The 57,671-nt window shown below is 34.3% G+C and carries 34 protein-coding genes, 1 tRNA gene and 1 pseudogene (2 of these 36 only partly in view); 18 read left to right on the forward strand and 18 right to left on the reverse strand.

Annotated features, from left to right (window positions below; translation table 11 throughout):
• A protein-coding gene (locus tag OXU93_RS07375) for a translocation/assembly module TamB domain-containing protein (RefSeq protein ID WP_267383561.1) crosses the window boundary here: on the reverse strand, positions 1–2,045 show its 5' end (the start). The gene continues 3,646 nt to the left of window position 1, outside the view; 2,045 of the gene's 5,691 nt are visible here — the first part of the coding sequence; the start codon lies at positions 2,043–2,045; the stop codon falls past the left edge of the window.
• A 206-nt stretch (positions 2,046–2,251) separates the two neighbouring features.
• On the opposite strand from OXU93_RS07375, the gene OXU93_RS07380 reads away from it, so the two are divergent.
• Positions 2,252–3,151, forward strand: coding sequence for an amino acid ABC transporter substrate-binding protein (locus tag OXU93_RS07380; RefSeq protein WP_267383562.1), 900 nt, complete (start codon positions 2,252–2,254; stop codon positions 3,149–3,151).
• Between the two features lie 650 nt (positions 3,152–3,801).
• Here OXU93_RS07380 and OXU93_RS07385 read toward each other — a convergent pair.
• Positions 3,802–4,428, reverse strand: a complete 627-nt coding sequence (locus tag OXU93_RS07385; protein WP_267383563.1) for a cupin — start codon at positions 4,426–4,428, stop codon at positions 3,802–3,804.
• A 545-nt stretch (positions 4,429–4,973) separates the two neighbouring features.
• A complete protein-coding gene (locus OXU93_RS07390) occupies positions 4,974–5,927 on the reverse strand; it encodes a DNA polymerase III subunit delta' (protein WP_267384847.1) in 954 nt (317 codons plus the stop codon).
• Between the two features lie 51 nt (positions 5,928–5,978).
• Here OXU93_RS07390 and OXU93_RS07395 point away from each other — a divergent pair, with 51 nt between their 5' ends.
• Positions 5,979–6,326, forward strand: a complete 348-nt coding sequence (locus tag OXU93_RS07395; RefSeq protein WP_267383564.1) for a hypothetical protein — start codon at positions 5,979–5,981, stop codon at positions 6,324–6,326.
• Positions 6,327–6,371: 45 nt separating this feature from the next.
• On the opposite strand, the gene OXU93_RS07400 is transcribed toward OXU93_RS07395, so the two are convergent.
• The 3 genes from OXU93_RS07400 to OXU93_RS07410 all read right to left on the reverse strand — a co-directional run bounded on the left by OXU93_RS07400 (position 6,372) and on the right by OXU93_RS07410 (position 11,264).
• A complete protein-coding gene (locus tag OXU93_RS07400; RefSeq protein ID WP_267383565.1) occupies positions 6,372–8,801 on the reverse strand; it encodes a heavy metal translocating P-type ATPase in 2,430 nt (809 codons plus the stop codon).
• A 429-nt stretch (positions 8,802–9,230) separates the two neighbouring features.
• Positions 9,231–10,412, reverse strand: a complete 1,182-nt coding sequence (dnaN, locus tag OXU93_RS07405; RefSeq protein ID WP_267383566.1) for a DNA polymerase III subunit beta — start codon at positions 10,410–10,412, stop codon at positions 9,231–9,233.
• Between the two features lie 411 nt (positions 10,413–10,823).
• Positions 10,824–11,264: a DUF2996 domain-containing protein gene (locus tag OXU93_RS07410; RefSeq protein ID WP_267383567.1), complete on the reverse strand. Its 441-nt coding sequence runs from the start codon at positions 11,262–11,264 to the stop codon at positions 10,824–10,826.
• Between the two features lie 257 nt (positions 11,265–11,521).
• Here OXU93_RS07410 and OXU93_RS07415 point away from each other — a divergent pair, with 257 nt between their 5' ends.
• Positions 11,522–13,453, forward strand: coding sequence for a chromosome segregation ATPase (locus OXU93_RS07415; RefSeq protein WP_267383568.1), 1,932 nt, complete (start codon positions 11,522–11,524; stop codon positions 13,451–13,453).
• Positions 13,454–14,194: 741 nt separating this feature from the next.
• Here OXU93_RS07415 and OXU93_RS07420 read toward each other — a convergent pair.
• The 3 genes from OXU93_RS07420 to OXU93_RS07430 form a co-directional block, all read right to left on the reverse strand.
• Entirely contained in the window at positions 14,195–14,854 is a 660-nt protein-coding gene (locus tag OXU93_RS07420) for an HAD family hydrolase (protein WP_267383569.1), read from the reverse strand.
• A 602-nt stretch (positions 14,855–15,456) separates the two neighbouring features.
• On the reverse strand, positions 15,457–17,085 hold the full coding sequence (locus tag OXU93_RS07425; protein WP_267383570.1) for an alpha-amylase family glycosyl hydrolase: 1,629 nt from the start codon (positions 17,083–17,085) through the stop codon (positions 15,457–15,459).
• A 566-nt stretch (positions 17,086–17,651) separates the two neighbouring features.
• The gene (locus tag OXU93_RS07430) at positions 17,652–18,191 is read right to left on the reverse strand and encodes a ComEA family DNA-binding protein (protein ID WP_267383571.1); all 540 of its coding nucleotides are present in this window, start codon (positions 18,189–18,191) and stop codon (positions 17,652–17,654) included.
• A 300-nt stretch (positions 18,192–18,491) separates the two neighbouring features.
• On the opposite strand from OXU93_RS07430, the gene OXU93_RS07435 reads away from it, so the two are divergent.
• From OXU93_RS07435 to OXU93_RS07445, 3 genes are all read left to right on the forward strand, one after another.
• Positions 18,492–19,925 (forward strand): LCP family protein, encoded by a 1,434-nt coding sequence (locus OXU93_RS07435; RefSeq protein WP_267383572.1) that lies wholly within the window; start codon positions 18,492–18,494, stop codon positions 19,923–19,925.
• Between the two features lie 79 nt (positions 19,926–20,004).
• A tRNA-Leu gene (locus OXU93_RS07440) sits at positions 20,005–20,085 on the forward strand.
• A gap of 189 nt (positions 20,086–20,274) precedes the next feature.
• A complete protein-coding gene (locus OXU93_RS07445) occupies positions 20,275–21,684 on the forward strand; it encodes a protein kinase domain-containing protein (protein WP_324127087.1) in 1,410 nt (469 codons plus the stop codon).
• A gap of 634 nt (positions 21,685–22,318) precedes the next feature.
• Here the strand turns inward: OXU93_RS07445 and lipB are convergent.
• Positions 22,319–23,026 (reverse strand): lipoyl(octanoyl) transferase LipB, encoded by a 708-nt coding sequence (gene lipB, locus OXU93_RS07450; protein WP_267383574.1) that lies wholly within the window; start codon positions 23,024–23,026, stop codon positions 22,319–22,321.
• 541 nt (positions 23,027–23,567) lie between these two features.
• Here lipB and hpf point away from each other — a divergent pair.
• Positions 23,568–24,167, forward strand: a complete 600-nt coding sequence (gene hpf / locus OXU93_RS07455) for a ribosome hibernation-promoting factor, HPF/YfiA family (protein WP_267383575.1) — start codon at positions 23,568–23,570, stop codon at positions 24,165–24,167.
• 265 nt (positions 24,168–24,432) lie between these two features.
• Here hpf and OXU93_RS07460 read toward each other — a convergent pair whose 3' ends face one another.
• Complete coding sequence (locus OXU93_RS07460) at positions 24,433–27,507, reverse strand: alpha-mannosidase (protein ID WP_267383576.1); 3,075 nt, start codon at positions 27,505–27,507, stop codon at positions 24,433–24,435.
• A gap of 481 nt (positions 27,508–27,988) precedes the next feature.
• On the opposite strand from OXU93_RS07460, the gene gloB reads away from it, so the two are divergent.
• A complete protein-coding gene (gene gloB, locus OXU93_RS07465; RefSeq protein ID WP_267383577.1) occupies positions 27,989–28,762 on the forward strand; it encodes a hydroxyacylglutathione hydrolase in 774 nt (257 codons plus the stop codon).
• A 420-nt stretch (positions 28,763–29,182) separates the two neighbouring features.
• On the opposite strand, the gene sir is transcribed toward gloB, so the two are convergent.
• Positions 29,183–31,093 (reverse strand): sulfite reductase, ferredoxin dependent, encoded by a 1,911-nt coding sequence (gene sir / locus OXU93_RS07470; protein ID WP_267383578.1) that lies wholly within the window; start codon positions 31,091–31,093, stop codon positions 29,183–29,185.
• Positions 31,094–31,489: 396 nt separating this feature from the next.
• Here sir and aroC point away from each other — a divergent pair, with 396 nt between their 5' ends.
• The 5 genes from aroC to OXU93_RS07495 all read left to right on the forward strand — a co-directional run bounded on the left by aroC (position 31,490) and on the right by OXU93_RS07495 (position 36,932).
• Positions 31,490–32,578 carry a chorismate synthase gene (gene aroC / locus OXU93_RS07475; protein WP_267383579.1) on the forward strand — a complete coding sequence of 363 codons (1,089 nt, stop codon included), beginning with the start codon at positions 31,490–31,492 and terminating at the stop codon, positions 32,576–32,578.
• Positions 32,579–32,613: 35 nt separating this feature from the next.
• Positions 32,614–33,348: a nucleotidyltransferase family protein gene (locus OXU93_RS07480; protein ID WP_267383580.1), complete on the forward strand. Its 735-nt coding sequence runs from the start codon at positions 32,614–32,616 to the stop codon at positions 33,346–33,348.
• Positions 33,342–34,322 (forward strand): GHMP kinase, encoded by a 981-nt coding sequence (locus OXU93_RS07485; protein ID WP_267383581.1) that lies wholly within the window; start codon positions 33,342–33,344, stop codon positions 34,320–34,322. The genes OXU93_RS07480 and OXU93_RS07485 overlap by 7 nt, the downstream gene beginning before the upstream one ends.
• A 430-nt stretch (positions 34,323–34,752) precedes the next feature.
• Positions 34,753–35,532 (forward strand): photosystem II S4 domain protein, encoded by a 780-nt coding sequence (locus OXU93_RS07490; RefSeq protein WP_267383582.1) that lies wholly within the window; start codon positions 34,753–34,755, stop codon positions 35,530–35,532.
• A 515-nt stretch (positions 35,533–36,047) separates the two neighbouring features.
• A complete protein-coding gene (locus OXU93_RS07495; RefSeq protein ID WP_267383583.1) occupies positions 36,048–36,932 on the forward strand; it encodes a sigma-70 family RNA polymerase sigma factor in 885 nt (294 codons plus the stop codon).
• Between the two features lie 263 nt (positions 36,933–37,195).
• On the opposite strand, the gene OXU93_RS07500 is transcribed toward OXU93_RS07495, so the two are convergent.
• Both OXU93_RS07500 and OXU93_RS07505 read right to left on the reverse strand, forming a co-directional pair.
• Positions 37,196–39,730 (reverse strand): DUF3769 domain-containing protein, encoded by a 2,535-nt coding sequence (locus OXU93_RS07500; protein ID WP_267383584.1) that lies wholly within the window; start codon positions 39,728–39,730, stop codon positions 37,196–37,198.
• A 148-nt stretch (positions 39,731–39,878) separates the two neighbouring features.
• A complete protein-coding gene (locus OXU93_RS07505) occupies positions 39,879–39,977 on the reverse strand; it encodes a photosystem II reaction center protein I (RefSeq protein WP_267383585.1) in 99 nt (32 codons plus the stop codon).
• 2,688 nt (positions 39,978–42,665) lie between these two features.
• Here OXU93_RS07505 and acnB point away from each other — a divergent pair.
• Positions 42,666–45,212, forward strand: a pseudogene (acnB, locus tag OXU93_RS07510) (bifunctional aconitate hydratase 2/2-methylisocitrate dehydratase); the annotation flags it as partial.
• A gap of 1,168 nt (positions 45,213–46,380) precedes the next feature.
• Entirely contained in the window at positions 46,381–47,343 is a 963-nt protein-coding gene (locus OXU93_RS07515; protein WP_267383587.1) for a protochlorophyllide reductase, read from the forward strand.
• A gap of 80 nt (positions 47,344–47,423) precedes the next feature.
• On the opposite strand, the gene OXU93_RS07520 is transcribed toward OXU93_RS07515, so the two are convergent.
• The 3 genes from OXU93_RS07520 to OXU93_RS07530 all read right to left on the reverse strand — a co-directional run bounded on the left by OXU93_RS07520 (position 47,424) and on the right by OXU93_RS07530 (position 51,752).
• Positions 47,424–47,609: a hypothetical protein gene (locus OXU93_RS07520; RefSeq protein ID WP_267383588.1), complete on the reverse strand. Its 186-nt coding sequence runs from the start codon at positions 47,607–47,609 to the stop codon at positions 47,424–47,426.
• A 1,948-nt stretch (positions 47,610–49,557) separates the two neighbouring features.
• A complete protein-coding gene (locus OXU93_RS07525) occupies positions 49,558–50,799 on the reverse strand; it encodes an O-antigen ligase family protein (protein ID WP_267383589.1) in 1,242 nt (413 codons plus the stop codon).
• A 122-nt stretch (positions 50,800–50,921) separates the two neighbouring features.
• Positions 50,922–51,752, reverse strand: coding sequence for a YaaW family protein (locus tag OXU93_RS07530; protein ID WP_267384849.1), 831 nt, complete (start codon positions 51,750–51,752; stop codon positions 50,922–50,924).
• A gap of 1,205 nt (positions 51,753–52,957) precedes the next feature.
• On the opposite strand from OXU93_RS07530, the gene argC reads away from it, so the two are divergent.
• Positions 52,958–54,016: an N-acetyl-gamma-glutamyl-phosphate reductase gene (gene argC, locus OXU93_RS07535; RefSeq protein WP_267383590.1), complete on the forward strand. Its 1,059-nt coding sequence runs from the start codon at positions 52,958–52,960 to the stop codon at positions 54,014–54,016.
• Positions 54,017–54,326: 310 nt separating this feature from the next.
• On the forward strand, positions 54,327–54,482 hold the full coding sequence (locus tag OXU93_RS07540; RefSeq protein ID WP_267384850.1) for an alpha-amylase family glycosyl hydrolase: 156 nt from the start codon (positions 54,327–54,329) through the stop codon (positions 54,480–54,482).
• 707 nt (positions 54,483–55,189) lie between these two features.
• On the opposite strand, the gene OXU93_RS07545 is transcribed toward OXU93_RS07540, so the two are convergent.
• Positions 55,190–56,095, reverse strand: a complete 906-nt coding sequence (locus OXU93_RS07545; RefSeq protein WP_267383591.1) for a J domain-containing protein — start codon at positions 56,093–56,095, stop codon at positions 55,190–55,192.
• A gap of 380 nt (positions 56,096–56,475) precedes the next feature.
• On the opposite strand from OXU93_RS07545, the gene crtH reads away from it, so the two are divergent.
• Positions 56,476–57,671 carry the 5' portion of a carotenoid isomerase gene (crtH, locus tag OXU93_RS07550; protein WP_267383592.1) on the forward strand. The gene runs 349 nt beyond the window's last position, so the window shows 1,196 of its 1,545 coding nt (coding positions 1–1,196); it begins with the start codon at positions 56,476–56,478; its stop codon lies beyond the right edge, outside the window.

Raw genomic sequence — 57,671 nt, forward strand, 5'->3', positions numbered from 1 at the left:
TAGTTAACATTTAAAGTTAAATCTTCTAAGAGTTTATCCAACGGACCCGATAAGTTAAAGTGACTTTTTGTCACTTTGATAGGAACTGCCAAATTAGGAATATAGGAATTGAGAGAAATTTTTGATATACTGATGGTGGAATTTATATTATTTTTCATAAAATAACTATTCGCAACAATTATTCCCCCATTAGTGTTGACAGTTAAACTTCCCTGACCATTAATATTAGTGAAATTAAAGTTGTCAAATTTTCCTGTCAGTTTTACATTGCTCTTGCCAAGAGTAACTGGCTGATTATGGATTTGGTTAAGGCAAATAGTAACTGAACAAGTAAGCATTAACAATGGACTAAGAGAAAAAGAGTAAGCTTTCAAATTTGTTGTCCATTTTTTATCTTTTAAACTTACTACGCTATTGATAGTAATAAATCCTTCTGCAGACCGTAAAGTTGTTTCTTGAATAAAATTTTCTAGCCCTGACAATACAAATTTTCCTTTCCCTGAAATCTGCTCTTTTGAATTGTTAATTAGATTAGAAGACTGCCATTCTATCTTACTAAATGGTTTTTCTAGAGTCCCGGTCATTAAACCTTTAGCTGTAACGTATCCCAAACTAATATCTTGCTTATTTCTATAATAAGGTGTTGCTAGTTTTTCTATAGGAAGTTTAATATCAAAGGTAGAGAAAAAAGGGATTTTTTGCCAATAAAGATTTTTTCTATCTTTTAGGGATTTTAGTTCTATTTTAGCTCTAGCTGTGATATTCCCCCCGGAAGCAGGAATGATCTGAACTTTTTTTAGGAGAAATTGATCTAAATCGGCATAAAAACTACTTGTAATTTTCTTAATAATAATCCGGTCAATTAGCAGCGGTTGTGTATTATTGATTATTCCAGTTAAAATAGGATTTTTAATTCCACCATTAAGTTTGATTTTTCCTCTAATTTCTCCCTTCAGTTCAAGAGGTAATTTGAGCGAAATAATAGAAAGTAAATCTCTTAAATGAACTGGATTAATATCAATATCAATATCATAACCTTGTCCCCAATTAATTTTTCCACTAATTTTAGTAACTAATTTTCCTAGACTAATTTCTGTTTGTTCTAATTGAATAGTTTTGCCTTGAAAATATAAATTTAAACTGAGTTTTAGGGGCCTTTTTAATGATTTGATGTATGCTTCAATATTAGATATATTAAATTCACCTAATCCTGTAGTCTTTTCTATTTCCTCTACAGAAGAAAAAAATAAATTTAAATTACTATTTAATTGACCACTTTTGAGGGTGATAGGTAAATTAGGAATCAAAGAAACTAACTCAACTAACCCCAATTGATAAACTTGTAATTGTACCTGAGTTTTCCAACTCTTAATATTGGTTTTCCCTTCTATATTAATCTTACTATTTAGAGCATTAACTTCAAAAGTATAATTAAATTGTTGATTGTCATTAGATTGATAATTGTAATTTACTTGTCCATCTGCTTCCAGAAATAAAAATTTTTTTACCCCGTAAGGATGAAGCATAATATCTGCATCTTCGAGATGAACCCTAACATCAATATTGATTGGAAGATTAAATTCTCTTTCTTCTTCGATTTTTGGTAATTCAATCCACTCTCCCGTTTTATTCTGTTTTATAAACAGATCCAGTTTTTTGAAAGTAACATTAATAATTAATGATTTACCAATTAATATTGGAAGAGGATTAACAGTAATATTAACCTTTTCAGCTTTAGCATAATCTGGATCTATTTTAGCTGTGAGAATATAAGAACTTCCAATGCTAACTTTATTGAATGAAAAATTTATTATTTTACCTACTTTAACATCCTTTTCAAGAAGTCTACTTAATTCTTTAGAAAGGATAGGTGACAGTTTATGAAAGACAAAATAACTAATTCCACAATAAGTTGTTATACCAAATATTAGTAATACTCCACTTATTATTAGAGTGGAAGGACACCTAACAAAACTTACTAGTTTAGTCAGCAAATTATTCTTTGTAGACGGCTCTAGTGGAGAATTGCGAGGATTAGTTTTCATTTTTGTCTAAATATAACTTACTGATTAAGTTAACACACCTAGCTGATTAGCTTAGCATTTATTCCTCGGAAGCAACAGAAAACTCTAAAGTGTATGTTTATAACATAGCTAAATAACACTCTTGTTCCTTGAGTAACCTGACTTTTAAGAAACATTTCTTCTGTTATCTTGGTCTATAAATATAAGTTGTATTAGGAAAGAGACTAATGAAAAATAAATTGGCTTTAATAATTTTAGTTATGATATTTACTGCAACTCGTCAATCTATCAGTTTAGCTGGAGGAATTTTAGAAAAAATTAAACAAAATGGAGTTATTAATGCTGGAACTAGTAGAGATTCCATTCCTTTTAGTTACATTAATGATCAAGGGGAATGGGTCGGATATTCTTTAGATATTCTCGAAGTAATTCGTAAAGATATTCAAAAAAAAATAGGTGAACCAATTAAACTTAATTTAGTAGAAGTAACTGCTAAAAATCGTCTTTCTTTTATTCAAAATAGAAATATTGATATTGAATGTTCTTCAACGACAGTTACTTGGAAACGAAGTCAAACAGTAGATTTTACGGTGAGTTATTTTGCGAGTGGTACTAAAATTTTAGTTAAAAAGGGAAGTGAACTAGAAACAATTGAAACCCTTGCAGGTCGTAAGATAGGGGTAATAACTAAGACTACGAATGAACGGGTGATTCAACAACAACAACCTGCTGCCAAATTAGTGAGAGTAAAAGACCACAATGACGGTTTAAAAAAACTAGAAGAGGATAAAATAGATGCTTTTGCAGGTGATGGAATTATTTTAGAAGGATTAAAAAAAGAGTCTAGAAATCCCAGTTTATTAAAAGTAGTGCCAGAGTTTCCCTATGCCTATGAATCCTATGCTTGTATGGTTCCTCAAGATGAATCTGCTTGGCGAAATATTGTAGATTATAGTTTAGTTAAATTTATGCAAGGAATTGTTAGTGACCAACCTGAAACTGTGTCAGTTTATGAAAAATGGTTTGGAGAAGAAACTGGAATTACTCCTTATTCAAGAGAAGCAATTAATGATTATTTTCAAGGAATTATTAATAGTTATGAATGGGTTCCCCTTATTCGTTATTAAACTATTTAACATTACTTTAATAACGAATAAGTCTTCTGTATTAAAATATGAACTAGACTTTAATTCCATACCAAGCTCTGTATTTTAACCAAGTTTATATATAATATAAGTATAAAAAACCATATAAAAATTAAAGGATGATATACTTTTTGGATAAATAGACAAAATATAGTTCAAAAAAATTGTATATCTGTTGTATAAATCGAGTAACATCATATAAAAAAATTAAGGTTATTTCATGGGAGTACTACACTAAAATAGCGCAAATAAAATTAACTTAATAATAAAAACTTATTAAAAATTTTAACCTTAAAAAATATTATTGATATTGATAATGGAGAATAAAAACTATTGTTCTTGTTATTACTTAATAACAACCTAAGTATAATTACATAATTACTACTATTATAAGCTTTATTTATGTATATATCGTGAGTTTATAGACTTTAAATAAAGAGAAAGAAGGTCAGGGTTATTTTTATGTTAAAACTATGCAAAACTGAATAAAAATAGTCTATATAAACAGTATCGATTAAAAAGGTATAGTTTTAACCATGGATTACTTTAAATAAACTTCAGTCTATTTAAAGTAACTCACTCAATGTATATAATCGATAATTATAAATTTATCGAAAATGTTTTCATATGAGTTAAAATTTTTGTGCTTGATAGGTAATTGGATCAAAATTAAAACGACTTGATACAGTTTCACCATAAAGATTTAAAGTAAAAGTAGGCTCATTGCCTATTGCTTCTACTTGATGAATTGCATTGCCAGTGAAACTGATAATATCTCCTCTATTAAGTATTTTTTCACTAACCTTTTGAAGTTGATTGGGAACTTCTGCAGTTGGTAATCGTTTCCAAAAACTATTTTTATGCTGTCCTCCTAAATTAGCTACCACTCCCCAAGCACCATGATTATGGATAGAGGTAGTAGTTCCTGGCAACATAATTTCGGTTTGAAGTGTTAAAGAGAATCCAGGTTCATCGTAAAGTAACGATAACGCAGTGCCCGTTTGGGGAGATGGTTCAGGAATAGCAGTTGTTATCCAATAAACATTAACGATTAACTTTCTTACCACTCGACGGATAGATTTTAGTAAATCTTCTTCCTTTTGGTTTGTCATTTCTCCTTGGACGACAATGTCTTCGAGTTCTTCTAAAAAGCGATATAATCTATATGGTTTATTTTTTGATAACAAGTCCCATTCCTTAGGAGAATTAAATCCTAAACAATCACCATTGTCTGTGACTAACCAATCTTGTTTTACCATTTGTTCTATTTATTAAGTAACTTCTAGAGAATCATATGCTCTTCAAACAAGTATCAACTAATGAGTGCATTTTACTTTCTATTAAACTATGTAACATATAATAGAATCTCATTTTTTGTTAATTGTTCAGTAGAACTAAGTAGAAATTCTTCTCTAATTAGTATAGAATCATTCGTGTCATCGATAGTATTTGTAGTAAGTGTCATTGTTTTCTGACTTATGTAATGGATTTTTAAGGCTTTTTTCTAAAAAAAGCAGCTACTTGACAATAATGATTAACTCATTGTTAAAAGGAAATAGATATCTCAATTGGTTTAATGATGATTTCTTTTTATCTAATCACTTAGTTAACCTCAACTGAGAGGAAGCCTTTGTCTTTTGTTATGTATTTAAGTGAATGAACTTGTTTTTGTTTCCTCCTCTACAGATATTATTGTAACTGAGTTAAAAAATGGAGTTTCTGAGAAGAATAGTTTAAGGAAACTGATTGTTAGACTTATACTAATTTATATTGAGGTAATACATTGAGCTTGTTAAAAAACTACTTAGGAGTAAACAGAGATGATTTCTAAGAATAAACATTCCCAAACTAGTTGAGATTGTACATAACTTAAAAGACAGAGGCGAGATTTTTCTAGAACTTCTAATATTTTTTTATTTTGCAATCTCATCCAATAATAATATTGCATATACTTTATCAACCATAGTTGAGTTTGTACATCAAGTTTTTCTGTAATAACTTTGGACAACTCTAATACTTCTATCTGATTAGAAGGTATTTTTTTTATTTTTTGATACAATTCTTCGGGGATATTTTTTAAATGTTGGCTAGCAATAATTGCTTCTCCTGGACTTCCTTGAGCAAGTGATATTATCTCTGGATTTTTAGAGATATCTTTGTTTCCTTGCTTTTCTAAAACCTTAATTAAATTTTTAGAAGATAGACTATAGAAAGGAATTCTTTGGCAACGAGATACTAAAGTTGAAAGAAGACTATCTGTACTAAAAGCCAATAGAATAAGAGTAGCCTTCCCTGGCTCTTCCAACGTTTTTAATAATCCATTAGCCGCTGTTTCTGTCATAGTTTGTACATCTTCAATAATGACTAAAGAGCAAGGAGCTTCGAGAGGGGGGCGGTTAAGAAACCTAGTAACTTTTCGGATTTGTTCAACCCTAACTTGTGGAAGAATCTTGCGGGTTATTCCTAAATTTTTAGCTTCTTGAGCTGTAATTAATTGGCCTTGATATTGATAAGTTGGTTCTACCCATAATAGGTCAGGATGATTTCTTTCTCCGATACGTTTTTGAGCTAATATTTTCTTATCAGGAGGAGTATTTATAGATAACAAAGCTTCGCTGAAACATTTGGCGCCTAAACTACGTCCAACACCAGAAGGACCAGTGAATAAGTATGCTGGAGCAATCCTTTTTTTGACTATTATTTGTTCTAACAATTCAACAGCTTGAGGCTGTCCGATTAGTTTCTGAAAATGATTGATACTCATTAAATAGTTTGAATTAGTCTATATTGGATAGGGAATTTTAGATTTATGGCTCGATATACTTCTTCTTATCTAGTTAAGTTACCTCTGGACCAACTTCATCAAGTAATAAACAAAGTTTTACAGTCGTGTGGATTCGAATCCGTTTACAATGCAATGGATTATATAATGGCACAGGAGATTCCGGGTCAGGTAGTTTTCTCTAAATTGGTAACGGTGGAAATTCTTATTGATAGCACTAAAGCAAAGGGGAATGAAATTCCTATCACTTGGGTTATAAAAAATGATGAATTACCCTTACAAGTTACCAACCATTGTCAACAACGATTTGAACAGATTCAGGAGATAATTAGTCAATGTCAACAATGGCACTTAATTGCCTCTGCCATAAATTAATTATTATCAAGTAAAGTCTGACTCAAATTTTTCCAGTAATTTAAGTCATTTATTAGATAGATTGGGAAATTGACTACGCAATAACAAGGAATTGGTAACTACGGTAATGGAACTGCAAGCCATGAATCCTCCTGCTAAGGCTGGACTAACACTAAACCCCAGAGTTGGTAGTAAGATCCCTGCAGCGATCGGAATAGTCAGGAGATTATATCCTAAAGCCCAAAAGAGATTTTGACGAATTTTATTAAAAGTTGCTAGACTCAAGTCAACAGATTGAACCACTGATGATAAGTGTGTTCCCATCAATACAATATCTGCTGTATCTAAAGCAATCTCTGTAGCTCCTTGCAGGGATACTCCTAAGTCTGCTTGAGCCAATGCTGGAGCATCGTTGATGCCGTCTCCAACCATAGCAACTTTTTTGAATCGGGGGTGAGCGGTTAAAAAGGAAGGTATTTGAGCCTTTGTTTTCTGTTGTTGAAGAGACTGGATAATGATAGCTTTCTCGTCCGGCCGTACTCGGGAAAATACTTGGTTAATACCTAACTGTTGAGCTATGGATTCAGCAACAATTTGGTGGTCGCCTGTTACTAAAATAACCTCTAATCCTTTGTCTTGAAGACAGGTTATGGTTTCTTTCGCATCAGGACGTAAGGTATCTTCGAGGACAATAACTCCCTGCACTTCCTTTTCAATTACTATATAAACTAAAGTTTTATCTTCTTTGATTGAAGCTTCTCTCTCGTTGAAGATAATTCCCTGCTCTTTTAACCAATCTTTGTGACCTAACAAAACTGACTTTCCCTCAACTATTGCACTTACTCCTAGTCCTGCTTGAGTTTGAAAGTGCTCAGCCTTTAAGAGAAGTAGTTTCTGGCGTTGAGCTTCTTCCAAAATTGCGATTGCTAGAGGATGATTCGTACCACTTTCGACGGTCGCCGCTAATTGCAGTAATCTTTGAGGACTAATCTGAGCTAGAGGAATACAGTCAGTTACCATCGGACATCCGAGAGTTAAGGTCCCTGTTTTATCAAACACAATAGTGTCAAGTTGATGCACCTTTTCTAAGACATCTCCCCCTTTGATTAACAATCCCCGTTCAGCCCCGATTCCCGTTCCTACTAAAATAGCGGTAGGAGTCGCGAGCCCTAAAGCACAGGGGCATGCTACTACTAAAACGGCAATTGCTAACTTGACACTTAACAGTATAGGAGAAGAGGAGAGATGATGAGAGGACGACAAAGGAGCAACTTCCAACGCTTCAATTCCTATTGATTGGCTATGATTGCTTATTTCCAAAACCTGTGGATATATTTTTGTTCCGATTCCTAGCCAAAAGACAAAAGTTAGTAAAGCGATCGTCATCACCCCATAGGCGAAATAACCAGCAACTGTATCGGCAAATTTTTGAATAGGAGCTTTGCGGGTTTGGGCATCTTCAACAGAAGCTATAATCCTGGCTAAAGTGGTATCGTTTCCGATATGGGTTGTCTTAACAGCAATTGCTCCCGACTGATTAAGAGTACCGGCAATCACTTTATCTTTAACTTGTTTAAGAACCGGTATTGATTCTCCTGTAACCAAGGACTCATTTATAAGAGTTTCTCCTGTCACTACTTCTCCGTCAACAGGAATTTTTTCTCCAGGAAGAACCCGTATCCATTCACCCATCTGCACTTGTTCAACAGGAATTTCGATACTAGAAGTATCTTCATTAAAAGGATCGCCAATTAAACGAGCGACAGGTGGTTGCAAAGCAATTAAAGCTTCTAGGGCATCGGAGGTACGGTTCTTCGCTTGTCCTTCCAAAAGGCGTCCTAGTAAAATAAAGCCCAAAAGCATAACGGGCTCATCAAAAAAACATTCCCACCCCAACTGAGGAAATAACAATGCAATGAAACTAGCAAAATAGGAACTTACAGTTCCTATGCCCACTAGAGTATTCATATTAGCCATACCATAACGTAAGCCCTTCCAACCATCGATAATAATCTCTCGTCCAGGAATTGATAAAGCTAAAGTGGCTAGTCCTCCATGAAACCAGATATTACCGATCACGGGAATCGTAATACTTTCTAAATGTTGTAAGTGTCCTAACCCTGAAAATATCAATAAAATAGCGGCAGTAATTAGTTTCCATTTATATTGTTGCTTGTGTTGTTCCTTACGTTTGGCTGTATTTGCATGGGTTAGACTAAAGACCGAGTTTGACGAGTTTCTTAAATTAGAAGGAAAGCCAACGCAAGTCAGTTTGTCAGCGAGGGTTTGGGGTTGTACTTTTCCAAATTCATATTCAACAACAGCAACTTCGGTAATTAAGTTAACACAAGCGGATACAACCCCAGGCTGTTTACTTAACTGTCTTTCTACTGCTTTGACACATCCGGCACATTTCATTTCAGATACGTCTAAGACAATAGTCTCTGTCTTAAGTTGGGAAGGAGTTTCTTCAGTTTTGGGGGACAGTTGCACCATATTATTTAATTCGTAAATACTTATTAGGCTTGATATTAATTACAAAATTAGACTTAGATCTAAATTCTAATAAGCCTTGGAAAGATGATGTATCTTAGGAGAATTATTTTAACGTCATCTTCAACATTTATCGGGTGGATCATACGATGTCATCAACTACCGATTTTACTATTGCTGACATTGAACTTTGTATATAGACTTTGTCTTAACTATAAGAACTTTTTCAAGTTTTTGTTTTCAACTGTGAAGTCTAATAATAATAGTTTTCCATTTTATGTCATTTATGCCTAATTTACCCCAACTAGACAGGAATAATACTAAACTCAGTTCTAATATTTCTCTTTTGCGAGAGAGTATGACTTCGAAGCTCTCTACTCTGAATGAGAGAAATTTATAAGTTAACCTTTTTACTTAACAATAACGAACAGTTTATCGTACAATTTGCACAGGCATCACTAGATAAATCATTTTTATTCCTCCTAAAGGTGTTAAAATCGCAGGCTGATTATCTGCGTTTAATTGCATCTGGAATTCTTTGGTTGGTAACGCCTTTAGCCCATCCATCAGATACTTAACATTAAAGGCAATATCACCGCTTTCTCCAGTGATTTGAGCTGGTATAGATTCTTTAGCCCTACCTAAGCCCTGTGCTTCTACTGATAATGATATCTGCCCTTTTTCTTCATCCAGAGTACACTTCACTAAGTTATTTCTTTGATCGGCCAATACAGCCACCCTTTCAAGACTACTTATAAACTGTTTACGATCCAGGCTTACTGTTCGTTTAAATTGAAGGGGAATGAGTTTATTATAAAGAGGATATGTTCCATCTAGTCTACGGCTGGTAAGTCGTTGTTCTCCCAACTCAAATACCATCTGAGTATCATCCACACATAAAATTATTAGATCTGTAACTTGACGATTAGCAAATATACGCTCTAATTCTCGTAAGGCTCTAGCAGGAATAGTGGCCGAAAATCCTGTAAAATTGCCTTCAGACATTTCTTGTATTTTTTCTTCTCCATCTGTTTTAACCTGTAAAGAGGTTTTTACGACGGCTAAACGGTGTCCATCAGTGGCAGCAAATTCCAATCCATTTGAATTTCCAACAACATGAACTCCTGTTAAAATTTGTTTAGTTTCATCACTACTAGCTGCAAATAAAGATCCTTTTAACCCTTCGGTTAAAAGGGCGATAGGTAATTTAAGGGTTTCTCCTTCTTTTACTGTAGGAAGTTCAGGAAATTCCTCAGCATTCATAGCTTGTATTTGAAACTGTCCTGATGCTGATTTAAGAAGAATTAATTGGGTGTCGTTTTCTAGATTATCTTCGTTAGCAATAAGAGTAATTTCTCCTTCTGGAAGTCGCGAAACAAGGTCATTGAGTATTTTTGCTGGCAGGGTTATTTTTCCTCCTTGGCTAACATCAGCACTAAAACTGGTTTCAATGCCTAAACTAAGATCGAAAGCGGTAAGGCTAACTCGGCCCTTGTTGGCATCCGCCACTACTAACACATTACCTAACACAGGATGAGTGGGACGGGAAGGAACGGCACGATTGACTAAAGAAAGGTTACTGTTAAGTTGATCTTGACTACAAACAAATTCCATAAAATAGAATCTCCAGAATGATAAATAATTTTTTCAAAAGTTTGAAAGACTGTTTGTCAAAAAAAAATTTTAGGAAAGACTTTGTCTCCATTAAAGATAATCAATGCATCAGTACTGTATAACTATACTCAAGAGAGATAGTATTAAAGCATCCAATATTACCAAAAACTTTGCATGTGACATCTGCAAATATAGGTATTAATCTTGAATATATGTCCACTTTAATTACTTTTAGGATATTAATTAATAAGCTACAGAATTTAAAGAAATTTATTTATGATTAACAGCTCAGCTTACTGTTAACGTAATTGATCCCTACAAATAAGCAAGACTAAAGGGCATAAAATTTGTATGCCCTTAGATTTTGTTAGAACTTGTCTATAATAAGTTATCAGTTCAAGCGAATTAAGGTTAATTACGAGTGAGCCACTTTTGACCGTTAAGGCGTTGCAAAGTATACAATACCATTAAATCCAAGGTAACTTTTCGTTCATCAATCATAAACGATTCAATGGTACTTGGGGGAAGCCCATTAATCCCATAGGAAAAAGCCTTAGAGCTGCTAATATCTCCTTCTAGAAAATACAAGTTAAACTGGCGCTGACCATTATTCCAAGTTCCAATAACCTGCCAGTATGGCTCATCAGTATTAGCTCCGGAAAAAGTTAACTTTTCCCGAGAAAAAGACAATTTAATATCAGTCAGTCCCATTTCGGTCAGTTTCTTTTGCAAAGTCGGTGTAAAATGCTGCTCCATAAATTGAGTAAAAGGCTTATCTTCAAGAGCAGGAGGTTTCTCTTTTTTTTTAGCTGCCAGTTTAGCCTTGGCGTTAGGAGTGGTTTCTTCTACCATAATTAAATGATTGGGTAAGACTGTGATCACATCACAATACAATAAATATTCAAAAGACCAGTATCTTTGAGAAAGATACGTTTAGATCCTAATCTATAATGAATCATCCCCTAAAGACTACTAAGTTTTAACATAGACTCAGAATTTCTCAAGATTATTCAATCACAATTTGCCACTTCAGAAAAATTTAGAGATAATGACCAACGAAACCTTTGTGGGTGATGAGGAAACATCAAGACTTTATGGTCTCTTGAGCTATGAATCAATCTACTAAACAGCTGGTCGCAGTTAAAGAATTTTCTGATAAAAAGAAAGTTGTTTTAAATCTAGGTAAATTACCTTGGCAACTATGGGTAATTGTTCTTATTCTTTCTTCGGGAACGGTAGGATTTACTGCTACTTCTATGCTACTGAAATTACCGAAATCCCCTCAATGTACTAATATTTTCTGGCCAATCGCCTCAGCCTCGATGAGGATCTATTGTGCTCAAATTGAAGCAGAGCAGGGAACTATAGACAGCTTACTTAAGGCAATTAATCTAGTAGAAGCCTTACCTTCGGATCATCCCCTCCGAAACGAAATTAACAAAAGTGTGGAAGGATGGGCAGTCACTATTCTTGATATTGCTGAAGAAAAATTCCAAAATGGAGAGCTCCAAGAAGCTATCATGATTGCTCGCAAAGTTCCTAGCCACGTTCAAGTCTATAACGTAGTTGAAGAGAGAATCCAAAAATGGCGTTCACTATGGCAAAAAGGAGAAGAAATTTTTGCAGAAGTTGAAGAGAGATTACGAGAATCAGAATGGAATAAAGCCTTCCGTTCAGCGGTTAAACTGCTGAGCTTATCAAATAAATATTGGGCAACCGCTAAATATGATGCAACTGTTAAACAAATTCAATTAGCCCAGGAAGAGAGTAAAAAACTTAATAAAGCCTATCGAGTGTTTCGTCGAGGAGGAATCGATAATTGGTTGGCGGCGATTGCTGATGCAAAAAAAGTTCCTAATGATAGTTACGCGCACCGCGAGTCCCAAAATTTAATCAAGGATGCTAAAAATAAGTTAGTAAATCATATCGAAGAGTTATTAGAAGCTCGTCATTGGCAGCCTCTCCTTGATGTGGTTGCTCGCCTTCCTCAGAGTCTTTTACTGACAGAAGAGGTAAATGACTGGAAAGCCTTGGCAAATGCAGGGATGGAAGCACAAATAGGTACGGTAGAAAGTCTAGAAATGGCAATTACTTCAGCCCAATTAATTGATGAAGATCGCCCTCTACACCAAAAAGCACGAGATTTAATTAACCGTTGGCAGCTCGAAATAGAGGGGGTTACCCGTCTTAAAGAAGCTCAACACTTAGCCCGTGGGGGAACTATAAATGACTTGAATGCTGCTATTGCTTATGCTGAATTAATTCCCTCAGGTAACCCTCACTACCGAGAAGTACGTCAAAAAATTCAGGACTGGATCCTGGAGGTTCAACGAGTTGAAGATCAACCAATTTTAGATCAGGCTTTAAATATTGCCCGAGGGGGAACCATTGTAGCTTTACAAAAAGCGATTACTAAAGCTAATCTGATTACTTACAACCGAACTCTTTATGATGAGGCACAAAGCAATATTCATCAGTGGCGTACGACTATTCAAAGACAAGAGGATCAACCGATTCTTGATCAAGCTATCTTTTTAGGAAATTCTAAGAATTATAATAGTGCGATTCAGACTGCTAGACGAATTGGGCGAGGGCGGGTTCTTTTTCAAGAGGCTCAAAATAAAATTAGCCAATGGCAAAAGGAAATTAAAGCTCAAAAAGATATTCAAGAAGCTTATCTTATTGCCCAAGGAGGAACATTTCACGCTTTGAGATCAGCCATTGAAATTATTCGTAAAATTCCCAGATCTACTGAGGTTAGTAGTCGAAGTCGACAAGCACTTAATCGATGGAGTCATCAACTGTTATCTATTGCCGAAGATAAAGCTCGTCAAACTTTATTCCAAGAAGCTATTAATCTTGCCCGCATCATTCCGGCTGAGAGTACTTCCTATCATAAGGCTCAAACTCAAATCAAAGCTTGGCAAAGAGAAATTAAAACTCTTACTCTTTCTACTCCTAGTGCTACAACTAAACCTCCTGCTTCTTCTCAGTCTGCGGTTCCACCAGCAAATAATCTTATCATTGAAACTAATCACTAATAGTCTAAGGACACTTACGGAAAATAATCTATCTTCTCCCAGGTTACCCGTAAGTTATTCTAAGTCTAAGTAATTAGAGATAAAAGAACAGAGGCTAGAATCGGTATTTATTGAATTTCGGTATCATAAATGTAAAGTTCTATTCCAGAGTCGCACTTAATTATTTTTATCAAAGATTCAGACCTGAAAAGTATTATTAGTCTGTCCCCTGATTAACAGCACTTATTGTAAAAAATAAATAAAAAATATTTTTCATCTAGTCAATCATTTTTTGAATTCTATTATTCAGATTCATAGTAGGGGGATTAGACTAATAATACTTACAATAAAATATCCCCTACTTAATTACTCCAAACAATGTTTTTTTATATAAAATTATTAAAATTTATTGAATTTTTTTTACATAAACTCCTCTGATAATGTCGTTAGTTGTATTAGATTTTAACTATTTATATGACAACCAATATTAGGACATGCAAACAATTATAATATATCTTTTTTCTATCTATATTAGAGAGTAAACATCGAAGTAGGGTTTACAAAAGATAAAGCAATCTTTACATCCCATCGCACAGTGCCCAGTACTCATCTTAGTATTGTAAATACTGGGCGCTGTCTCCGCTAATATCTTTTAGTCTAGATAAGTTTACATAAACTTTTGAATTGTGCAGAAGTATGAGGTGATGAGATTGTTACAAGAGCTACTAAGAAGGAGATCGTAATAATGGAGAAAGTAGTGATTTAGATGTTGTCTAAAACTCCAATAGTTTTTAATCGCGGATCACTAAAATCATGGATAATCAATTGAGCACCACATTCAGATAATACCTCGTCAGAATGAGTGGTAGAGATGCCTACGGTAAAAATTCCAGCACCTACGGCAGAATAAATACCAGTAGGAGAATCTTCAAAAACAAGGGCTTCATTGGGAGCGATGTTCAAGCATCGTAAAGCTTCTTGATAAGGATAAGGGTCTGGTTTAGCTTTGGGTAATTCTTCCCCTACGATAACTGTCTCCCAGAATTCACGCAGTTTGAGTGTATTTAACATAAAATCAGCATTAGAACGAGGGGCATTGGTTACAACCGCTGATTTAAGCTGACGATCCTTTATCCAATCGAGTAGGGTGGATAGTCCTATAAGTGGTTGCAATTGGTCTTTTGCTATTTCCCGAAAATAGGATTCTTTATCATCACTTAGTCGTTGAATTTCTTCCTCAGGAAGTTTTGGTAGCCATTGACGTAGAAAATCCGGGTTATGTCGACCATTGATATTTTGCTGGTAAAAAGATAGGTTAATATTTAACCCATATTTCTGTAGCCAAGATTGCCAGATTGAAAAGTGAATCGTATCAGTATAGGCAATTGTTCCATCCAGATCAAAGATAATTGCTTTAAGCATTGTTTAATAAGAACATTTAGGTAATGCTACTGTTCGAAAATTATAACACTTTTTAAATGATAAAATTCTATTATTAATAGAATTAGTCTAAGTTAGAAAAACACCTCCAGTTTGTTTTAGTTATTTATGAACATAAAACCGACAATTCTTCTATTTATTCCTACTACAATAGGTAAGTCCAATCAAACATTACATTTCATTTGAAACTGACACCAGAGAAGGGCTAAACTTGGTCTTTCTATTATATAAGCTGGCAAGACTAGATATACAATACAGCAAATATCAAGTATCAGGTAGATTAAAGTTATAAACAATCTACATATGTCCGAATAGCAGTTTCTCACTATGTATATTTCTTTTTTATTATTGTCTAATTACTTTTCTTATTTACTTATACAGACACCAGGGAAGGTGAACTTTATGCTCTTATCAAAACAAAATTTATGAATATAGAGCAATGTTGTTCAAAACGCCTAATTGAAAATTTTGGCTAAGTCTTGGATAACGAAGTTAAATTAGAGTACGTAATGTATTTCTGTCTCGCTTTCCAGCTGTCGACCTACCAGTCTAAGCTAGGAGTGGATTAAACACAAGTTCTCTAGTTAAACGGGAACGAAAACGATTCCTTCAAAAGGATTTAACTTTAAAGTATCTTTGATAAATTCTCCCTTTGATCGAGCATGAGTAGATAAAAGGATTTTATATGATGAATTTCTTTGACAGGGTAATTTAGCTAAAGAAAATTGAGCGTTATCATTCGAAATATTAAGTGCAATCAAAACGTCCTTAGCCTCGTAAGATCTTATATATGCCAATACTGCGGGATCGTTTCCTAATACAGTCAACCGGCCCAGACTCAGTGGAAGCCAAGACCGTCGTAATCTAATTAGGTTTTTGTAATAATTAAGGATGGAATTAGGATCGTCTATTTGTACAGCAACATTGCGTGTTTGATAATCCGTATTAAGCTTATACCAAGGTTGACCAGTTGTGAATCCTGCTTGAGATTGACTATTCCATGGCATCGGTGTACGACAGCCATCACGACCTTTATAGTGTGGCCAACGAATGCGGCCTCGTGGGTCTTTAACTTCTTCGATGGTTTCTGGAGGACAATCTCGAAGTCCTAGTTCTTCTCCATAGTATATGAAAGGTATACCTCGTAGAGTTAGCAATAAGGTAGCTAACAATTTTGCGATCGCATCAGAATTTTTTTTTGTAGCGTAACGACTGGTTGCCCGTTCAAAGTCATGATTACTTAAAACTAAAGTAGTTGGCAGATCTCCCAGAATTTGCTGACACTCTACAATTATTTCTCGAAAACAGTTCGCATTTCCCTGGGGGAGAGTACTTAAAAAAAAGTTAAAAGGCAATTGGATTTCATCATCGTTTTCTCCATAAAATTGTCTAATTTCATTAAAGTTAGGAACCCAAGTTTCTCCAATTAATAAAGGATCATCTTGATGATTTGTTTTAATATGATGACGTAGTTTTTTTAAAATTTTATGGTTGTCGGGATGATTAATATTGTGAATAGGGTCTTGCTTGAATTGATAGATATTACGCAGATGCTCAGGAACCTCATCAAGTATAGGATTATCCTTCAACTCAGGATCTTCAACTAGATAATTAATGGCGTCCAACCGCAGTCCTGCAACCCCTTTATCTAACCAAAAATCACAAATACTAAACATTGCTTTAGCAACTTCTATATTACGCCAGTTAAGATCAGGTTGTTCATTATAGTGAAAATGATAATAATACTGGTTAGTCTTAGGGTCAAAAGTCCATGTTGATCGTTCAAATCCTTCCCAATTATTAGGGGGACTGCCATCGGGTTTACCGTCACGCCATATGTACCAATCTCGTTTTGAAGAAGTGCGAGAACGACGAGATTCAACGAAAAAAGGATGTTTGTCTGAGGTGTGATTCAATATGATATCAACAATAATTTTTAAGTCCCGTTTGTTGGCTTCTGATATTAAATCTTCAAAGACTGACATATTTCCATAAAGACTATCAATATCCTTATGACTACTCACATCGTAACCGAAATCAACGTGAGGGGATTGATAAAATGGAGTAATCCAAATTGCATCAATTCCTAGTTCCTGTAAATAATCTAAACGATTTATTAGCCCTCTCAAATCTCCAATACCATCTCCATTAGAGTCTTGAAAACTACGAAGATATACTTGATAAAATACAGCTTTATTCCACCAACTAGACATATTTTATTTTCATTGGTTAGTTAATAATAGTAATTATATCTTAATAATATTAATAGTTGTCAAACACAAGAAAACTATTAATATTATTACTTCTTTGTACACTGTTATACATAGAAAATATTTAGTTTTTAACTAGAAACATATTGGTGTTTTTATTGTTCTACATAATTGTTTCAATAAAATATTTTCTGTAAGTGTAAACAAAACAGCTATTCAGTCAAAAATATTGGAGTAGTTGCCTTGTAAATTTTATATGATGATTAATCAATATAAAAGGGAAGGTTTATTGTCAGTAATAGAATAGTATAGTAACGATAGATAGTGTATGAGTACTGGTCAGATTTTTAGATAGTTTACAGATAAAAGGGTGCAACATTAGACATATTAGCTTGACTGACTAATAGTAATAAAGCCTGATTGTAGACTACCTTTAATAATTTTTTGCAATAAATGGAATGGATAGATACCACTAACAGGTTAGTAATTGTCAAATTTTAGAGCACTTACAGAGTTTCTAAACCATATAAAAAAAGATTCAATGAGAATTAAGCATTTAAACTTTAGTGTCAGAATTGTAAATAGTGCATCAGCTCGGAGATAATCGATCCTGTCAGAGTTAATCGTTGTTGTAAATCAACAAAGTTCTTATAAGAACCATGCTTGTAACGATCGTTGATAATATTTTGGGCAAAATTAGCATCAATAAGGGGAATATCTTGAAGTTGTTCTAGAGTAGCATTGTTGATATTAACTCGTTGAGATGTTAGACAACTTTGGGGATCACGATAGGAGAAAATAAGAATAGGAGCTAGGGGTTTAAGACTCTGTGTGGGAATGCTTAAGGCAGCGGCTAAGTCTTCAATGCAGAGTAGCTCTACTCCCATGGATATTAACTCTACTAGAACTCGCCCCTGATGAATAGAAAGCCCAGGCAATCTTAACCAATCATCTACACCTGCTTGATTGACATCAATTGTTACTCCTAATTCTGCTGCGATCGCAACTTCTTCGAGGGAACAGAACCTATAGTAAGGATCATTTAGAATCCGCTTACGGATAGCTTGCCGATTAAAGTTAAGCTTTTTCGACCACCTAGAGAGCATCATAAATTAGTCCAGAAAAAATTAAAAGATTATGTTGTCTTTAACTCTTATTGATGATACCAAATTCCAACAATGACCCCCTAGTCTTCTTCTGTCCCCTCATATTTTGCAGCTAATTCTGTCTAATAAAGATAGCAATAGAATTGAAATGTAAATAGCCAATTTCTCTATCTTGTGGCATAATCTTGCGAATGGGGTAATTATCTAAGTCCCAAGCAGGTTATAGTGATCGACATGATCAGGTAACGTGCACAAAATAAAATCTAGCTACAACGGACATATCGTTAAGGTGTGAGGAAAACTGTGTCAGTCAAAAAAACCTATCCGAAAAGTCCTGTCCTAAGTAAACCTCTATCCCTAAAAAAGCCTAAGTCCAAAACGCAAAGGGGGAACTGGTTATTGATTGGATTGGGATTAACCACAGTCTCCCTGATTTCTGCTATGGCTGGTGCTTTTCTTTCAATATCGTTTTCTGCTACTCCTCTAAGACAAAGTAGTCTAACTCCTGGACAAGAAAAAGTTTTTAGTAAAGATGGCACTATTGCTTATAAAAAACTACGTTTACCTGAGTTGAGTCGTCCTGTTAATCTCTTGGTATTAGGAACTAAAGTATTAACCTCTGAGGTTAATCAAAAAACCGAAGAAGACTTAGGGTATCATGCATTAGTCAATTCTTTTAAAGGGCTATCAGATACAATGCTTCTATTGCGTTTTGATCCTAATCAAGATAAGCTCAGACTTTTATCAATCCCTAGGGATACTCGAGCTAATATTGGTCGAGGAATTCGAAAAATTAATGAAGCCAATTATTATGGAGGAGCAGCCCTAGCTGCCGAGGCCGTTAGTACCCTTTTGGAAGGAGTTCCTATTGATCGTTATGTAAGGGTAAACATTCAAGGGGTAGAAAAAGTGATTGATGCTTTGGGAGGCGTTAGTCTTTATGTCCCCAAAAATATGAAATACACTGATCATAGTCAACATCTTTATATTGACCTTAAACAGGGAAAACAACGCCTGGACGGAGAAAAAGCAATCGACTTTTTACGCTTTCGATATGACCGCTATGGAGACATAGGACGTGTACAACGACAACAAATGTTAATGCGGGCAGTGGTTGAACAAGCTCTTAGACCCCAAACAGTTTTAAAAATGCCTGAAATTCTTTCCGTGATTGGGACCTACATTGATACTAATTTAACTGTTGAAGAGTTAGTCGCTTTAGCTGGGTTTGCTGCCCAGACTAAACGATCCAACGTGGAGATGCTGATGGTTCCTGGAGGATTTAGTGGCGATGGAAAACAGGATATAAGCTATTGGGTTCCTTACCCTCGTAAAATCAGAGAAATGGTTGCGGACTATTTCGATCATGGTAGTTCTCAAGACTTTGAAAATAAAAAAACCACTCGTTTGAGAATTGCAATTCAAGATAGTGTAGGGGACTCAAAAGCCGTGGAAGCTATAGTTGACTACTTACGAGAGAGGGGTTATAGTCATATTTTTGTAAGTGATAACTGGGGAGAAGCCTTGGCAACTACTCGCATTGTTGCGCAACAAGGAGATGATTTAGGAGCAGCTTCATTAAGAGCTACTTTAGGGGTAGGAGAAGTCTTGGTCGAAAGTACTGGAGCTCTTTCCTCTGACATTACAATCGTATTAGGCCAAGATTGGCAGCAACAGTATCCTCTTTTTAAAAATTCTTCTGAAGAAAAATTCTTACAAACTCAACACAACAATTAATTGTTGTGTTGAAATATCATCAGGTCTAGGATATTGACTTTTGTTTTTTTTTAAACTACAATAGTGGACTGGTATATAAGCGGACGTGGCGGAATTGGTAGACGCGCTAGATTTAGGTTCTAGTGTCTTTGGCGTAAGAGTTCGAGTCTCTTCGTCCGCATTTTGTTAAGTGATAATCAATAAATTTTGTCTTAAAATATCATTATCATGGTATCGATTCTGTCAAAACAGAGTATAAGTAAACGTTGTATGAAATTGTATTGGTTTCTCTATTAGATGTAGATATCCTTAGAATAAGGTATCTTCTTTTGTTAAAGCAACAATATAACCTCTTTTGTACTGAATGGCCATGCTGTTGAGCAATCGTTATAAAATTTTAGAAACTTTGGGTCAAGGTGGCTTTGGAGAAACTTTTTTAGCCATCGATACCCAGATGCCTTCGGCTAGAAAATGTGTCATTAAACGTCTTAAACCCACGTTACAACAATTTCAATCAATTCCACAATGGTTACAAGATAGATTTAAACTTGAGGCAGCCGTCTTAGAAAAATTGGGCGAAAATCATCTGCAAATCCCCTGTCTGTACGCCTATTTTTCTGAAAACAATCACTTTTACTTAGTACAAGAATGGATTGAGGGAAAAACCCTTTCTCAAATTCACCAAAGACAAGGAAATTTTTCAGTAGGGAAAGTTAAAAAACTTCTCAACAATATTTTGCCGATTCTCGATTATATTCATTCCCATCATATTATTCATAGAGACATCAAACCTGATAACATTATTATTCGAGCCACAGATGGTCAACCAGTCTTAATTGATTTTGGCATTGTTAAGGAAGCAGTAGCCACCATAGTAAATGGCAATGGAAAAACGGCGTATTCTGTTGCGTTGGGGACCCCTGGCTATATGCCATCTGAACAAGCAGCAGGCCGTCCAGTCTATTCAAGTGATCTCTATAGTTTAGGATTAACTGCCGTCTTCCTACTCACTGGAAAAACTCCTCAATGTCTAGATATTGATCCTCATACTGGAGAAGTTCTCTGGGACCAAGAAGCTCCTATCCTTGATTCTGAGCTGACTAGTATTATTAATCGTACTCTTTGTTTTCATCCAAAAGATCGCTTCCTTACAGCAAAAAAAATGTTGGCTGCCTTGAATACTGAAGTGCCTACTGTCACTACTGCGACTATAGCGATTATGCCAGACTCTTCCTATTTACAAACCCAATCAATCCCTCATCTAAGCTCCTCAGAATACGACAGGGAACCACCCTTAGCTCTTCTAGTATTAGGCTCTTTTTTAATTGTCAGTGCTATTTTTGGAGCCTTAACCTTAGGATTTATTTTGATGAGTAAAGAAGGATCTAATCTTTTTCAATCTCCCTCAAACCTTCCAGAGTCATCCGACTTCCCCGTAAAAACTACTTCACCGTCCAGGATTCAAAATTTTCCTACTTCGGAGCCAGAAGTCTCTCCTACTTCGAAGCCAGAAGTCCCTCCTACCTCGAAGCCAGAAGTCCCTCCTCCCTCGAAGCCAGAAGTCCCTCCTCCCTCGAAGCCAGAAGTCCCTCCTACCTCGAAGCCAGAAGTCCCTCCTACTGATGAATTGCCTTCTATTCCAGAACCGACAAAAATTGTTCCCATCCCTATTGAACCTCCTTCACTAGACACTTCCTCTAAATCCGTGATAGAATCGCAGCTCTCCCCTACTACACCCGATATTATTATCGATACAGAGCCTGAAGAATCCCAAGAATAATATAAACATATGATATATTGTATTAATTTTTACTAAAAATTGTGAAAAAATACGGTCTCAATCTTTATCTCAGTATATCCATATAAAACTGCTTTAATTCAACCTAACTTCGGAGATATTGTAAGAATTATTATTACACTTCATATTTCAAATATTTCGACTTCAATGGTAGACGTTTAGTTTAGATTTTAAGTAAGTAATAAGAAAGTCTGGATCATGATGCTAATTGTTTGTGTCCATCATACAATTTTGTGATAGGGATAGAAAAAAGTTGAATTTGACATTGCTTGTTTTCTAAGTTGGTATTTTCTTAATAAGTCCTAAAATAATAGCTATAAAAGTAAAAATATATACATTGATCATTAGACTAATAAAGTGATGATTAACATAAGTTATTTCATAAATCTAACCAATTAAAGAGGTAAAGCTGATATACAACATCTTTAAACTTAAGTATATATAATCCGCTATTAATATTTAGAAAACTTTTTATTACAATCTTAAGGTAAAGGATAAGAAATCGACATGCTAACTAGTTACCTTATTTATAAGGTAGTTACTATACTGAGTTCTAGATTACATTAAGACATTACGAACAGCAATGAAATAAAGTTAATATTTCATAATTAAAAATTCAAATTTTTTCTAAAAAGTAACTATATTTATTTATTATTTTGATTTTAAAAACATCAGCAAAAGCTAGTACAATTTTTTCGCGTACTTGTGATAATTTTATATTGGGGATAAATTGTTCTAAACTTCCTAAAGGTTTATCTTTAATTCCACAAGGAATAATTTCTTTAAATCCTTTTAGATCAGGATAAACATTCAAAGAAAAACCGTGCATTGTTATCCAACGACTAACCTTAATACCAATTGCTGCAACCTTATATCCTTCTACCCAAACTCCTGTCAACCCAGGTATCCTTTCTCCTTTAAGTCCATACTCTTGAAGTACTTTAATAATTACTTCTTCAAGTTGTCGCATATACCAATGTAAATCTTGTTGATAATAGCGTAAATTAAGAATAGGATAGCCTACTAACTGACCTGGACAATGATAAGTAACCTCCCCTCCCCGTTCAATACGATGAACTTCGTAAGCGGTAGTGGTGAGATTAAATTTCAAGAACTCTAGACTAGCTCCAGTTCCCAAAGTATAGACAGGGGGATGTTCAAGTAGTAATAGTATATCCTCTAAAGTTGGATCCTTTAAGCGTTCTTTAACAAGTGAACGCTGAGTTTCCCACGCTGATTCATAGGGTATAATTCCTGCTTGGTGGACAATACATTGTCGTTGTTGTCTCTGGTCGTCGACAGTCAGTTGGAAAGTTTCTCTCATCTAGTGAAGATAGTTCTAAGAAATATCAAGATATGTGAAGTAAAATGAAAAGAAAGTAAAAAGCAATGTTAGAAAGAGTACAAGCATGTTAGCCTGAAAGCGTCGGATGGTTCCCTTTACGTGAGAGATTGATGGATAAAAACCTGGGTCTGTTATTTTCTTTTGTTCGACCTCATACCTTGACTGTATTCACTAATCAAGAGATTAATAAACGTCCTAATATTCTTCAGCATTGATCCTTAAGAAACGACTAGAGTGAAACGAAAGACAAAATACCAATTGACTAATCTACGGGTTTATTTGACCTTGATATCCTATTATTAGTCTATCTTGGATAAGAGTTCAAATGAAAAATGGATAAACCACTATTAAGATATCTAAACAAAGTTTAGAAAACTAATGAAAGTGCGAAATCTCTATAACTTTAGTTTCGACTAGGAGCATAATAGGATGCTGATTTGCTTTTACTGCAAAGTGAATAGCTAGTTTCTTTATTGTCGTTTGATGTAAATGAGGTTTAGTTAACAATGGAGTGTAAAATATGAAGCTTTTAGTCCAAGGAAATAATATTGATGTTACCGATTCCATAAATGATTATGTGCAAGAAAAACTACAAAAAGCAGTCAAACATTTCCAAACAATGACAACGAAAGTTGATGTGCATTTATCGGTGGCTCGCAATGCTCGGATCATTGATAAGCATAAAGCAGAAGTGACAGTTTATGCAAATGGCACTGTTATCAGGGCCCAAGAAGGTAGTGAAAACCTCTACGCTAGTATTGACTTAGTTTCTGATAAAATTGCTCGTCAACTTCGCAGATATAAGGAGAAACTAAATAACAAAAAGCCTCACAATCCGCTCAAAGCGACAGAAATTGTTAAAGAATGTCTGATAGAAGGGGACTTAATTGGTGATCGTATTCCAGAATTACCATCTGAGGTAGTCCGCATGAAATATTTTGCCATGCCACCAATGACTATTGATGAAGCTTTACATCGGTTGGAATTGGTAGACCATGATTTTTATGTATTCCTCAATAAAGACACTGATGAAATCAATGTTATTTATATTCGTAATCATGGTGGATATGGTGTCATTCAACCTCGTATAAACAATGAAAATGGTGACAATGTTAACTAACTAATTTTATTTAGGTCAATTCTCCCTATGATATTGACCTCTCTTGCTTTTGTCTGTTAATCGATCAATTACTTAGAAAAATTATAATTAATGATTGTTCTCAGTCATGGTATTCTAATTATTTCCTGTTGAGTATACTGATAGTTTGAGTATGATTTGGCTAAATTACGGAAAAGTTTAAAAACCTAAAACAAAATGGGTAGATAAAGACCAAGCTTGGCATTTTTAAAAAAGTAAGTTGCCTCTGATTTACTTCCTAGATTTCTTAAGACTTTACTTGTGCCTGAAAACTAACTATTTTCCACGGAGTAATTTCAGAAAAGATTGGAATGAGTTCTTCTAAGAGATTCACTTTATTAGTAAATCTCAGATTTAGGCTAGTAGTTACAGAAGCTACAGTGGTCCTGCCTTCACATTCGTAACATCGTAAGACCCAAGTATTTGGATGATCTTCTGCTGGTTTAAGAGCTGACAAAATCAAGTTGTCTGAACCCAAATTTAAGAATTGATTGACTGGGGGTAATGTTCTATGTTGGGTAGTTTTATTTTGCAGAGGAAAAACCACATTTAGAGGAATATTTAATTCATACCCTCGCTGTACAGTTTTGGCCTCCTGCCAACTCCCTTGATGGGGATATATGGCATAAATAAAATGGTGTAGACCGCGATCACAATTAGAATCTGGCCAACGGGGACTTTTTAATAAAGTAAGTCTCAAACGATCACTTTGATTGTCATAACCATATTTACAGTTATTTAAAATACTGACTCCATAGTTTTGAGACTTATCTGTTAAGTCTGCCCACCTTAGTGCAGACACTTCCCATTTAGCTTTTTCTTCCGGAGTCTTAGGATAGTTTGTCCGTTTAATAGCAGCAAAAGGAATTTCATAGGTTGTATAGTCACTTTCTAAATTTAACGGAAAAGAACTTTTTACCAATACATGAGTTTCTTGCCAATTGACTGTTGTCTTGATTATGATGACTCTTGAGTTGACTCGTAAACTATAATCTTGGCAGAATTCTGAGTTTCCCAATTGTCGAACTACTCTTATTGTCCACTGTATAGGTCCCATTTCTAAACACTTAATGGTCTTTAAATTAGTTTCTGGTAAAGGCTTATTATTATAATTAGGGTCGATATTCCAGGCATCCCAATATTGACCTTTATCTTGAAATCCTTGTAATTGATTACATTCTCCTTTAACTACTTCTTGCTGGACTATTTTATCAAAAATACTATCTATATTTCCTGTTTTAGAATTAATAGTAACTTTTAAGTATTGATTCTCAAGATTAAAATCACTGTTATTGATTTGATATATATTTTCTGAAGTTTTGTCAGTAGGACATAACCAAAAAACACGATATCCAATTGAGGGAATATTTTTTGCTAAAAATAAAAGTTTATTATCGATTGATAATTGAGAGGTTAGTTCATTTCCTTCTAAATCATAAATTTCATAATTATTATCTAAGTCTGGACATTCAATTACTTCCGATCTCTGCCAATTTAGAGAATTAAAAATCATCAAAGGAATAGCATGAATTGTAGGGGGTTTTGGCAAATCAATTCGAGAGATAATAGCTTGCAAAGAATCGTCCAACAAAGCTTGACTAATTTTTATTACTTGTTGCCAATCTTCATTAGCTTGAATAAAAACTTCAGGAATAGAAGTTCCTGGTAAAATATCATGAAATTGATTGAACAAAACTTTCTTCCATGCTCTTTCTAAATCATTTTTTTCGTTAAGATTAATAGGCAGTCCTTGAACAATTGTTGCTATAGAAATCCATAATTCAGCTTGATATAGTAAATCTTCACAACGACGATTATAAAATTTTTGATCGGCATGAGTTGTGTAGCAACCTCGATGTAAATCTAGATAAAGTTCATCATTCCAAACTGGAATATAATCAGATGTTTCTCCTAATTTATCTAAATAATCAATTGTTTTAGTAAAACTAATTTTTGGAAAAAAAGGTGACTGTTTCCATCTATTTTGAACTGTTAACATATCACGAGTTGGTCCTCCCCCATGATCTCCAACTCCAGGTAACCACAAGGCATCTTTTAAACCTGTTTGTTGCTTCCATGAGATAGAATAATTAGTCATTTTTAGAGGATCAGTATTCATGACTCCAGCGACGTTTGGAGGAGAAATTAGAGTTAATAACTGGGTTCCATCAGGTGATTGCCAATAGAAAAGACCATAGGGAAATTTAACATTAGTATTCCAGTGAAGTTTTCCAGTTACAAAATATTTAATTCCACTCTGGTGGAAAATCTGTGATAGTTGCCAAGTAAAACCAAAACTGTCGGGAAGCCAAGCAACTTGGGTAATTTTTCCAAATTTTTCTCTAAAAAAACGTTGTCCGTATAACAATTGTCTCACTATTGATTCTCCTGACGCTAAATTTACTTCAGGTTCAACCCACATTCCTCCTAATATCTCCCATTTTCCTTGTTTATATGCTTCTAAAATTTTTTTAAAAAGCTGAGGACGATGTTTTTCCATCCATTCGTAAAGAACAGGAGTTGTATGTCCAAAAATAAGATCTGTAAACTCTTTCTGCAAGCTTATAACAGAAGTAAATGTTCTTTCTCCTACATCCCAAGTTTCATCAACTGGCCATAACCAAGCCATATCTAAATGAGCATGTCCTAATAAATTTAAAGAGTATTCTTTAATATTTTTAGCTAAAGGTTTCAGGATATTACGTAATTTAAATAAATGACAATTAAATTGTTTTTGATCATTGACAATATCCCAATTTATTTGATTAATTAATTGTTTAAATAAATTTATAGCTTGAGGTTCAAAAGCAGATAAATAATTATATAATATGGTTAATTCATCAGCGACAAAACCAGGATCTATTAAATTTACATCTGTTTCATAGATGAGTCTAGAACTCATTAATCCACCAATATCATGACCTGGACTAACTAAACGTAATAAAATCAAAAATTCATCTCTTGGTTTAACAGATGGACTTACCAAAATCCTTGCTGAAGAGTCAAATAGGTCACCTTCTTGTACTAATTTTTTATTAATAAAAATTTCTGCTTTTTCTGCCCACCAAGTTAAGGATAATCTTAGAGCTAGTCCCGACAAAGGATAACCTTTAATTTGCTTAGGAATTATAAGCTTTTTAGCTAACCATTTAATCTTTCTCCCTGCTGGCCAGACAATATAACCTTTTTGGTTAAGGTTAACAGGTTTCCAACTATATATGTCGATATCATCAAAAGAGATTTCCTCAGAAATACTAAGCCAAGATGATTGAATGTCTATCTGTGTCAATTGGCGAAGTTTATCAAAAATTTCAGTAACCATTACAGTTTTTTAGATATTTTTTACCAAAAATACTTTAAGTCTATAAGATAGACAAATTATAATAATCATTATAGCGAACGAAGTACGTTAATAAATATTTGTCTAATCTACAAAACATACACTATGTGTTAATAACTGTAAAAACACTAAAATCATCTCTTTAATTAGTCTAACAATAACTAATTTTTTACAAAAGTTTAACCGCATTTATTGGGTTAGAAACAAACAATATAATCTCCATAGTTTGTCAACTAATAATATAATATTTTTATTTTAATAATTTAACTTATTCCTAAAATACTAAATCCTATAATATTATTAATATAGACAATTTATTCTCAATAATTTAATTTCATAAACAATAATTTGCTTATAAATTATTGTTTATGAAATTAAATTATTGATAGTTTCTATTATATTGGACAAATATGTCTTAGACTAAGGAATATAATTCAATATTGTCCTAATTAACTCGTCATTAATGGATATCAAAATACTTACTGCCATATCTAGTAACTATATTTTTGTACTTCATGATCCTGTAAAGGATACTGCCGCTGTGGTTGATCCGGCTGAGGCTACTCCTGTCTTAAAATGTTTAGACGAGTTGAAAGCTAAATTAGTCGCTATTTTTAATACCCACCATCATTATGATCATGTTGGGGGAAATAATACTTTAATTAAAAATTTCCCCAATCTTTGTGTTTATGGAGGAATAGAAGATAAGGGTAGGATTCCTCACCAACAAGTATTCTTGAAAGATGGTGATCTCATTGAATTTGCTAACCGGAGGGGGAAAGTTTTATTTGTCCCTGGACACACTCGCGCTCATATTGCTTACTATTTTTTTCCAGATTCAACTCACGATACTGGAGAATTATTTTGTGGCGATACTTTATTTCTAGGAGGGTGCGGACGATTATTTGAGGGTAGCTCAGCACAGATGGTAAATTCTTTGGATAAATTACGAAATTTACCTGACAAAACTCATGTTTGGTGTGCCCATGAATATACGTTAAAAAATCTTCAATTCGCACTAACAGTTGATCCTAATAATACAGTCTTAAAAAAAAGATTTAATCAAATAAAAAAAATTCTCAGACAGAGACAAGTTACTGTCCCTTTTTTATTAAAGGACGAAAAACAAACTAATCCATTTTTACGGTGGGATAGTATTAGTTTGCAATTAATAACAGGTGCAAAAACCCCGAAACAGGTGTTTAGTAAAATTCGAGCAATGAAGGATAACTTTTAAAGTCAAATACAAATTGTTAAGCAAAAAGTTGCATAGCAATATACAACTTTGTAAGTTTAAATTAATATCTACAATTTTTGTGATCAAAATTTATATCTCTAATAACATCTTCTCACCAAACTACAAGGCAATTTTAATCTATTTTGTTATGAATTAATTATTGAATATAATTACCTTAAAGGTTAAATTATACACTCAGTTTTTTAGCCTGCTATTACGATAACACGTCCACTGTAGGTAAAATGTATATGTCCTAAATCAAACTCTCTACTCTGGCAAAAATATGTTGATTAACATATTTTGATTACGCATTTGAGTGGTTACAAAACAATGGTACTGCTTGGATAAACTTGAAAGTTTATCCAAGCAGTACCATTGTTTTGTAAATCTTGTAATTTAATTTTTTTCTTCTATTAACTCCTAGTTTTCTTGATTAAAATAATTCTCTAATGCCTCATTAACAATCTGATTCATCGGTCGTTTGTTTGTCTCGGAGAAGGCCTTTAGTTGGACGAATATTTTATCAGAAATACTGACCCGATGTTGATTTTTGCGGATACGACGCGGCTTGATAGGTTGATAATTTTCACTAAACGCTCTCAAAGAGGCAAAGCCAACTCGACGACAAAATTGACCAAAACTTTCTTTTTCTATCTTCTCTTGTTTAAAATAGACAAATAGAGGCTCTAAGAATTTCTCTATGTCTTTATCAAATAATTTTTGGAGGTAAGGTTCAGCCAAATTTGTTTGATTAGGACTTCCCCCTAACCAAATCTGGTAAGTATTTGGTGCACTCCCCACAAATCCTAATTCGGCCATGTAGGGACGGGCACAACCGTTAGGACATCCTGTCATCCGAATGACAATTTCCTCTGATGCCATATCTAATTTAGATAAAATCGTTTTAATCCGCTCAATAATCCCCGGTAGTACACGTTCTGATTCGGTAATTGCTAAACCACAAGTGGGTAAAGCTGGACAGGCTATAGAATAACGGGTTAGGGCATCAATTTCTTGAGGATCAGTAATTACACCACAATCTTGTAAAATCTCTTCGATTGTCTCTTGGTGACTAGCATCAATCTCATATAGAATAATATTGTGATTAGCCGTTAACCGCATAGGTAACCCAAATTGTTCTATTATACGGCGTAAAGCGGTTTTGAGTTGTAAATTTCCTTCGTCTTTTACTCGACCATTTGTAACTGAAATCCCTAGGAATAAATGACCATCTCCCTGTTCATTCCAACCTAAAAAATCTTGATATTTCCATTTGGGAAGTATCTTAAAAGTATCTAAAGATTTACCAAAGTATTCCTCGACTTTAGAGCGAAATTTCTCTATTCCCCAATCATTAATCAGATATTTCATTCGGGCATGACGACGTTGAACGCGATCACCATAATCCCGTTGAATAGCGATAATGGCTTTTAATGCATCATAGACATCTTCTTTCGCTACATAACCGATAGGATCAGCCATCCTTGCAAAGGTTTCTTCCTTGTTATGGGTGCGTCCCATCCCGCCTCCTACTAAGATGTTAAATCCTTGTAGAATGCCCTTATTGTCAGTTATCACTACTAAACTGACATCATGGGTATAGACGTCAACAGAATTATCCCCTGGAACAGTTACGCTGCACTTAAATTTACGGGGCATATAATTTTTCCCATAAATAGGTTCCTCCTTGTCAGCAAAAATAGTTTTGTTACTACAGCATTGACGAGCAGTAACTACTTCGGAGGGTTCTTCCGCACTAAGAAACTTTTCGCCATCAAGCCAAATTTCATAATAAGCCTCAGTTTGGGGTCTGAGCAAATCGGCGATTTTATCAGCGTATTCCCAGGCATATTGGTACTCAGGACGATTTTTGAACGGTACAGGGGGAGCCATAACGTTGCGGTTGAGGTCTCCACAAGCCCCAAGGGTTGATCCCATACTTTTAATAATTGCTGAAACTGCTGTTTTGAGATCTTTTTTCAAAATACCGTGAATTTGAAATCCCTGACGTGTTGTAACCCGTAAGGTACTATTTCCATAATCATCACTAAGACGATCCAGGGTTAAATATAGTTCAGCTGGAATAAAACCCCCAGGGTTGCGAGTTCGCAACATCATTTGATAATCTTTTTCTTGTCCTTTAACTCGATTATCTCGATTATCCTGCTGATAAGAGCCATGAAATTTGAGAATTTGAACGGCATTTTCTGTAAAATGAGTTGTCTCTTCTAAAAGTTCTGTAGCTAGAGGTTCTCTTAAAAAGTTACTTTTCTCTTTAATTATTTCCAGCTTAGATACCTTCTTGATGGATGAAACTGAAGTATTGACCATTTCTATAAAATTAAACTAGGAACACGTTCGGATCTTCTCGCCCTTAAGCTAAGTTAGATTTTGATTCATACCCTCAAATCTTAACGTTATCAAGTCATATTAATTCTTTAAAAAATATGATAGTTCTTACAGATAGTGTTTTGAATTACTACTATAAAATATTTTCTAATTTAAAGGACTTTTTATAGTAGATAAACAACCTGATTCTTACAGAAAAATACTCTTATATTCCTGATTATTTATATGTGTTTTCTATCTTAATTTATATCTTAACTTTTGTTTTTAAACTTTCGTCTTATTTTGCCTTGCCTATTGTCTATTGACTACTCTAAACTAGAGGGTAGAACAATCAAATTTAACAGACATTAATTAACAGACATTAGTTAACAGGTATTTATGGGTAATATCTTCGGACATTTATTCCGCGTTACCACCTTCGGCGAGTCTCACGGTGGAGGAGTTGGAGTCGTCATTGATGGTTGCCCTCCACGCTTAGAAATCTCTGAAGCCGACGTTCAGCTTGATTTAGACCGTCGTCGTCCTGGACAAAGCAAGATCACCACTTCTAGAGAAGAAACCGATGCCTGTGAGATTGTATCAGGAGTTTTTGAGGGAAAAACTCTAGGGACCCCCATAACTATTCTCGTTCGAAATAAGGATGCGCGATCACAGGATTATGATGAAATGGTTACGAAGTTTCGTCCTTCTCACGCAGATGCTACCTACGAAGCGAAGTATGGGATTCGTAACTGGAAAGGAGGAGGGAGGTCTTCAGCAAGAGAAACTATTGGACGAGTAGCCGCCGGGGCAATCGCTAAAAAAATTCTCAAACAAGTAGCAGATATGGAAATCATCGGTTATGTTAAGCGGATAAAAAACTTAGAAGGAGTCATTGATCCATCAACAGTTACCCTCGATAAAGTAGAAAACAACATTGTACGTTGTCCTGATGAAAAAACGGCAAAGAAAATGATTAATTTAATTGATCAAACTCGACGAGATAATAACTCTATTGGTGGTGTTGTTGAGTGTGTGGCTCGTCAGGTCCCTAAAGGGCTAGGACAGCCTGTTTTTGATAAATTAGAGGCAGATTTAGCAAAAGGTATGATGTCTCTTCCAGCCAGTAAAGGGTTTGAAATTGGTTCAGGATTTTCCGGAACTTTATTAACCGGAAGTGAACATAATGACGAATTTTATATAGATAAAAACGGGGGAATTCGCACTATTACCAATCGTTCAGGAGGCATTCAGGGAGGAATTAGTAACGGAGAGAATATTATTATTAGGGTTGCTTTTAAACCTACAGCAACTATTGGAAAAGAGCAAAAAACAGTAAATAGAATGGGAGAAGAAACCACATTAACTGCAAAAGGAAGACACGATCCTTGTGTATTGCCTCGTGCTGTTCCTATGGTGGAATCAATGGTCGCTTTAGTCTTATGTGATCATCTCTTGCGTCAACAGGGACAATGTGGAGTGATTTAATTAATGGTTAATAGTCAGTGGTTAATGGTTGAAGTATGAGAAAGATTACATCAGTTATTCTAGCTGGGGGACATGGAACGCGAGTTAAACATTTACTTCCTAAAGTTCCTAAACCTATGGCTTCTGTTGCTGATAAACCTTTTTTGGAATGGATTTTAAGATATCTGAAATCTCAAAAAATAACCCAAAATATTCTTTCAACAGGTTATTTGTCAGAAATAATTGAAGCACATTTTCAGAGTCAGCCTATCCCAGATATAGAGGTTTATTGTTGTCAAGAAAAGCAACCGTTAGGAACTGCCGGTGGCTTTCTTAATGGAGTTAAACAACTTAATATTTCTCCTGATGCTTGGTTGGTGATGAATGGGGATTCTTTAGTAGTTGCTCAATTCAATGAAATGGTAAGTTATTTGGATGATTATAAGGTTGATGGAGTTATTCTAGGAGTATCTACAGAAGATACTTCTCGTTATGGTTCTTTAGTCATTGATGAACAAGGAAATCTTATAAGTTTCGCCGAAAAGTGCAAAGGTTCAGGAATCATTAATTGCGGAGTTTATTTGTTTCGTCATCAGATTCTAGAAGAGTTTCCATCAAGACTTCCCCTAAGTTTTGAATATGATATTTTTCCAGTATTACTCAAGAAAAAAATGCTAATTAAAGTTCACCAAATCAAAGCTCCATTTTTAGATATTGGAACTCCTGAAACTTTACCAAAAGCAGAAGCTTTTATCTTAGAAAACTTTAGCCAACTACTCGACCCATGCTAATTTCACGCGCACCAGTTAGAATTAGTTTCTTTGGCGGTGGAACCGATTATCCTGAGCATTTTCTTCAACATGGAGGTGCAGTATTAGCAACTTCAATTGATAAGTATTCTTATGTTACAGCGACCCCATTTCCTAGTCATTTATTTGATTATTTAATTCGGGTATCTTACCGAAAGGTAGAATTAGTTAGAGCTGTTGATGAACTAGAGCATAATGTTTATCAAAAATGCCTGAAATTCTGTGGTTTGGAAAAGGACATTGAGTTGCATAATGTGGCTGACTTACCGGCGTTCACCGGGTTAGGTTCTTCTTCCGCTTTCACCGTATCTTTACTTCAAGCACTACATAGCTTTAAGGGGGAATTTGTAAAGCCCTTGGATTTGGCTTATGAAGCCATTTATGTGGAGCGCCATTTAGTTAAAGATCGAGTAGGATGTCAAGATCAATTAATGGCAGCAGTGGGGGGATTTAACTTAGTAGAATTTAGAACTGAAGAAGATATAATCGTCACTAGAATTCCTCTATCTCCCCAAAGATTAACTGAATTTGAATCTCATATTTTTATTGTTTTTACCGGAATTAAACGCAAAGCATCTCAAGTGGTGGCTAAGCAATTAAAACGAGTTGCTGATAATACTGATATTCTTAAAAAAATGCGCAGAATGGTTGACCAAGGATGGGATATTTTGACCACTAACCAACCATTATCTGCTTTTGGAGAATTATTGCACCAAGCGTGGATAGCAAAACGTAGTTTGGATACTATAATTTCCAATCCAGAAATTGATAGTCTTTATAATTTAGGTCGAGAATCGGGGGCTTGGGGTGGTAAGCTATTAGGAGCGGGAGCGGGAGGTTTTATATTGTTTTTTGCGCCTCCAGAGTCACATAAAAACCTAAGACAGGCTTTTATCCAGCATGAGGTGCTTTCCGTCAAAATTAATGCCCCGGGTTCTCAAATTATTTTTTCATAATTTAGATTAATTCTCTATTTATTAACTTTATTTCTAACTAATCCTCGCTCTAATTCTAAATTAGGCTTTTCTACTGTTGTTTAAGGACGAGTAAACCTATACGGCTATCTAAATGAATGTAACCCAACTATTTGTCAAATTATAATTTTTCTTCAGCTTTTTAGGGGTTATGTGTTTGATATAGCTATTGAATTGGACGCCTTTGTATTGATAAGATAACAGACTAATTCTATGTTAGGGGGCGCTGCCAAAAACCTAACAGACGGGGCAATAAATAATGTCTTTGATTATGATTAATTAAATTATAGCAAGCAATTATCTTGCCTCAAAAATCTTCAATAGCTCAACAAGAACGCCGTCAAAATTTTAGAAAAATGCAATCCTAAAAATTTATAAGAATACAACTCGTAGAGTATATGGTCAATAGTGTATGTTACCTAGAGAAAAATTGTTAAAAGAGATTAAAAACAGGGAAGCGATTTCCCTTATTATTGATCAGGCAGAAATAGCCTTGAAAACTTGGGAGATTATAGTCAGTGACTTCCTTTGTCCTTCTGTTATCAATGAAGTTCAAAGACTATTTCAAGGATTAACCGAAGTTGAAATTGTGACGTGGGGAGGATATTCTCAAGCAGAACGACAACGAGTGGGTATAGCTCGTACTGAAATTTCTTTGAATACCTCTAAGATTCCACTAACCGTCCTGCATATCGCAGGAAACTTTTTATTTGATCCTGCTAATCATCGAGATTTCTTGACAGCAATTTCAGGAATAGGAATTGTCCGCGAAAAGATGGGAGATATCGTAGTATTAGGGGAACGGGGAGCACAAGTGATAGTCGTTCCCGAAATAGCGGAGTTTCTTGAAAATTCTCTTGTTCAGGTGCGTTCGGTTCCGGTCAAAACTCACTCAATAGCATTAAGTGAATTAAACATTCATGCTCCAAGAACTAAAAAAATAACTACTGTAGAAGCTTCCATGCGTTTAGATGCAGTGGCCTCAGCAGGTTTTGGGATATCTCGAAGTAGAATGGCTAATGCAATTAATTCAGGAGATGTACGAGTTAATTGGAAAGATATTACTCAGGCAAGCCATGCTGTTGAATCTGGAGACTTAATTATTGTCCGAGGTAAAGGACGTTTAGAAGTTGGGGAAGTTACTATCACAAAAAAACAACGTTATCGGATTCAACTAACTCGGTTACAATAGGAGTATACTTCATCTAGTCTATTCCTTTTTGTAAGGTAGATAAGAGTTGTTTATATTGTATCTATCTAAGAGCTATCTTTATGTTTATAGAGGATTTAAAAGTAGCTTTATTTCTGTTTTATTGCCATAAATAGTTAGTATTCTCTCTCTCTTGATTTTGGGAGAATAGTATTTGTGCAAAAATTTAAAGTATTTATTTTGACTTCTGTACAAAACATAAAAAATTTGCTAGGTTATGTATATGTAATTAGGTCAATGAGAGAGTTCGGTTAAAGTAAAAATAGGCAGTTGCATTAATAGCCTGATTTAGACAGTCGAGCATCGAGATAGATATTACTCAAAAAGCAAGTTGGGAATAGAAAAATAGCTTAAAGTGATTGTAGGAACACATGTGTCCTTATTAAGTATTTAGTTAATAGAACGGAAATTATCTTCATCTTTAACATTGAACTAGCTTACTAGATATCAGACTTAATGTTTTATTACATATCCTAACTATATTAATTAGGCAGAAAATGGCTAAATCAACTGACAGCATCCGTATATATTTGCAAGAAATTGGACGAATCCCTTTATTAAGTTCTGAAGAAGAATTTAACCTTGCCTCTCAAGTCAAGGAAATGACATTCCTTTCAGAAAAAGAAAAATTAACTATGGAAGAACGAACAGCAATAAAGCTAGGAGAACAAGCAAAGCAAAAAATAGTTAAAGCTAACTTACGTTTGGTTGTTTCCATCGCTAAAAAATATCAAAATCGTGGATTATCTTTGTTGGATTTAGTTCAAGAAGGGAGTATTGGGTTAATGCAAGGAGTCGAAAAATTTGATCCTGATTTAGGATATAAGTTTTCTACCTATGCTTATTGGTGGATTCGTCAGGCTATTACACGAGCAATTGCTCAACAAGCGAGGACTATTCGTCTTCCTATTCATATCATTGATAGCCTTAATAAAATTAGGAAAACCTTGCGGGAACTTTCTATTGAATTAGGACGAAAACCTACAGAAAAGGAAATAGCTCAAAAGCTAAAGATTCCTCTAGATAAATTACGAACTATCAGCCAGGCTGCTTATAAAACAAAATCTCGTAGTTTAAATATTGTTCTAGATGAACATAATACAGAATTGGAAGATATACTACCCAATGAAACAAGATCACCAAATGATTTTGTAAGTCAACAAGAACTTGAATCAAAAATTGATGAGTTATTAGATAATCTACCACCTCGTCAAAGAGAAATTATCACTTTACGTTATGGCTTACAAAATGGGAAAAGAATGAGCTACAAAGAGATTAGTCAACAATGTGGGTTGAGCCATGAAAGAGTACGATTACTAAATAATAGAGCGATGAGAACTCTAAAACAAAAAGCCACCCCTTTTCAAGAATTAACAGGATAAGGCACACTATAGGATGGGTAATGCCACGTCGGGATCTTATTTTGAAGCGTATAAATCGTGACTCACCTTAATACCGATTTAGATTCTATCCAATTTAAAATCTAATGGGATGGTAAGTATTTTTAAGATTAACGTTTCATTTATTGAACTTAGTAAGGCATCTAGTGTCATGTCAAGGATAATCTGATTTGGATACAATACCTCTAAAAAAATATTAGGACAGAATTTTGTAGTTACTATGAATCCACTGTGGGTGGAAATTATTAACGAGGAACTCCTTGAATAACTGGGCGAATCCCTGTTCCATCGAATGGACCTGGATTACCACTCCAATTAAAGTCGCTGATTCGTAAGCTGATAGAACCTACTTGAAGACGGCTGTTATAACGTAAAAGAATATTATAAGTGCGGCGACTATATTCAAGAAATAAATCCGTGTTTATTTCATCATCAGTATCAATATTTAAGGCACTTTGAACCCCAAAACGTACAGGTCCATACAGCTGTTGGGTTAATGCCCAAGAAATAGTTTTAAGATCTGCAAAACGGTCAAATAAAAATGGAGAAGGATCTCCACGCAGCGCCTGACTAAAGGAGAGATTAAACCCTGTATAATCGAAAAAGGGGCGAGAAAAATTACCTAACTGTCCTGAAACTCCAATACTGCCCGAAATTGAAGGTTGAGAATCACCATTGCCATAGAGACTAGCCACTCCTGTTACACTAGTAGAAAGTTGAACAAAAGGTAGTACGGGGGTAGAAGTATAACGCAGCCCTTCTCCAGAAGTTGGAGGTAAAGCTTTTCCTACCCACAACATAAAGGGCCGGCTTACTGATGCAGCCCCTTGAGTACGAAAGAGGGTAACACGATTATTTTCTCTGGTTGAGGCAAGTAATTCTGGTTGATCCGTGTCTGCATTAACATTTTGTAAAGATGCTTGATAACTCAGCTGCAGTAACCCCTTTTCATCGAGAGGAATTTGAGGAGATACAAAAAGTAAACCCAAACTATCTCGGACAGTTTGAAAACCTAAGGATCCATTAAAAAGACGTTCACGATAATTATATTCAAACCGTAAATCATTAACCATATTGAACAAAGGAACCTTCTGTTCAATATAGGTTTTTGTTCGGACATGTTCTTCAGTTCGGTCGTTGAAATCCAAACTCGTTAGTGAAGTTCGGGAAAACAATTTAGTGTTCCCACTAAAGTTAGCCTCAACTCTATTGATGAATCCAAATGTTGGGGGACTGATAGCATCAATATCATCTGTGTCTGCATCAAATAGATCAGTGTTGGGATTATCTGTAGTAATACTGTCGGGAAATAATCCTTTTTGAATATAGTATTGGGGCTTAAATTCCCAACTTACTGTGTCATTATCGACCAGATTAAATCCCCGTTGTACATATAATCCTCCACGATCACGGTCATCATAACCGAAAGAAATTACTCCAGGTTGGCGATCACGCCGGTCTAAAATCAACCTATCTTGAGTAGGAAAAGAATTTGTTTGGTCAAGCACTACTCGTGAGTTAGTCAATTTTACTTCATCTACCAATGGGGCAATGTTGCGAAATGTTGCTGTTTCTGCTCGAATTTCTAATTCGGGGGGGGAGAAGGGATCATTAGTTAGACGAGCATTTGTGGCACTCCATCCGTCTCCATCAAATTCCATCCGTTCGGCCTGAAAGCGGATGCGATTTATTTGTCCTCCCTTGGACGGTACTTGGGTCGCTGGTAAATTAGGAACATCAGTTCCTAGTCCTATGGACTCTTTTCCAAAATCAAAAGAAGTGCCGAAACGAAACCCTTCAGTAGTAGTAATTCGTTGTAGAGGTTGACTGACTGCTAGGCGTTCATTTAATGTTTGGTTAGGAATATAATCATTAGTAGGATCATTAGGTAATCCTGGAGAAAAGTCTTTTCCTGTTGTAGGTTGATAAATCTCCCCATTTGCGCTGAAAACCACCCCTTGATCTTGCACAAAATAATACTCAAACTTTTCTCCTCGTAGGGTTTGCTCACCTCGTTCAAGTACAACTTCTCCCTCGGCGACAACAAATTGATCGGGTAGGTTAACACGTAAGTGCTTTGCCAATAAGACCCCATTAGCAAAGCGCATTACCACATTGCCCTCAGCATAGACTACCTTCTGTTTAGAATCATATTCCTGCCTATCAGCAATCAATTCCACTATCCTTATTGCTTCTTCTGGGGGTGAGGCGTTATCTGACCGGGGTAAGGGTTGAGAAATAATCTCTAATGTTTGTTGATTAACAGAAGTTTTTTGTCCTTTTGCTGTAGAAGAAGTTAAGATTTCAAATTCTCGTATTGGTCCCCCTCGTTTACGGGTAATAAGACGATGGACTGTATTTGAGAGGCTATCATAACTTTGATTTGGACTAAAGCTCAAGTTAGGAACAGCATTAACTACTGTTGATGTAACTTTTGTTGAAGACAGTTGACCAACGGAAATCGGCTTTCCTAATACCTCGGCATTATCGTCTTTAGGTAAAGAATTAGAGGGTAAAAACTTAGTGGGAATTTCTTTTGGGTCAGATAGATAAAATTCAATAACTCCAAGAGGTTTTGCTACTGGAATTTTTCTAGAGGACTCCAACGGTGGGGGATTAAGCACCGAAATTGGTATCTCAGAAATAAGGAAGGAGCGTTTCCCAAGGAGGGTGTGAGCGGACAATTCTTCAGTCAGAATTTCCATGTGATTGCCTTGGGGGTCAAGGGCTATAGGTTGAATTAGCGCGGGCAGATTAGGTGGCGGGACGAATGGGGGCATCTTTTCGATAAAATCAGGCTTAAAGGGTTAATTGCTACCTGCAGCGTGACTCAGCAGAAGAACGTTCTGGACGAGGTAAATCTCGTCCCTATCGTCTTAATCACCTAAGTTAACACAGTCAAATTATGCTTACTCAAAATCTGTCGGTCTATGGTCTACGAGTTGGGTCACTCGATAGAAAACCGAAGACAAATAGAGAAATGAATAAAGCAACGACGATATAAACTGCAATTTTTATGGTTAGCATCTTATTTTAATCTCCTGATTAAAATGGACTCCAGTTTTCAAATAAACGTTTCATCTTGCTAACTTTAGCTTATTTTAGTATTGAGTTGGAAAGAAATGGTCAGAAGACAACAGACTTATTGAAGTATGCCGTAATATAGCGATAAGATGATCTTAATTTAACTAAAATAATTGGCCGTGTACAAAACAGATAACTATTTTTTAGCTTGAATCTATTTTTATTTATAAGGATTTGAGTGTTAGTATTTATGACTAAAATACTTAAGTTAGTTTTGACTCTAATCTTATAACAAATATTATTACTATTAGTTTTATATTTTACACTTTAGGTTTACATTTAAAATTGTAGTGTATCAACTCGAGTTATCTAAACCATGTAAGTATTTTGATATTAATATCTGATTTTATAGACTTTGAAATCATAGTGTATAGTTAATCTTTAATACATTATTTTGCCGACAACTATATTAGTTCTTATATAAAAATATATTTTTTATGTTTTTGAACACAACTTAAGTTTCGTATCATTAAATGATTTAATACAAATACTGCTTTTAAAAAAAATCACAATTATTGTTAGTGTTTTAAGTTAACTATTAGTACTCTTTATATCAAAATTAATTTTAGTTACTCTTGATTTTTATGTTGGAAATCTATTTTTTGATACTCAACGATATTATTTACTAATAAAATATTTATTTATGGTATAGTTTACTATCTTTTGGTTTACTGAATATTGAGTTAAGCATTGATTTCCGAAAATTAATATAAATATTAATTTTCTTAACTTATATGTATCTTGGGATAAGGATTATTTTGTTTAGTTTAACTTTGTCTAAAACAAATATACTTATCATCCTACGTATTGGAAATAAATAAAATTAGCTCAATAACTTATTTCTTTTAAAAGAAAGAGATAAACTAGAATACTATTTAGTTAGTTTACTCTCTCAAAATTTTTATGTAATCCTACGCTCAGTCCATAAGATACGCATATGTTTTTTTCTTAACTAAAGTGCAGTTTAACTCCCTGAAACCGTTCCTGATTTTTTATGATTTGGTAAAGGGTATTGTTAATCTTCCCTGCATCAGAAAGATAATAAAGATAAGATTGCAGTAAAATAATACGGTTTTTCTTAAGTTAATTTATTTATATGTAAACGCGATTTAGGGCAATTAAATTACTTTTAGTATCAAAAATTTAGCAGTTCACCAGCTTTGAGGTATTCTGTTGATATAATTTATACTACCTAAAAATATATATCTATTAAACGTTTTTTAGTCCATAATCAATTTTATTCCAAACGATTGTTAAACTAATGTAGACTGCATTGCCGGTAAAAAATACCGAATCATGATTTTCAACAACAATATGATTTTTATAGGTATCCGCATCTCTATAAGGTAGTTTTCAAGTACGTAGTAGGAGAATAATAGAGCAAATAACCATCTAAACGATAAGACATTTTATCTACCAAGTATAGGGATAAAACCTCTGTATACGATATAAGAGTATAAATTTGGTTCAGTTCTAACTCCGTGTTCCGTCTAGAATCAATGTCTTTTACGGTCAAACAAAACATTTCCTGCCTCTTCAAAAGAAGATTAGCCGACACGTCATAAACGGTGAAAATATTCTCCTCGAACTATTTTTTTGAAGTAGGGCTCTTCTACATAGCGTTTCTTATTGTAAAACTAACTTAAGATAACATTATTTTTCTAGAAACCACTCCGCATTGGCGATAAATACTATCATCTGGCTAACTTTCGAAAAAAGTTAGCCAGATGATAGTATTTATCGTTGTGCAATGAAATAATGACATAATCACAGGTTAATTGATGAATATTCTCTGTCATCCATGGAACAATAACATAACTTATGTTACGATGCCTGAAAGCGCATATAGGTAAATGAATCAAATCAATTGTAATAAGTACCGTTTAAAAAGCAATCAACAAACGAGATACTACGGCAACTAATTAACCGCTTAGAGAAGAGTTTATTGCATTCATTGCTAAGTTATTTTGTAGGCTAATTTTTTATTGTACTCTGTTAGGTTGCTTTTCTTTAGCTTATACTTAGTTACTTATTCATAACTTATAAGTTAAGTGCTTATTTAACAGATGTTAATAACAAAGAACTAAAGCAGTATTTGAGATATTTTATCCTTAATCAATTAAGTGATTATGTTCTTAATATCTATCACCTAATAAGTGTGTTTTTTTACTTACAAAACGCACTTTTGCTATACTTGTAGCTGCAATTTTGTGTTTCAATAAATAAATTTTAAATTAGGTTAAATTTAACATGTCGCAAAACTAATTTTTGAATTTCTATATTTTTATTTCAACAACATATACCTAATAAATCGAAGTACTGTATATTATTTCAATTTTATGGAAATAATATCTAGATTTTTAATTGGACAATATTGAGTCTAAACTTAACAACTGGGTAGTAAACCGTAAAATCTTAATTAAAAACAAAGTGAACTAATTAAGTTCTAGTAATCATCAAAGATATAGATTAATTTTATAAAATTCTCAATAAAAATATCTATATTACAACAGATTAAAATTAATACTCTTAAGGACAATACCCTTAGAATAGAATTGATATTCTTAAAAAGAATACCCTTTACCGTTCCAATCGAAAATCTAAAAATTTCTACTATAGGAGAAAAACTAAATGTTAGAAAGTTATTATAAACACAAAGAAGAACGTGCAAAACTTGGAATTCCTCCCTTACCCTTAACAGCTAAACAGACTTCACAACTATGTAAATTTTTAAAAAATCCCCCCAAAGAACTTAGAGAAGAACTTTTGATGTTACTACGAGATAGAGTTCCCTCTGGCGTAGATGAAGCAGCTTATGTTAAAGCAGGATTTCTAACGGGGATAGCTAAAGGTGAAATAACCTGTCCTATAATCTCCCCTCAAGAGGCAGTGGACTTATTAGGAACTATGATAGGAGGCTATAATGTACGTTCATTAGTTGAACTACTCAAATTTCCTAATAAGGACTTAGCATCAGCAGCAGTTACTGCATTAAGTAAAACTATCTTAGTTTTCGATGCATTTAATGAAGTCTTGGAATGTTCGGAAACTAACTCTTATGCCAAACAGGTTATCGAGGCTTGGTCTAATGCTTCCTGGTTTATAAATAAACCTAAAGTCCCTGAGAACATTACTGTCACTGTCTTTAAAGTTTGTGGAGAAACCAACACGGATGACCTCTCTCCTGCCCCTCATGCAACTACAAGACCAGACATTCCTTTACACGCTCTAACTATGCTAGAGTCCCTTGTCCCAGAGGGAATAGAGACTATCACTAGACTCAAAGAGAAGGGTTATCCTGTTGCTTACGTAGGAGACCTTGTTGGGACGGGTTCCTCCCGTAAATCTGCTATCAATTCTGTTTTATGGCACATTGGAAATAATATCCCTTTTATCCCTAACAAACGTTCAGGCGGATATATTATTGGCGGAAAAATTTCTCCTATTTTCTTTAATACAGCTGAAGACTCCGGTGCATTCCCGATTGAATGCGATGTCAGCGCGATGGAAACTGGAGATGTTATCATTATCCATCCATACAAAGGAGAAATTACTAATCAAGCAGAAAAAATTATTGCAACCTTCGTCCTTAAACCTGAAACTATCTTGGATGAAGTACGTGCAGGGGGACGTATTCCTCTACTTATTGGACGTGCGTTAACTGATAAAACCCGTGATGCATTAGGACTTGAACCTAGCCCTATTTTTACTCGTCCTATTCCCTCTATCGAAAACAAAGGAAAAATGGGGTTTACTCTAGCACAAAAAATGGTGGGTAAAGCTTGTGGTTTACCTGGGATTCGTCCAGGCAGTTCTTGCGAACCTATAATGACGACTGTGGGTTCTCAAGATACTACAGGACCTATGACCCGTGATGAACTAAAAGAATTAGCTTGTTTAGGGTTCAATGCAGACTTAACCCTGCAAAGTTTCTGTCACACTGCGGCTTATCCCAAACCTGTCGATGTCAAAATTCATAAAGAGTTACCAGACTTTTTTTCAACTCGTGGAGGTGTCGTGTTGCATCCTGGGGATGGTATTATCCACTCTTGGTTAAACCGAATGTTATTACCTGATACAGTCGGAACCGGAGGTGACTCTCACACTCGTTTCCCTCTAGGTATATCTTTTCCTGCAGGTTCGGGATTGGTTGCATTTGCAGCAGCATTAGGAGTAATGCCTTTGAATATGCCGGAATCAGTGTTGGTTAAGTTTACTGGAGAATTACAACCTGGGGTAACCCTACGGGATATTGTTAATGCTATTCCTTGGGTAGCTATGCAAGAAGGGAAATTAATCATTACTAAAGAGCAAAAAGTTAATGTTTTCAATGGACGTATCATGGAAATGGAAGGTTTACCGACTTTAAAAGTTGAACAGGCATTTGAATTAACGGATGCTACTGCAGAAAGGTCTTGTGCTGGTTCTACTATTAAGTTAGGAAAAGAGACTGTTTCTGAATATTTACAATCCAATATTGCCTTAATTAAAAATATGATTATGCGAGGTTATCAAAATTCTAAAACTTTAATACGTCGTGTAGAAAAAATGGAACAATGGTTAAAAAATCCTATATTATTGGTAGCCGATGAAAACGCTGAATATGCAGATACTATTGAAGTCAATTTAAATAAAATAACAGAACCTATTATTGCTGCACCAAATAATCCAGATAATGTTAAATTAATGTCTGAATGTTCAGGAGAGAAAATAGATGAAGTATTTATTGGTTCTTGTATGACAAATATTGGACATTATCGCGCTGCTGCTAAAATTTTAGAAAGACAAAAAATAGTAGAAAATAGTGATTTGCACGTACGTTTATGGATTTGTCCTCCAACTCGAATGGATGAAAAACAGTTACAGGAAGAAGGTATATACGAGGTTTTTACGGCTGTTGGTGCGCGTACAGAAGTACCTGGGTGTTCCCTCTGTATGGGAAACCAAGCACGTGTACAAGATAATACAACAGTATTTTCTACTTCTACTCGCAACTTTAATAATCGTATGGGAAAAGGGGCCCAGGTTTATCTTGGTTCCGCAGAATTGGCTGCAGTGTGTGCCTCGCTAGGAAAAATCCCAACAGTTGAGGAATACATGACTATTGTTACAAAAATAATTGACCCCCTTTCTAGTCAATTATATCGTTATTTAAATTTTAATAAAATTGATAAGTTTTGAGATCAAAAACTAGCTTTTTATTTGAAAAATACCAGTAATTGAGTATATTAGCTGGTATTTGAGTATTAATTTTAAGTTAAATAATAAAGTGGGTAATTTCTGCTTCACTAATAATCTATTAGAACAAGCATAAATTAACGTAAGTTTGAAAAAAATTGGGATTGGGTTGAGACAGAGAAGAAGTAGATTTATATCTAGGGCAGCATTTATTGAAGTCAGATGTTTTTATCGTAAACTAAAACATAGATTTTTACCCAAGTAAAATTATCTATATCAAAACTTAAGTACTATAATTTTATCTTTTGTCTAGAAGAAGTACAATTATAATAATTTCTTTTTATCGGTAATAGTATATAAACTTCAAATATTTTCTAGTCTAGTTAGATATAATCGTAGGATTATGTCTATGTTATAGACAACAATATGACTGTGTTACTCTCTATATATTTATAGATAAAACATTATATAAATTACTAAGGTTTTAGTATAACAAATTAAATTTTAAAAACTTAGTTGTACAGGACTAAAATTATATGGGAATGGGATAGCATCATAAATTAAAACTTTATTCAAATAACTACTGTAAATTTAAAAAAGTTTAATTTTTTTAAATTTACAAATAAAATTATTACTGGCAATTATCTAAAGACAAATAAGAAATAAGAAATCAAAAATAATATATAATATTTTTGGTTAACCTATTAATTAAAAAATGGAAATTACATATTAATATTAAATTCTTAAAAAAAGTTTATTGTTTAAATTTAAGCTCAGCAGATAAATAATACTTACATCATTATTTTTTAAATAGTTACTTAAATCAGATATTAGCATTTTCGTAATAACAATATGACAATCCTATATGTACTTTTGATATTTATTTACATATAAAAGAATAGTTTTTACACTTCATACTTATTATTGTTTATTGATAACAAATAAACTAATTTCGATTAAGTTTATATAATTAGATGATATCAATCGTACATTAGTTTGTGAATTCCACCAAAATAGTCTAGAGCCAGCCGCTCAAAATACAGCTAATTTATCGAACCCCATTTATGGCTACATATTAATCCGCCCCAACAATTCAATTATTCTAGAATAGTAATCTCTGCTTAAGTGGTAGGGGAGTGTTTCTAATAAATAGAAGATTTTAATATAAATGAAATCAACTCAAAAAACTGTAATTATTACAGGGGCTTCATCAGGAGTCGGGTTACACACAACGAAAACTCTTATTCAAAAGTGGAATTGTCACGTTGTCATGGCCTGCCGTAATTTAGAAAAAACCCATAAGGTAGCCCAGGAAATAGGTATCTCCCTAGACAGCTATACAGCCTTACCTATTAACTTAGAAAGTTTGGAAAGTGTTCGACAGTTTGCAAAAATTTTTCAGGATACTGGAAAATCTTTAGACGTTTTATTGTGTAATGCCGCTATTTATATGCCATTACTCAAAAAACCTTTGCGATCACCTGAAGGCTATGAGTTAACCATGGCTACTAATCATCTGGGACATTTTCTTTTATGTAACTTGATGTTAAATCATCTCAAGGATTCACCCTTTTCGGAACCAAGGTTAATTATCTTGGGAACTGTAACTCACAATCCCAATGAATTAGGTGGAAAAATTCCACCACAACCCAATTTAGGAGAGTTTCAAGGATTTATAGGAGGCTTTAAAAACCCTTATTCTATGATTGACGGAAAAAGCTTTAAACCCGTGAAAGCTTATAAAGATAGCAAAGTATGTAACATTCTGACCATGCGAGAATTACACCGACGGTATCATAAGTCGACTGGTATTACTTTTAGTTCTCTCTATCCAGGATGTGTGGCCAATACAGCCCTTTTCCGTAACCATTATCTTTTGTTTCAAAAACTATTCCCTTGGTTTCAAAAACATATTATTAAAGGATTTGTTTCTGAGGAATTAGCAGGAGAGCGGGTGGCTGCAGTCGTAGCTTCTCCTGATTATAATCAATCGGGAGTCTATTGGAGTTGGGGAAATAGACAAATAAAAGATCGTCTGTCTTTTGTAGAAAAAGTCTCTCCCCAAGCTAAAGATAATGAAAAGGCCAAACTTCTGTGGGATTTGAGTCTAAAGTTAGTAGGACTCACTTAAATCTTAAACGGCAAGATTTGTAGTTGGACTCATCAGCAAATCTCTAAGTATCGTTGGTCATATGAAGAGATACTCATCAATTATGGTAATGGTTGAAAATTTTCTATAGAGGTTTCTGGCCCAGCTCGACGATTTTGTGGAGAATAATAAGCAATGGCAAACATCGGTAAGGTAAGTGTTAATAAAGCGATTGTGGTTCCTATAATATAAGCCCACCTGTGAGTTGGAGACTCTACAACCTTCCCTGACGAGGTACTATATTCCATACAAATGGCTGATTGACCTGAACTCAATAAATTGTCATCAATGAGGTTTAAACTATAACCTCATTACTCTCATTGTAATAATTTTTTCTTGATAAGTGTTAATATTGTTAATTCTTAATTAAATCTCGATTAAATTTATAGAAAATGCCCCTGAAGAGTAGACAGTGTTATTAAGCAATTAGAGGCTAAAATGATTGACGTTATGTCCTATAACTAAATAAATAATTAAATCTATAATATGTATGTAACTAAACTTGACAGCTAATTTTATGTCATGCAGCAATCCTAATTGTTTTTCTGAATATCCCCTAAGGAATTTGTCAAGAAAATAAATGTAGAAATATTCAAAGATAGAATAAAACACTCTATATAAACTAGTATCAATAATTATTAACGTTCTTGGTCACTTCCAATTAGTAACTAGCAACTGTACTGTAGAAAGTAGAGAAAAAGTGAATAGAGTCAGCTTTGAGTAGAGACCAAGGTGTATTTGTACAATAACAGTATGCACAACTGGGAAGAGAAGTCTAACCACCACAATATTAACTATAGTTTTTATTGAAAATAAATATAATTGTCGATGCACCCAAAATTTATAATAAACGAGATCTAACATTATCTGGTTATTACCTTTATCGTCTATATTATTATCAATAATAATTAACTGAGAGTGTATTGTTAGTAGCTTTGGTGTATCTATTATCGTACCAACGATAAACACTAAGTTTGCATTAACCTCTTTTCAGGAGTACTCGATATCTTTTCCTGTTTTTATGTGCCCCCAAGCTTTTATTTTTCTAGCATGCACTAACATGTATTCAAAGAATTCGTTAACTCTTAGAGTTAGGATAAGCTAGAGGTGGGCTTGACTTTTAGGAAATTAATGACCACATCAGCTCTCATCGCTTCTTTAGATAGACTTAGATAGTTAAAACTATCGCTATTAATAAAGTAAAGTTTACCTTTGAATACTATAACAAGAGCCTCTATTGTTTAGGTTGAAGGGAAATAGGCATTGGCATTTGCGACTCCCAATATATTCTATGACAGCAAGACGATCCCCAAATAGAGATTCTACTCCCATATCTTCAAAGTCTTTTCTGTCTTATCTTCAAATAACTTGACTATTATAGTGAAGTGTGTTTTGTTAGTAGTAAATACGTTCTTTAATGAAGTTACTTGCTGTTAAAAGATTAGGTTTTAGTAGGATATGTTTGCCTAATTCAACTAAGCTTACTTACTATACCTCCAAAAAATCTATTGTAAACAGCTGCAACCACCGGTGCAACTTTTTTTATTATGGTGCACAGAAGATATTTCTTTCGCAATTAATTAATTCTGTTATTTATTGCTTACTAGTATAGATTAAATCTAATAGGATTTTGTATATTGTTTATTAGTTAAGAATAATTGTCCTGGCTTAGATTTTGTTAATTTAAAAATTATTGACTTAGTAATATGGACATATTTCTAAGTCAATAATTTATATTTATTTAGTAATATATTTTTGTGAAATTAATATGCAGCATTTATTTTTTATTAAAAAGATAATTAATTAGAAAATAATCAGAAAACTTGAACAGTTAAGTTGTATATAAATGTGGTATCTTTATCATGTCTATAATAGAGTTTAATTCAAATATTCAAATAGTACTGTCATCCTCTCGCCTAATTGACAGTGCTTTTGCTTAAAATAACTTCTATTAATTATTTACTTTTAAGTTGATTTTAGGTAACGATAACAGTATACTTACACCTTTTTAGATAATACTTAATTAACAATAAAACCAAATAATTAATTGTGACAAATAATACATTGATTAAATATTTTTATAATAAAATCTGAAAAGCTAGTCATGACTTTACTTAAATTTTAAGAAAATAAATTGTAATCTAAACTCATTGTTGCTTATCTTAATTATTGTGTTTAACTATTGTCTCTTTAAATCTAATGTTTAACTCTTGTTATTCCAGCGATTGCTGATAACAAAAACCATCCTAATAGATTAACACGAACATCAAAAAGAGTGACATCAAACAGATTAAATAAAATACAACTACAAAAACTTATTAAATAAGTAAATAGCAACAAATGTTCCTGATTTTTCTCTTGTTTATTAGATAACTGAACTAAGTTTTTTACTCCTTGAAATATCACATTTCCCACAATGCCACAAAAAAGTACAGTTCCAGGGATACCAATTTCGGCGAACAACATAAAAAATAAATTATGTGGATGTCCCATCCACACATTCATCTTAGTTTGGTAGACTGGAGTGAAATTCCGTAGTCCCCATCCCAACCAAGGATGTTCTAATATCATTTCTTTAGCAACTTTCCATTGGGTAGTCCGTAAAGCAGTGATATAGCGGTCATCATATAATTCATCTGTCAATCTCGTCCAAAAATAGGGAGGAACTAATTCGCGCATAGTTTCCTGTCCAAAAGGAACCCAGGCAGCCCAAGCAACCATTCCAACAGCAATAACTGTTAGAAAGATAATCCAATACCGACGTAAATAAACGGCAAAAGCCATCACCCCTAATAAGGCTAGTCCCCACACACTGCGAGAATTGGTAAAAATTAATCCTAAGCCATCCATTACGACCGCAAAACTCAAAATAATTAGTTCTACAACTATTTTACGTCTATGCTTATTCTGCCAACGACGATAGATATAAATCCATAATCCCAAGGCTAAGATAAAAGCAATCAAAAGATAAATGGCTAGAATATTAGCATACATTAATAGAGAAGACATTCGGCCATTAGGATTACCATAAGCTAGTAATTGAATTCCAATACTCCTAAAAATCAGGGGACTTTCCCAACCATATCCCAGTTGCATAAACCCTAACGCAGTCAGAAGAATAGACGTTAAAACCACCCACCAAGCAAACTGATACAGTCGATATAAATTATTGAAAAATATAGGGAAAGCAGCGAATATAAGAATTCCCGGTAGAAAATTTGGCAATCCTTGTAAGGCAAGAATAGGTTGAAAGGCAAAAAATGTTGTAATAACTAGCCAAAGACTAAATAATCCTAATATCCAGCTAAACCGAGCAGAAATAATTTGGTAAAAACGTTGCTGCCATAGGCTAAACAAAGCAATTACTAGACCAACACCCCCAATAATTGCAGAAAAAGGGAATAAAAAGACTCCAAACTTGAAAAAACTCTCTACCACTTGAAGCTTATTAGAGCTTGACCGGAGACTTGATAACGAGAATAGAAAAGGCTTCACAATATAAATCAAATATTTGATAATATGTAAAGTATAAATTATAAATATCGACTATTTTTACTTATTTAAGTGGTTTCTAAATATTCAGTCCGAGTAAGGCGAATTTGGGCTAAGGCAAAAATTACTGGAATAATGCGACTGTGATTAGTAGCAATCGTTCGCCATCCTAAATCGGCTAAAAAATAACCCCATAGAACTGGGCCGACAAAAGCAAAAACCCCACGAAATGTTCCATAACTAGCGGCTGTCATCATCATTCCCCGCCTAGCGGTCTTAAGAATAATTTGATTAGCTGCTACTGCTCCTCCTCCAACTACAGCTTGTTTAGCGACTTGATATCGAGCAAAATGAAGGACAAATTGTTGAGCAATATGTTTAAGTAACCAGGGTTTTACTACAGAGTTTACTGCAATCACGCTGCCACTCTTTAATAGAAGACTAAGGTAATTCTTTTGAAAGTTAGCAGAGCAAGGTTTGTTCCAGTTAGGATGAACTAATGATAGCTCTATTTTTTCAGTCAGAGTCTTTTGTTCGCAAAGGGGAAGTTTTTTCCAAGCTTTTCTCACCAGATAAAGAAAGATATCTGCTTCAATATCGGTAGTAGTCATTTGGTTAGAATAAGAAATCTTCAAGTACTGACAAACACGAATTAAAATTTGACGGTAGCTAACTTGATTACTCTTTTTTCTGAGGACAGTGAGACCGTCAGCGCCTAGATAACGAAACCGTTTTTCCACAGTATCTATCCAACTACTCCAGTCTTGACTTTCTACTTCAATCGGATCAGGGGTTTGCCAATAATCAAGGGGATTAAATTTACGACAAAAAAGAATTTCCGTCAGATGACGTAGATCGTCTTCTGTCGCTAATTCTAGTACCGCTCGCAGTTCATCCAATGTTGGGACCTCCATCAAGGGATTTTAAGATTTACTTTATTTTCTTGATTTTATCGATTTCTAGGTTTGCTGTGAGTTAGTGTGTACCACAAATAGTGATGCAAATTGACACACTAAATAACTTTTCAAAAGTTCTCTAAGCTATTTAGGTATTTTAAATCATAAGTCTATGATTGTTGACTAAATGTTCATCGTTATCAGGTATAGGGAAAAGAAGAGTTGACTTGCAAACTTCACGGGAGCAATGGTTAATCATCAAGTCAAATTACATGCTTTTATTTTAAAAAAAATTAGCTGTTCCCCGTTCTACCCAGTTAAATCGCGCTTCATAATCAAAAAATTGTTACCCAATATTTCCAGACCTTAATTTTTAACCTAAAAACATTCCATTTAGCAATAACTTTTCGACAATCATTTTACAAAGATAGAATCCTTTTTCTCATACCATAAGATTAAATATTGGGTGAGTATTCTAAAATGTGATGCTCCCTACACTTTAATGCTTACACATCATTAATGAAATAATTTCACAAGGAACTTGAGGTAAATTAGTTGTCATGAATAGATTATGGTTATAACAAAACCTAGTTTAAAATAACTCAGAAATGTATTTTTTCTTATTTTTTATTTATTAAAATATCTTTCTTGTTCTTGGTTTTTGTGTTGACCTAATATTTAAAATTTTAGTCTATATACTTAATTGTTTGCTTATGATATTTACCTCATTTAATTATATAAATTCATGGTAATAATTTAATTTTATAGTCATTGTAATATAATAGCGTGAGCTATATCCATAAATAAACTGATATCTTAATACTTGTATTGTTAAATCTACACTTCTATTTTGGACTTATTTAAAGTTATCTACCTGGTTATTCATTGTTATGATGCTCAGCAATAATCCATCTAGTTTTTAATAAAACTACTTATACAGATTATTTTATGAGAATCATAGCGGATATTAAGACAATACAACGATTAACGTATATTATATCTCGTGAAACTTTGAGAAGGCTAAATAGGCAACATAAAATAAATTAGCAATAAAAAAATAGATTAATCTAACTTTAATAAATAGATGTATAATTTCTAGAGGCTGGACGAGAAGCTTCAACAATTTTTTTGATTCAAGGGAAAGATTTGAGATTACAATAACCAAGGCGGGATAGATGACTGTGGCTAAACTCTAGGAAGTAATATTTATGGGTGAATTAGAGAAAATACCAGTCGGGATTATTGGAGCTTCAGGATACGGTGGTATACAACTGGTACGAATATTGCTAGAACATCCAAATGTAGATATTGTTTATCTTGGAGGGAGTGGAAGTGTAGGAAAGCCCTATGGGGATCTTTATCCTCATTTAGCCCATTGCGTTAATTTGAGTATAGAACCAATTGATATAGATTTAATAACTTCCCGTTGTAGAGTAGTATTTTTGGGACTTCCAAATGGACTGGCTTGCGAGCTAGTCCCCCAATTATTGAGAAAAGGCTGCAAAGTACTCGATCTTTCTGCAGACTACCGCTTTCGTAATTTAGGAACCTATAGTGCCTGGTACAACAAAGATCGTACTGATCACGAAACTGCAATTCAATCTGTCTATGGACTTCCTGAATTATATCAAGAAGAAATTAAATCTACTTCTTTGGTGGGATGTCCTGGGTGTTATCCTACAGCGAGTTTGATGGCTTTATCCCCCCTTCTAAAACAAGGCTTAATTCTTCCTGAAACCGCCATCATTGATGCTAAGTCAGGAACGTCAGGGGGAGGACGTCAAGCTAAAACCCCTCTCTTGCTGGCAGAAGCAGAGGGATCATTTATGGCGTATGAAGTGGCTAGCCATCGCCATACACCAGAAATAGAACAGATTTGTTCTGATTTAGCAGGTTATGAAGTTAAAGTCCAGTTTACCCCTCATTTACTCCCCATGGTTCGGGGTATTTTAGTAACGGTTTATGCATCTCTGCGAGATCCCGGTTTAGTTAGAGATGATATTCTAACCATTTATAGTGCATTTTACCGTTCTTTTCCCTTTGTAAAAATTCTACCTCATGGTGTTTATCCTCAAACAAAATGGGCTTGGGGAACTAATCTTTGTTATATTGGAGTTGAAACAGATCCCCATACTGATCGCGTCATCGTTATGTCTGCTATTGATAACCTCGTCAAGGGTCAAGCAGGACAAGCAGTACAGTGTTTGAATTTAATGATGGGTTGGGATCAAACTCTAGGATTGCCTCGACTGTGTTTTTACCCCTAAATGAGAAACAAACAATAGCAACAATTGTAATTTCCCATTGATTTAAACTATGTCGATTCATACTCCAGATTAGGTTAAAGATGCTATCTTTTACCGAATTTATCCTGATAGTTTTGCTAGAAAAGTTTTTTCCTATCAACAATGCTTACTAAGTACTTCTCTCGAAAACTAGGATGCCCCTCCGATTTTTCAAGAATATAAAGGGGGAATCTTTGAGGAGTTATCAATAAACTTGATTATTTATAGGATTTAGTTATTACTGCTTTATATTTAAATCCTATTTTTCAATCTGCCAGTAATCATCGTTATCATACACTACTATACGGTTGATCCTCTCTTAGGCGAAAATGAAGCCTTTGAAGAACTCTTAAAAGAGGTTCATAAACGTAACTTTAAAGTTATTCTTGATAGGGTTTTTAATCACGCCAGTTGGGGCTTTTTTTCTTTAACGATATATTCGAAGTAGGATGGTAATCTGCCTGTAAATTACCACTTCTGGAGCAATTATCGCGCCTTTATTAACTATTGCCGGAGGCAATAGTACTATGCTCAGATTATCGATATTACTACTATTTACTTTCCCAGTAACCCCTAATATATTTTATGGGGATAAGATTGGTTTATCTGTAGGTAATAAACCTGACTGTCGGTGAGGCTTTTTAAAAAAAGGGCAATAGGATCAGAAAGTTTCAAAAAGTTTTAAATTGTCGTCGTAAATCAATTAAGTTGCGTCATATTTATGAAGCTTTACTATTTGGAGAAGATAAGACTCTATGTACTAAAAAATAAGTTTACATTTTTGCTCGTATTTTATATGATTAAGTATTAATCATTGGAGTGAATAGTTATACAAAACCCCGATAAGTTTAACTCTCTTTAACTTTAATAACCCATTTAAATCTTCTGAACCAGATTACAGATTGTTCAATCAAAATAAATAAAAATAAAATAAACTTTAGCTTTTGTACAAGAAACCTGCACTATTGACTAAACAGACACAGAAGGACAAATGAGGGAAAAGAGTTGTCCCAGCAGTTAACAAACGATACATATAATAGCTGATTAATCGTTAGGTGTCTGAATCAGGATATATAAAAGGAAATATTTTACATAGAAAAGACCAGTAGGGAAGCAGGGAAGCTCGTGCCGTGTACTTAACCCTATTGGGGGATGTCATGAGGAAAATCGTGATTTGAACCATTGTTGAACTAAGCCCAGTTTTTGAGAATTCCTCTTCTGACGCAATTGATACTCTCCATAAGCGCTATTAAGACGGGCTGTGACATAATGAGCTAGAGGGTGTTGAGTTTGATCAGGATGCCAAAGACGAATTAAACTTTTATAGGTATGCTCAACTTGTAACGAAGTTGGAAAAGGATTAAGATTAAAAACCTTCCACCAAGGGGATGACTCATCAAAGAAAGCATAGTTGAGAGGAAGAGGAGATTCACTTACAATAGGTTGCAACCGTATCCAAGGCATTCCATAAAATACCTGATAAATAGTCTTGAGTTTACTTAACCCTAAACTCTGGGTCGCTTGATGATGCCATTGTCGGAGTCCGTTGATAGTTTCTTGATTCCAGAAAGACTGATCTTCTTTAGCTAAAGACTCGAGGATAAGTTTGGAAGCTTTTTTAGGTTCAGGCAAACGCCATAACCAAAATAATTCTGGGACAGATTCAGTGGCAAGGGGAAAATTTTTCCATTCCCAATAATTAACCCCAGGTTTTGCTAGGCTTTGGCGGTAAAAAGTATACCACCCTTTTTCCCAAATACAGCTCAGAGGAGTCATTAGAGGACTAGCTAAAGGATATGCTTGTCCATGTAAAGAACTTTGGGGAGCATCTTCCAATAAACAAGTCAAAGGAGTCATTAGAGAACTAGCTAAAGGATATGCTTGTCCACGTAAAGAACTTTGGGGAGCATCTTCCAACAAACAAGTTAGTCGTCTAAATTGGAAATTAAGATTTTCAGTCGGGGGCTTAGGCGGAGATAATAGCCAACATATCCCACAGAAAATAAAAATGAAAAGCAACAAACTTTGGAATACATTTCCAATAGAAGTTAAAAAATTCATGATCAGGTAGTTAACAACCTTTAACTCACGTCAATAAAGTGAGTAGAGAATATCCTTAAATATATATCATGTTTAACTTTGGAAAAATATTAAAGATATGATTAAAAAAATTACGAAATATTAACCATAAAGTAAATTGTTATTTCCATTTCTGATAAGAATCTTTAACCTCAATTTTATTAATCATTATTGATGATTCTTCCTTAGACAACTAAAGGTTAAGATCTATAGATATCTTCGATAATAGACCTAAACTTGGTATAGAATGGAATCACTATTTATTTGTATATAAAAAGTCTAATTCATTTACTTTTCAAGCTTATCTTGTAAATAGATAAACTTGAAAAGTAAATGAGTTATTGTCGTCGCTGAGGGTATAAATGATCACACAAAACGAGTCTTTAACTAAAGTATCTACAAGCAGTAGAAAGACTCTAGACTATGATGTCATTGTGATTGGTTCAGGAATTGGAGGATTAGTTGCTGCTACTCAATTAGCAGCCAAGGGAGCAGAAGTACTAGTACTAGAACGGTATTTAATTCCTGGAGGAAGTGCTGGATATTTTGAACGGAAAGGATATCGTTTTGACGTAGGTGCGTCTATGATTTTTGGATTGGGTGAAGAAGGTACAACTAACTTGCTTACACGTGCCCTAGAAGCTGTTGACGTTAGTATAGAAACAATTGAGGATCCTGTACAGATACATTATCATCTACCTCAAGGGTTGGATTTAAAAGTTTATCGAAACTATGATCAATTTATAAAAGAATTAATCACTAAATTTCCGCAAGAAAAAGTGGGAATTCGTCGTTTTTACGATGAATTTTGGAAAATATTTAACTGTCTCAATGCAATAGAATTACTGTCTTTAGAAGAACCTCGCTACTTAACAAAAATCTTTTTTCAAAATCCTAGGGCTTGTTTAGAATTAATTAAATATTTACCGCGTAATGTAGGGGGAATTGCCAAACGCTACATAAGTGATTTTCAACTATTGAACTTCATTGATATGGAATGTTACTGTTGGTCAGTGGTTCGGTCTAATCTCACCCCGATGATTAATGCAGGGATGGTATTTTCTGACCGTCATTATGGAGGGATTAATTATCCCAAAGGGGGAGTCGGACAGATTGCCCAGAAATTAGTAGAAGGGTTTGAAAAAATGGGAGGAAAAGTTCAGTATAAGGCTAGAGTAACCAAAATTTTGCTAAAAAAAGGGGAGGCAATCGGCGTAGAATTAGCCAGTGGACAACAATATTTTGCTAAGCGTATTATTTCTAATGCCACTCGTTGGGATACCTTTGAAAAATTATTAGCCCATGAAGTAATGCCGGCTAAGGAAAAACGATGGAGAAATCGTTATAAAAAATCTCCTAGTTTCTTGAGTTTACATTTAGGAGTTAAGGCTAACTTATTGTCTTCTAAGACTGAATGTCACCATATTTTGTTGGAAAATTGGGACAAGATGGAAGTTGAACAAGGTACGATTTTTGTCTCTATTCCTACGCTTCTTGATCCAAGTTTAGCCCCTCGTGATCGTCATATTATCCACACTTTTACCCCAAGCTGGATTAA

This window comes from Cyanobacterium sp. uoEpiScrs1, assembly GCF_947331815.1.
Taxonomy (GTDB): Bacteria; Cyanobacteriota; Cyanobacteriia; order Cyanobacteriales; family Microcystaceae; genus Rippkaea.

Excerpts from the sequence above, each read along its gene's own strand:
- OXU93_RS07505 (WP_267383585.1), bottom strand. The coding sequence starts at position 39,977 with ATGCTAACCATAAAAATTGCAGTTTATATCGTCGTTGCTTTATTCATT.
- OXU93_RS07425 (WP_267383570.1), bottom strand. The coding sequence starts at position 17,085 with ATGTCTAGTTGGTGGAATAAAGCTGTATTTTATCAAGTATATCTTCGT.
- argC (WP_267383590.1), top strand. The coding sequence starts at position 52,958 with ATGGGTGAATTAGAGAAAATACCAGTCGGGATTATTGGAGCTTCAGGA.
- OXU93_RS07515 (WP_267383587.1), top strand. The coding sequence starts at position 46,381 with ATGAAATCAACTCAAAAAACTGTAATTATTACAGGGGCTTCATCAGGA.
- OXU93_RS07410 (WP_267383567.1), bottom strand. The coding sequence starts at position 11,264 with ATGGTAGAAGAAACCACTCCTAACGCCAAGGCTAAACTGGCAGCTAAA.
- sir (WP_267383578.1), bottom strand. The coding sequence starts at position 31,093 with ATGGTCAATACTTCAGTTTCATCCATCAAGAAGGTATCTAAGCTGGAA.
- OXU93_RS07495 (WP_267383583.1), top strand. The coding sequence starts at position 36,048 with ATGGCTAAATCAACTGACAGCATCCGTATATATTTGCAAGAAATTGGA.
- aroC (WP_267383579.1), top strand. The coding sequence starts at position 31,490 with ATGGGTAATATCTTCGGACATTTATTCCGCGTTACCACCTTCGGCGAG.
- OXU93_RS07400 (WP_267383565.1), bottom strand. The coding sequence starts at position 8,801 with ATGGTGCAACTGTCCCCCAAAACTGAAGAAACTCCTTCCCAACTTAAG.
- OXU93_RS07460 (WP_267383576.1), bottom strand. The coding sequence starts at position 27,507 with ATGGTTACTGAAATTTTTGATAAACTTCGCCAATTGACACAGATAGAC.
- OXU93_RS07430 (WP_267383571.1), bottom strand. The coding sequence starts at position 18,191 with ATGATGCTCTCTAGGTGGTCGAAAAAGCTTAACTTTAATCGGCAAGCT.
- OXU93_RS07485 (WP_267383581.1), top strand. The coding sequence starts at position 33,342 with ATGCTAATTTCACGCGCACCAGTTAGAATTAGTTTCTTTGGCGGTGGA.
- OXU93_RS07420 (WP_267383569.1), bottom strand. The coding sequence starts at position 14,854 with ATGCTTAAAGCAATTATCTTTGATCTGGATGGAACAATTGCCTATACT.
- lipB (WP_267383574.1), bottom strand. The coding sequence starts at position 23,026 with ATGAGAGAAACTTTCCAACTGACTGTCGACGACCAGAGACAACAACGA.
- OXU93_RS07520 (WP_267383588.1), bottom strand. The coding sequence starts at position 47,609 with ATGGAATATAGTACCTCGTCAGGGAAGGTTGTAGAGTCTCCAACTCAC.
- OXU93_RS07395 (WP_267383564.1), top strand. The coding sequence starts at position 5,979 with ATGGCTCGATATACTTCTTCTTATCTAGTTAAGTTACCTCTGGACCAA.
- gloB (WP_267383577.1), top strand. The coding sequence starts at position 27,989 with ATGGATATCAAAATACTTACTGCCATATCTAGTAACTATATTTTTGTA.
- hpf (WP_267383575.1), top strand. The coding sequence starts at position 23,568 with ATGAAGCTTTTAGTCCAAGGAAATAATATTGATGTTACCGATTCCATA.
- dnaN (WP_267383566.1), bottom strand. The coding sequence starts at position 10,412 with ATGGAATTTGTTTGTAGTCAAGATCAACTTAACAGTAACCTTTCTTTA.
- OXU93_RS07500 (WP_267383584.1), bottom strand. The coding sequence starts at position 39,730 with ATGCCCCCATTCGTCCCGCCACCTAATCTGCCCGCGCTAATTCAACCT.
- OXU93_RS07480 (WP_267383580.1), top strand. The coding sequence starts at position 32,614 with ATGAGAAAGATTACATCAGTTATTCTAGCTGGGGGACATGGAACGCGA.
- OXU93_RS07380 (WP_267383562.1), top strand. The coding sequence starts at position 2,252 with ATGAAAAATAAATTGGCTTTAATAATTTTAGTTATGATATTTACTGCA.
- OXU93_RS07385 (WP_267383563.1), bottom strand. The coding sequence starts at position 4,428 with ATGGTAAAACAAGATTGGTTAGTCACAGACAATGGTGATTGTTTAGGA.
- OXU93_RS07490 (WP_267383582.1), top strand. The coding sequence starts at position 34,753 with ATGTTACCTAGAGAAAAATTGTTAAAAGAGATTAAAAACAGGGAAGCG.
- OXU93_RS07545 (WP_267383591.1), bottom strand. The coding sequence starts at position 56,095 with ATGAATTTTTTAACTTCTATTGGAAATGTATTCCAAAGTTTGTTGCTT.
- OXU93_RS07415 (WP_267383568.1), top strand. The coding sequence starts at position 11,522 with ATGAATCAATCTACTAAACAGCTGGTCGCAGTTAAAGAATTTTCTGAT.
- OXU93_RS07445 (WP_324127087.1), top strand. The coding sequence starts at position 20,275 with ATGCTGTTGAGCAATCGTTATAAAATTTTAGAAACTTTGGGTCAAGGT.